The sequence below is a fragment of the Mesorhizobium sp. BR1-1-4 genome (assembly GCF_020165375.1).
GTDB classification, from domain to species: Bacteria; Pseudomonadota; Alphaproteobacteria; order Rhizobiales; family Rhizobiaceae; genus Mesorhizobium; species Mesorhizobium australicum.
In genome coordinates this window covers 1-56573 of record NZ_JAIUIB010000004.1, presented here as the reverse complement: position 1 = coordinate 56573, position 56573 = coordinate 1, and the positions used below count along the sequence as shown (strand labels likewise).

Annotated in this window: 53 protein-coding genes and 1 pseudogene (1 of these 54 running past the window's edge); 33 read left to right on the top strand and 21 right to left on the bottom strand. The window is 62.3% G+C overall.

The window, feature by feature from the left end; all coding sequences use genetic code 11:
- The 3 genes in view from LB571_RS09370 to LB571_RS09360 are tightly spaced (at most 19 nt apart) and all read right to left on the bottom strand, a layout consistent with a single transcriptional unit that may run on beyond the window.
- A protein-coding gene (locus LB571_RS09370; protein WP_224593952.1) for a 23S rRNA (adenine(2030)-N(6))-methyltransferase RlmJ crosses the window boundary here: on the bottom strand, nucleotides 1-120 show its beginning. The gene continues 747 nt to the left of window position 1, outside the view; 120 of the gene's 867 nt are visible here — the first part of the coding sequence; it begins with the start codon at nucleotides 118-120; its stop codon lies beyond the left edge, outside the window.
- Nucleotides 117-728, bottom strand: a complete 612-nt coding sequence (locus tag LB571_RS09365) for a hypothetical protein (protein WP_140664681.1) — start codon at nucleotides 726-728, stop codon at nucleotides 117-119. Before LB571_RS09365 ends, LB571_RS09370 begins: the two co-directional genes overlap by 4 nt.
- 19 nt (nucleotides 729-747) lie before the next feature.
- A complete protein-coding gene (locus LB571_RS09360) occupies nucleotides 748-1425 on the bottom strand; it encodes a TetR/AcrR family transcriptional regulator (protein ID WP_140717913.1) in 678 nt (225 codons plus the stop codon).
- An 86-nt stretch (nucleotides 1426-1511) separates the two neighbouring features.
- Here LB571_RS09360 and LB571_RS09355 point away from each other — a divergent pair, with 86 nt between their 5' ends.
- From LB571_RS09355 to galE, 3 genes are all read left to right on the top strand, one after another.
- A complete protein-coding gene (locus tag LB571_RS09355) occupies nucleotides 1512-1982 on the top strand; it encodes a carboxymuconolactone decarboxylase family protein (RefSeq protein WP_140717915.1) in 471 nt (156 codons plus the stop codon).
- A 1142-nt stretch (nucleotides 1983-3124) separates the two neighbouring features.
- Nucleotides 3125-4171, top strand: a complete 1047-nt coding sequence (locus tag LB571_RS09350) for a UDP-glucuronic acid decarboxylase family protein (protein ID WP_015318482.1) — start codon at nucleotides 3125-3127, stop codon at nucleotides 4169-4171.
- Nucleotides 4168-5199 (top strand): UDP-glucose 4-epimerase GalE, encoded by a 1032-nt coding sequence (gene galE / locus LB571_RS09345; protein WP_224594602.1) that lies wholly within the window; start codon nucleotides 4168-4170, stop codon nucleotides 5197-5199. The genes LB571_RS09350 and galE overlap by 4 nt, the downstream gene beginning before the upstream one ends.
- An 871-nt stretch (nucleotides 5200-6070) precedes the next feature.
- On the opposite strand, the gene LB571_RS09340 is transcribed toward galE, so the two are convergent.
- A complete protein-coding gene (locus LB571_RS09340) occupies nucleotides 6071-6697 on the bottom strand; it encodes a DUF995 domain-containing protein (protein WP_224593948.1) in 627 nt (208 codons plus the stop codon).
- A gap of 191 nt (nucleotides 6698-6888) precedes the next feature.
- Between LB571_RS09340 and LB571_RS09335 the strand changes: the two genes are divergently transcribed.
- The 3 genes from LB571_RS09335 (at nucleotide 6889) to LB571_RS09325 (ending at nucleotide 10668) form a co-directional block, all read left to right on the top strand.
- A complete protein-coding gene (locus tag LB571_RS09335; RefSeq protein ID WP_140726337.1) occupies nucleotides 6889-8514 on the top strand; it encodes an ArnT family glycosyltransferase in 1626 nt (541 codons plus the stop codon).
- A 181-nt stretch (nucleotides 8515-8695) separates the two neighbouring features.
- Nucleotides 8696-9622: a lysylphosphatidylglycerol synthase domain-containing protein gene (locus tag LB571_RS09330; protein WP_140823724.1), complete on the top strand. Its 927-nt coding sequence runs from the start codon at nucleotides 8696-8698 to the stop codon at nucleotides 9620-9622.
- A 44-nt stretch (nucleotides 9623-9666) separates the two neighbouring features.
- Nucleotides 9667-10668: a glycosyltransferase family 2 protein gene (locus LB571_RS09325; protein ID WP_210241783.1), complete on the top strand. Its 1002-nt coding sequence runs from the start codon at nucleotides 9667-9669 to the stop codon at nucleotides 10666-10668.
- A gap of 262 nt (nucleotides 10669-10930) precedes the next feature.
- Here the strand turns inward: LB571_RS09325 and LB571_RS09320 are convergent, their stop codons facing one another.
- Nucleotides 10931-11353, bottom strand: a complete 423-nt coding sequence (locus LB571_RS09320) for a hypothetical protein (protein ID WP_015318489.1) — start codon at nucleotides 11351-11353, stop codon at nucleotides 10931-10933.
- Nucleotides 11354-11673: 320 nt separating this feature from the next.
- A complete protein-coding gene (locus LB571_RS09315) occupies nucleotides 11674-13554 on the bottom strand; it encodes a glycosyltransferase family 2 protein (protein WP_224593944.1) in 1881 nt (626 codons plus the stop codon).
- 614 nt (nucleotides 13555-14168) lie between these two features.
- On the opposite strand from LB571_RS09315, the gene LB571_RS09310 reads away from it, so the two are divergent.
- Both LB571_RS09310 and LB571_RS09305 read left to right on the top strand, forming a co-directional pair.
- Nucleotides 14169-15092, top strand: coding sequence for a glycoside hydrolase family 26 protein (locus tag LB571_RS09310; RefSeq protein WP_140664653.1), 924 nt, complete (start codon nucleotides 14169-14171; stop codon nucleotides 15090-15092).
- A 131-nt stretch (nucleotides 15093-15223) separates the two neighbouring features.
- Entirely contained in the window at nucleotides 15224-15742 is a 519-nt protein-coding gene (locus LB571_RS09305) for a DUF995 domain-containing protein (protein WP_015318492.1), read from the top strand.
- A 143-nt stretch (nucleotides 15743-15885) separates the two neighbouring features.
- On the opposite strand, the gene LB571_RS09300 is transcribed toward LB571_RS09305, so the two are convergent.
- A complete protein-coding gene (locus tag LB571_RS09300) occupies nucleotides 15886-16335 on the bottom strand; it encodes a DNA polymerase III subunit chi (protein ID WP_224593941.1) in 450 nt (149 codons plus the stop codon).
- A gap of 9 nt (nucleotides 16336-16344) precedes the next feature.
- A complete protein-coding gene (locus tag LB571_RS09295) occupies nucleotides 16345-17880 on the bottom strand; it encodes a leucyl aminopeptidase (RefSeq protein WP_224584643.1) in 1536 nt (511 codons plus the stop codon).
- A 364-nt stretch (nucleotides 17881-18244) separates the two neighbouring features.
- Between LB571_RS09295 and lptF the strand changes: the two genes are divergently transcribed.
- The 6 genes from lptF to rsmA all read left to right on the top strand — a co-directional run bounded on the left by lptF (nucleotide 18245) and on the right by rsmA (nucleotide 25851).
- The gene (gene lptF / locus LB571_RS09290; RefSeq protein ID WP_015318495.1) at nucleotides 18245-19447 is read left to right on the top strand and encodes an LPS export ABC transporter permease LptF; all 1203 of its coding nucleotides are present in this window, start codon (nucleotides 18245-18247) and stop codon (nucleotides 19445-19447) included.
- Nucleotides 19444-20529, top strand: a complete 1086-nt coding sequence (gene lptG / locus LB571_RS09285) for an LPS export ABC transporter permease LptG (RefSeq protein ID WP_224594600.1) — start codon at nucleotides 19444-19446, stop codon at nucleotides 20527-20529. Before lptF ends, lptG begins: the two co-directional genes overlap by 4 nt.
- On the top strand, nucleotides 20529-22967 hold the full coding sequence (locus tag LB571_RS09280; RefSeq protein WP_224593939.1) for an LPS-assembly protein LptD: 2439 nt from the start codon (nucleotides 20529-20531) through the stop codon (nucleotides 22965-22967). Before lptG ends, LB571_RS09280 begins: the two co-directional genes overlap by 1 nt.
- An 88-nt stretch (nucleotides 22968-23055) precedes the next feature.
- The gene (locus tag LB571_RS09275) at nucleotides 23056-23988 is read left to right on the top strand and encodes a peptidylprolyl isomerase (RefSeq protein ID WP_181171225.1); all 933 of its coding nucleotides are present in this window, start codon (nucleotides 23056-23058) and stop codon (nucleotides 23986-23988) included.
- 13 nt (nucleotides 23989-24001) lie between these two features.
- Nucleotides 24002-25018 carry a 4-hydroxythreonine-4-phosphate dehydrogenase PdxA gene (gene pdxA / locus LB571_RS09270; RefSeq protein WP_181171227.1) on the top strand — a complete coding sequence of 339 codons (1017 nt, stop codon included), beginning with the start codon at nucleotides 24002-24004 and terminating at the stop codon, nucleotides 25016-25018.
- Nucleotides 25015-25851 (top strand): 16S rRNA (adenine(1518)-N(6)/adenine(1519)-N(6))-dimethyltransferase RsmA, encoded by an 837-nt coding sequence (gene rsmA, locus LB571_RS09265; protein WP_140726363.1) that lies wholly within the window; start codon nucleotides 25015-25017, stop codon nucleotides 25849-25851. Before pdxA ends, rsmA begins: the two co-directional genes overlap by 4 nt.
- Before the next feature lie 49 nt (nucleotides 25852-25900).
- On the opposite strand, the gene gmk is transcribed toward rsmA, so the two are convergent.
- The 8 genes and pseudogenes from gmk to fabD form a co-directional block, all read right to left on the bottom strand.
- Nucleotides 25901-26557 carry a guanylate kinase gene (gmk, locus tag LB571_RS09260; RefSeq protein WP_224594599.1) on the bottom strand — a complete coding sequence of 219 codons (657 nt, stop codon included), beginning with the start codon at nucleotides 26555-26557 and terminating at the stop codon, nucleotides 25901-25903.
- A gap of 21 nt (nucleotides 26558-26578) precedes the next feature.
- Nucleotides 26579-27469 (bottom strand): YicC/YloC family endoribonuclease, encoded by an 891-nt coding sequence (locus LB571_RS09255; RefSeq protein WP_224593936.1) that lies wholly within the window; start codon nucleotides 27467-27469, stop codon nucleotides 26579-26581.
- A 160-nt stretch (nucleotides 27470-27629) separates the two neighbouring features.
- Entirely contained in the window at nucleotides 27630-28925 is a 1296-nt protein-coding gene (gene mltG / locus LB571_RS09250) for an endolytic transglycosylase MltG (protein ID WP_224593933.1), read from the bottom strand.
- A gap of 102 nt (nucleotides 28926-29027) precedes the next feature.
- A complete protein-coding gene (gene fabF, locus LB571_RS09245) occupies nucleotides 29028-30290 on the bottom strand; it encodes a beta-ketoacyl-ACP synthase II (RefSeq protein ID WP_023773396.1) in 1263 nt (420 codons plus the stop codon).
- A gap of 33 nt (nucleotides 30291-30323) precedes the next feature.
- Nucleotides 30324-30560, bottom strand: coding sequence for an acyl carrier protein (locus LB571_RS09240; RefSeq protein ID WP_006203723.1), 237 nt, complete (start codon nucleotides 30558-30560; stop codon nucleotides 30324-30326).
- 212 nt (nucleotides 30561-30772) lie between these two features.
- Complete coding sequence (gene fabG / locus LB571_RS09235) at nucleotides 30773-31510, bottom strand: 3-oxoacyl-[acyl-carrier-protein] reductase (protein WP_224584638.1); 738 nt, start codon at nucleotides 31508-31510, stop codon at nucleotides 30773-30775.
- Nucleotides 31511-31544: 34 nt separating this feature from the next.
- Nucleotides 31545-31664, bottom strand: a pseudogene (locus tag LB571_RS09230) (type II toxin-antitoxin system RelE family toxin); the annotation flags it as partial.
- Nucleotides 31665-31686: 22 nt separating this feature from the next.
- The gene (gene fabD / locus LB571_RS09225) at nucleotides 31687-32637 is read right to left on the bottom strand and encodes an ACP S-malonyltransferase (RefSeq protein ID WP_224593931.1); all 951 of its coding nucleotides are present in this window, start codon (nucleotides 32635-32637) and stop codon (nucleotides 31687-31689) included.
- Nucleotides 32638-32880: 243 nt separating this feature from the next.
- Between fabD and LB571_RS09220 the strand changes: the two genes are divergently transcribed.
- Nucleotides 32881-34842, top strand: a complete 1962-nt coding sequence (locus tag LB571_RS09220; RefSeq protein ID WP_224593930.1) for an LTA synthase family protein — start codon at nucleotides 32881-32883, stop codon at nucleotides 34840-34842.
- A gap of 52 nt (nucleotides 34843-34894) precedes the next feature.
- On the opposite strand, the gene LB571_RS09215 is transcribed toward LB571_RS09220, so the two are convergent.
- Nucleotides 34895-35041 carry a hypothetical protein gene (locus tag LB571_RS09215; protein WP_181171408.1) on the bottom strand — a complete coding sequence of 49 codons (147 nt, stop codon included), beginning with the start codon at nucleotides 35039-35041 and terminating at the stop codon, nucleotides 34895-34897.
- 378 nt (nucleotides 35042-35419) lie between these two features.
- On the opposite strand from LB571_RS09215, the gene rpsF reads away from it, so the two are divergent.
- The 13 genes from rpsF to LB571_RS09150 all read left to right on the top strand — a co-directional run bounded on the left by rpsF (nucleotide 35420) and on the right by LB571_RS09150 (nucleotide 47265).
- The gene (gene rpsF / locus LB571_RS09210) at nucleotides 35420-35908 is read left to right on the top strand and encodes a 30S ribosomal protein S6 (RefSeq protein WP_015318508.1); all 489 of its coding nucleotides are present in this window, start codon (nucleotides 35420-35422) and stop codon (nucleotides 35906-35908) included.
- A complete protein-coding gene (rpsR, locus tag LB571_RS09205; protein ID WP_006203718.1) occupies nucleotides 35908-36156 on the top strand; it encodes a 30S ribosomal protein S18 in 249 nt (82 codons plus the stop codon). Before rpsF ends, rpsR begins: the two co-directional genes overlap by 1 nt.
- Nucleotides 36157-36369: 213 nt before the next feature.
- Nucleotides 36370-36954 carry a 50S ribosomal protein L9 gene (gene rplI, locus LB571_RS09200; RefSeq protein ID WP_015318509.1) on the top strand — a complete coding sequence of 195 codons (585 nt, stop codon included), beginning with the start codon at nucleotides 36370-36372 and terminating at the stop codon, nucleotides 36952-36954.
- Nucleotides 36955-37131: 177 nt separating this feature from the next.
- Nucleotides 37132-38424, top strand: coding sequence for an SAM-dependent methyltransferase (locus LB571_RS09195; protein WP_140717947.1), 1293 nt, complete (start codon nucleotides 37132-37134; stop codon nucleotides 38422-38424).
- A gap of 90 nt (nucleotides 38425-38514) precedes the next feature.
- Nucleotides 38515-38838, top strand: coding sequence for a YnfA family protein (locus LB571_RS09190; protein ID WP_224593926.1), 324 nt, complete (start codon nucleotides 38515-38517; stop codon nucleotides 38836-38838).
- 3 nt (nucleotides 38839-38841) lie between these two features.
- On the top strand, nucleotides 38842-39807 hold the full coding sequence (locus tag LB571_RS09185) for a small ribosomal subunit Rsm22 family protein (RefSeq protein WP_224593923.1): 966 nt from the start codon (nucleotides 38842-38844) through the stop codon (nucleotides 39805-39807).
- A gap of 245 nt (nucleotides 39808-40052) precedes the next feature.
- Entirely contained in the window at nucleotides 40053-41543 is a 1491-nt protein-coding gene (locus LB571_RS09180) for a replicative DNA helicase (RefSeq protein WP_015318513.1), read from the top strand.
- A gap of 139 nt (nucleotides 41544-41682) precedes the next feature.
- Nucleotides 41683-43086, top strand: coding sequence for a DNA repair protein RadA (gene radA / locus LB571_RS09175; RefSeq protein ID WP_140617228.1), 1404 nt, complete (start codon nucleotides 41683-41685; stop codon nucleotides 43084-43086).
- Nucleotides 43087-43133: 47 nt separating this feature from the next.
- Nucleotides 43134-43793 (top strand): CvpA family protein, encoded by a 660-nt coding sequence (locus LB571_RS09170; RefSeq protein ID WP_140717951.1) that lies wholly within the window; start codon nucleotides 43134-43136, stop codon nucleotides 43791-43793.
- A gap of 104 nt (nucleotides 43794-43897) precedes the next feature.
- Nucleotides 43898-45367 carry an amidophosphoribosyltransferase gene (gene purF, locus LB571_RS09165; protein ID WP_015318516.1) on the top strand — a complete coding sequence of 490 codons (1470 nt, stop codon included), beginning with the start codon at nucleotides 43898-43900 and terminating at the stop codon, nucleotides 45365-45367.
- A 48-nt stretch (nucleotides 45368-45415) separates the two neighbouring features.
- Nucleotides 45416-46156 (top strand): SDR family NAD(P)-dependent oxidoreductase, encoded by a 741-nt coding sequence (locus LB571_RS09160; RefSeq protein ID WP_015318517.1) that lies wholly within the window; start codon nucleotides 45416-45418, stop codon nucleotides 46154-46156.
- A gap of 78 nt (nucleotides 46157-46234) precedes the next feature.
- Nucleotides 46235-46876: a hypothetical protein gene (locus tag LB571_RS09155; protein WP_181173075.1), complete on the top strand. Its 642-nt coding sequence runs from the start codon at nucleotides 46235-46237 to the stop codon at nucleotides 46874-46876.
- A gap of 170 nt (nucleotides 46877-47046) precedes the next feature.
- Nucleotides 47047-47265, top strand: coding sequence for a hypothetical protein (locus LB571_RS09150; RefSeq protein ID WP_127278756.1), 219 nt, complete (start codon nucleotides 47047-47049; stop codon nucleotides 47263-47265).
- A 50-nt stretch (nucleotides 47266-47315) separates the two neighbouring features.
- On the opposite strand, the gene LB571_RS09145 is transcribed toward LB571_RS09150, so the two are convergent.
- The gene (locus LB571_RS09145; RefSeq protein WP_015318520.1) at nucleotides 47316-47819 is read right to left on the bottom strand and encodes an OsmC family protein; all 504 of its coding nucleotides are present in this window, start codon (nucleotides 47817-47819) and stop codon (nucleotides 47316-47318) included.
- Between the two features lie 195 nt (nucleotides 47820-48014).
- Between LB571_RS09145 and LB571_RS09140 the strand changes: the two genes are divergently transcribed.
- The 3 genes from LB571_RS09140 to LB571_RS09130 all read left to right on the top strand — a co-directional run bounded on the left by LB571_RS09140 (nucleotide 48015) and on the right by LB571_RS09130 (nucleotide 51974).
- Nucleotides 48015-49532: a S10 family peptidase gene (locus tag LB571_RS09140; protein WP_224593921.1), complete on the top strand. Its 1518-nt coding sequence runs from the start codon at nucleotides 48015-48017 to the stop codon at nucleotides 49530-49532.
- 162 nt (nucleotides 49533-49694) lie between these two features.
- Nucleotides 49695-50801 (top strand): agmatine deiminase, encoded by a 1107-nt coding sequence (gene aguA, locus LB571_RS09135; RefSeq protein WP_224593918.1) that lies wholly within the window; start codon nucleotides 49695-49697, stop codon nucleotides 50799-50801.
- A gap of 69 nt (nucleotides 50802-50870) precedes the next feature.
- Nucleotides 50871-51974, top strand: a complete 1104-nt coding sequence (locus LB571_RS09130; protein ID WP_140726384.1) for a polyamine ABC transporter substrate-binding protein — start codon at nucleotides 50871-50873, stop codon at nucleotides 51972-51974.
- Between the two features lie 13 nt (nucleotides 51975-51987).
- On the opposite strand, the gene LB571_RS09125 is transcribed toward LB571_RS09130, so the two are convergent.
- The 3 genes from LB571_RS09125 to LB571_RS09115 form a co-directional block, all read right to left on the bottom strand.
- On the bottom strand, nucleotides 51988-52695 hold the full coding sequence (locus tag LB571_RS09125; RefSeq protein ID WP_224593915.1) for a response regulator transcription factor: 708 nt from the start codon (nucleotides 52693-52695) through the stop codon (nucleotides 51988-51990).
- A gap of 165 nt (nucleotides 52696-52860) precedes the next feature.
- Nucleotides 52861-53694: a glutathione S-transferase family protein gene (locus tag LB571_RS09120; protein WP_224593912.1), complete on the bottom strand. Its 834-nt coding sequence runs from the start codon at nucleotides 53692-53694 to the stop codon at nucleotides 52861-52863.
- Nucleotides 53695-53720: 26 nt separating this feature from the next.
- On the bottom strand, nucleotides 53721-54302 hold the full coding sequence (locus LB571_RS09115) for a VOC family protein (RefSeq protein WP_015318526.1): 582 nt from the start codon (nucleotides 54300-54302) through the stop codon (nucleotides 53721-53723).
- Nucleotides 54303-54640: 338 nt separating this feature from the next.
- Here LB571_RS09115 and LB571_RS09110 point away from each other — a divergent pair, with 338 nt between their 5' ends.
- The gene (locus LB571_RS09110; RefSeq protein WP_224593909.1) at nucleotides 54641-55528 is read left to right on the top strand and encodes a DMT family transporter; all 888 of its coding nucleotides are present in this window, start codon (nucleotides 54641-54643) and stop codon (nucleotides 55526-55528) included.
- 60 nt (nucleotides 55529-55588) lie between these two features.
- Nucleotides 55589-56494, top strand: coding sequence for a DMT family transporter (locus LB571_RS09105; protein ID WP_224593906.1), 906 nt, complete (start codon nucleotides 55589-55591; stop codon nucleotides 56492-56494).
- Nucleotides 56495-56573 lie beyond the last annotated feature (79 nt).

Genomic DNA, 56573 nt, shown 5'->3' with positions numbered 1-56573 from the left:
GGTGTCGATGACGCGAAACGCCTTGTCCTTCTGCTTCAGGTAGTCGAGCACGCGCGTCAGCACGACATGCTTGACGACATCGGCAAAATTGCCGGCGTGGTAGGCGTGGCGATAGTTCATGTGGGACCCCTGCCCCAACGTGGCGGCGGCGGCTGCGAATTCGGATTTTCCGGTCGCCCGCCAGGAGAACGCAAGGACAGCAAGAAACCGATCAGGCCGACCGCCATCAGCGAGAAGCCGATCGGCCGCGCGCGGCCGTCGATTTCCCCGACACCGGAGCGCAAGACAAGGTCGACCGCTCGCATCGGTATGTCCTCGGCATCGCCCGGGCCGACCGTGAAGACGTAAGCGCCAGGGCTGACGGTGGCGATCAGGCCAGCCTCGTCGCGAAAGATCTTGTCGGGCAGTTGCGGGCTGGCCTGGCGCGGATTGTCCACATGGTTGAACTGCAGCGTCGAGGCAAGCACCGTGCGGCCATTGGTGGCCGCGGTCAGCGTCAACACAGTGCGCTGCTGCGAAACGATGCGTTCGGCCCTCGCGGTCAGGTCCACCAGCACCCGCACCGGCGCATCGCGATCCCTAAGCGATACGGTCAACGGCTTGAATCGGCCCTGCTCGTAGACCCGCCAGGTGCCGATTTCGCGGCCGGAAAAATTGGCCGTCGCCCAGGGATAGATGAGACCGATGCCGGTGCCGGCCAGCAGGATCAGGACGAAGAGAAAGCGCATTCAGGCGGTCACCTTGCAATCAAACCTTGCCGGACGGTCGGCTTATATCGGCGCCGTCGCGCAGGCGTTCCATTTCGTCCAGCAGCATGTCGAGGCCGAGTTCGAAGGTCTTGTCGAATTCGGCGGCGCCAAAAAAGCGCCCGGCCTCCACGACGTTTGGATAGTCCCTGGCCAGTTGCTCGTCGCTGACCGTGTTCACCGCGGACGGGCCTCTGGAATAGCCCGCGTTCTCGTCCAGCACCGCGCCCATCAGATAATAGCCCACGGCGCGGAAGAGCCGCGCACTGAGTTCCGCGTCGAAGCCGCCATCCTTGAACAAGCCGATAATGCCGTTCAACCAGGCAAGGCAAGTCGGCGAATTCATCCGGTAGGTAACAATGAAAGTGGAATAGGCGGGATGCTCGCGGCCGATGCGGCGGAAATCGTCGACGGCAACACGCATTCTTTGCCGCCAGGGAAGGCTGGTGTCAGGTACTTCAAGGGCGCCGATCAGCCGGTCGATCAGCGCCTCGTGCAGATGCGCCACCGAGGGGAAGTGATGATAGATGCTCATGGCCTCGCAGCCGAGCGCGGCGGCGAGCTTGCGCATCGAAAAGCCGGAAAGGCCCTCCCTCTCGATCACCTCGAAAGCCGCGTCCTCGATCATTTCGCGCGACAGACGCCCGCGCGCTCTCTGTTTCGTGATTGATTGATCCATAGTGCCGCTTGACAACTTACAGTGTAAGGTTCATTTTCTCCGTCACCTTACATCGTAAGGCTAACAAAGACCAGAGGAGAAAAACCATGTCGTACCATCGCATCGTCAAATCCGTGCAGTCTTCGTCCCAGCATGTGTTCTTGTCCGCCGCCGCGGCCTGTATCCTGTCGCTTGGCTCCGCGCCTGCCCATGCCGACGACTATGATGCAACCCTCAAGGACATACAGTCGACCATGGGCGGCGTACCAAGCTTTGTAAAACAGTTTCCCAAAACCGGTCTGCCCGGTGCCTGGGCCGAGGTCAAGGCCATCGAGCTCAGCGACAAGACGGCGCTGCCGCCCAAGGTCAAGTCGTTGATCTCCTTGGCCGTGGCGGCGCAGATTCCTTGCACCTACTGCATCTGGTCGGACACGCAGGACGCCAAGCGCGCCGGCGCCACGAACGAGGAGATCGAGGAAGCCGTGGCGATGGCGGCGCTGACGCGCCACTGGAGCACTATATTCAACGGCATGCAGGTCGATTTCGACACATTCAAGAAGGAAATGGGCGGGCAGTAAGCCCGCCGGCAAGAAGGAAATGGGCGGGCAGTAAGCCCGCCGGGCGGGCAGTCCCGCCGGGAGTAACATAGCCAAGCTGGAGCATCGCGCCGCGTCAGGAGCGGTCTGCCACACGATAACAGGCGTCCCTGTTTTGTGGTTGCCTGAACGAGATGGCCCGCTGAGAAACGGACCATCTCGACCATTTTTGCGGCCCGCGCGCCAGTGCGGCGGTCAACCTGGATGCGTGGTCGCGCCATGGACAGCAGCTAGCCTATGCCCTCAAATGCCATTGCCGAGATGGTCGGCATTCCACTATGACTTCGATGCGCCTGCAGGCGAGAAGGGGATGTCGACTCATACCTTGGCGGATGAGGAACCTCGAATGCACAGAGGACACGGGCGGCCCGACAGAGAGAAATCGGCGTTAAAAGTCATTCCTGCGGGCCGATTTTGCCTTCTAACTTTGACTCTTGGTCTGCTCTGCGCCGCTGCCAGTTGCGACGTGGATTTCGTCAGCAGAGAGATACTGGCAAAGTATTCACGGCCAAGCGTTTATGTCTGCAGTCCCAGCGGATTTGGGCAGCAATCTCATTGCAACCTGAAGATTTGACGCCTTCTGAATCGCTCTTCATTTCAGACAGTGCCCAGGGGCTACCCACCCCAATGATCTCACAAGGACACTCCGCCCTGTTCCTCGGCATCAGGCTTTTGATGGCTCCCGAGAAGAGATCGCGGCAGCCTGTGAAATTTGCTTGGATCGAGCCAATATGCTGATTCAAAATGAAGAACCCCGGCCGTGGCCATCCGCGCCCGCGCCGGGAACGCGTCGGCCACGATTAACCAATGGCAAACACAATTGGTTAAGGAATCTCTAATTTAGTTGACTTGAATTTTCACAGGTATATTTTCAGGGCGTTGGGATGTGCAATTTGGGCGAGCAATCGGCGATGATGGCATGGGGCGCGTGATCGCGATCTTGGGGCGCATGGACTGCTGAACGGCAGATACAAGCCGGGCGGCAGCGGCCTCGTAACTCAGCTAGTGACAAGCGCACATCAGTGATGGCGATCCGCGGATGCGGAGATTGCCGCGTTTAAGGACGTGGCCGGGCAGTGCTTTGCCCTGCCCGGCGGTAGCGTGTGCGGTGCGTGGAGGAAAGCATGAGTAAGGTCATCAAGGTTCTGAAACTTGGTTCCAGAAACGATCAAAGGGGCAACGGCAACGGCCATAACCGAGGCCGTGCGCTGGTCGCTGGAGGCGCGGGCTTCCTGGGATCGCATTTGTGCGAACGTCTTTTGCAGGACGGATACGACGTGGTCGCACTGGACAATTTCCATACCGGCAAAAGATACAATCTCAATACGCTGCTGCGCGATCCGAGATTCAGCTGCATGGAGCACGACATCGTCGATGCATTGCCTTTGGACCTTCGGTTCGACGAGATCTACAATCTAGCCTGCCCTGCTTCTCCACCGCATTATCAGGCAGATCCGATCCATACCTTCAAGACCAGTGTGCTTGGCGCGCTGAACCTGTTGGAACTCGCGCGTCGGAACAATGCCAAGATATTCCAGGCCTCGACTTCCGAGGTCTACGGCGATCCGTTCGTGCACCCGCAGCCCGAAAGCTATTTCGGCAATGTGAATACGCACGGACCGCGCTCCTGCTATGATGAAGGCAAGCGTTCGGCCGAAACCCTTTTTTTCGACTATTCGAGGACGTATGGCCTCGATATTCGCGTAGCCCGTATCTTCAACACCTACGGTCGTCGCATGCAACCCGATGACGGGCGCGTCGTCTCGAACTTCATCGTCCAGGCGTTGCGTGGCGAAGACCTGACCGTCTATGGCAGCGGCCTGCAGACCCGCTCCTTCTGCTACGCCGACGACCTGATCGAGGGTTTCATGCGGCTGATGAATGCGCCGAGTGCGCCTGCCCATCCGGTCAACCTCGGCAATCCCGGCGAATTCACCATCATGGAACTCGCGACACTGGTTGTCAGCTATACCAACTCCAGATCGAAAATCGTGCATCGGCCATTGCCGATCGACGATCCCAGACAACGCAAGCCGGATATTTCCTTCGCCAGAAGCAATCTCGGTTGGGAGCCGAAGATCAGCCTGGCCCAAGGGCTCGCGCATACCGTCGACTATTTCGACGCCCTGCTCTACGGGAGCCGGATTACCAAAGGGGCCGCGGCTTCATGAGCCAGCCGGCAGTCCTGGTGACAGGGGGAGCCGGCTTTATCGGCAGCCATACGTGCAAGCTGCTTGCCGCGGCCGGTTATCTGCCGGTGGCATTCGACAACATGTCCCGCGGCAATCGGAAATCCGTCGCCTGGGGTCCGCTTGTCGTCGGCGACATCCGCGACCGGGATGCATTGCAGGCGGCGATCGAAGCCTATCGGCCCGCATCCATCATCCACTTCGCGGCGCTTGCTTATGTTGGAGAGTCCGTCGGTCAGCCGGCCGAATACTATTCCACCAATGTCACGGGCACCATCGCCGTACTCGACGCCGCACGCGCGCATTCGATCGAGAACATCATCTTTTCCAGCAGTTGCGCAACCTACGGCGTTCCGGAAGCGCTGCCTATTCGTGAGACCTCTTCGCAAAATCCGATCAGCCCGTACGGGCGCACCAAGCTGATAGGCGAACAGATCATCAGCGACTATGCCAGCGCATACGGAATGAAGTTCGCCATCCTGCGCTACTTCAATGCCTGCGGGGCCGATCCCGACGGGGAGCTCGGCGAGTGGCATTCGCCGGAAACGCATCTGGTTCCCAGGGTGCTGATGGCGGCGTCGGGCATCATCGACGAGATCGAGGTCTTCGGCACGGATTATGAGACATCGGACGGGACTTGCGTGCGCGACTATATCCACGTCAGCGATCTGGCCCGCGCTCATTTGAAAGCTCTTCAACATTTGGAGGGCGGGGGACAAAGCCTGGCGGTCAACCTCGGCACCGGGCGAGGCGTGTCCATCAAGGAGATTGTCCAGGCGGTCAGCCGGATGACTTCAAGACCGGTTCCGGCCGTCTTCAGGGCCCGGCGCCCGGGAGATCCGGCCGAACTCTATGCCGATCCGAGCAAGGCGCGCGCGCGCCTTGGCTTTGTGCCGCAGCTTTCCGACATCGACACGATCGTCAGGACCGCCGCCCCATTCTTCGGGCTGCGCACGAAACCGGTGATACTGCCACCAAGCGACGGCGCGGTAGCGGTCGCTGCTCGATAGATCAGAGATAGCGCGGGTGGCAGCTTGCGCGTTGGCCAAATCCGCTGGGGCTGCAGATGTAAGGCGAGCCTCCTAACAACGCACCTTCATCGACAGGACTGAAGGCGACCTTCACGGGTCCCGTTGTGCGGATCGCGATCGGCGGTGGCGGAGCAAAAGCGTAAGTTCTTTCAGTGGTGCGGATAGTCCTTGTCATCAGCATCTCAGGCTCGATCCTGAGCGAACGCACCATGTATCCAGCCTGGACCGGTCGGACTGAAGGCTTGCTCCGGAGCGGATGCGCGACCGGTGCAATAAGGACGGAACCGGTTCTGGTCGTATCCATCCCCTGACATCCTGCAACCAGAGAGGTCATCGCCACCACAACAATAGAGAGAGCTTTCTTGCTTAGGCGAGAAGCGCCCATTGCGGAATTGTTCCCCATGTGTCCCTTGCCTTTGAGTATAAGCTGGGGCGCGTTGCGACACCTGCGCCGCTTCACGCCGTTTCAGTGACCACTCGCACATCACACACAAATATTAGACATCACTAATTATTAAATTTCATGAAAACCATATGGTGTTGGATCCATCGTCTCGTCGTTCTGTCAGAGAGAAGTGATTGCGCCAATCGGCGGTCGGTGCGCCGACAATTCCAGCCGGACTGCTCAGCGTTTTATAAGCGATTCGCAAGCTTCTTCACAGGCTTGGCAAAAGCGGCCTGCCTGAATCCGCCCCTCCGGACACGCCGTCACCGATGTGGTATCGGGAGGGGCCAACGGAGCCAGGAACGGCGCCCGCCGCGGCGAATAGGATTCGCCCGACCTGCCGTAAGCTTCTGATTTCGTGCATGTCGTTGTCCCGGAACCGAGGACACTTCCGAGCGATATGCATCAGTTCTTGGAGTCGATCAACTTGCGGGCCTCTTCGAACCGCGCGGCCTTGGTATCACCAGATTCGAATTTTCGGTATTCGTCGGAAGGACCTTCGGGAGTTCGTTTGAAACTGTACCATTCTCCGTCCGGATCCTTGCGTTGCTCGATCGTTCCATCCTTGATTCGGTGGCTATAGCAGGTGCGGCGCTGTTTGCCCTTGTAGCTGTTGGACCGCCAAGCGACATCCATGCACATCTTGCCGTCTTTGGTCACCAGCCACCTGCCCTCTGCGACAGACGCTGAATCCTGCCCCGACGTCCAGGCCTCAAGGCGCCGATTGCCCTTCGCGAAATAGGCCGCTCCATTTTCCCATATCCATGTGCGATCGGCATACAGAAGCTGCAGCTCATAGGCTGTTGGAACAGTGGCGGCAATTGGAGCAATAGCGCTATCCGCTTTTGCAGGTGCGCTGTCCTTGGCGGCAGCCGCGTGGGACGTTCCCGGGAGGGCCACCTGGCCGCAGAGGGCCAGGACAAACAGGAGCAGCGTGAAACGTGCGGACCGACGACGTTCCCTGCGCCGCAGATGATCTACGCCATGCGGCGGCGACCTGGTCGGAGCTATCGGTACAATCAGCGTTGGCATGTCTGTGCGGCCCAGGGCAGCGCTATCGGCGCGACAGCTTTGCGAATTATTTAACAGCCGCGGGAGTTGCGATGTCAACTTTCGCGGCGCCCGCTGTCGCCAAAATTAAGGATTGCGTCGTATACTCCCTCGCCTTTGACAATCGCGCGCAAAAGCAACATCCGCAGACGTCAGAGAGGACGCGGTTCCAAATGGGCGACGATCCGGAATTGAATCAGGCCGAGGTTCAGCAATACCTGCAGCAGCCGATCGCTCGGGACCCGGCTGCTCGCAATTACCTGAACCTCGACACGGCGATCTTGCTGGGGATCCTGTTCATCGCGGTCGTGTTCAGGTTCCACAACATAACCTTGCCGCTGGTCGACGCTTTCAGCTGGCGCGAGACAAGCACGGCAATGATGGCCGACAATTTTCAACAGCGCAGCTGGAACATCTTCTTCCCGGAGGTGAGTTGGACCGGACCCGGCCCGAGTTATCAGGGCCGCGAGTTCCAGATCGTCAGCTATCTGACCGCCCTGCTCTACCAACTCTTCGGCTGGCACGACTGGTTTGGCCGCGTGGTTGCGGCCTTCTTCGGTCTGGTGACGGTGTTTTCGCTGCACAGGTTGACGGCGCTATGCTGGGGCCAAACGCATGCCCATGCGGCGGCGCTCGCCTACGCGCTGATGCCGGCGGCGATCATGATCGACAGCTCGTTCCTGCCCGATCCGTCGATGCTGGCACTGGTGACAACAGGCGTTTGGCTGTTCGCCAAATACTGGGCTGGCGGCAGCCGATGGCTTTTGCCGCTCGCCGCCGTCAGCTTCACGCTCGGTGCGCTGGCAAAGCCGCCGGGCGTGGCGGCGGGCGCCGTCATCTTCTACCTGATGGTGCGCTGGATTCTGCAGAAGAAACGACGGCAGGCGACCGAGGTCTTCCTGTGGGGATTTTTGAGCCTGGCCATCATCGGCGCCTATTTCAGCTGGGCCATCTATCTCGGTCGCAGCTATCCACCCTATCACGTCGCGGGCAGCGGCTACATCTGGAACTCCGGATTGTGGACGTTCGTCAATGATGGCTTCTACTTCAAATCCGTGTGGAACACCTCTGTCTGGTGGTTCTACGGCTATCCGTTCATGGCGCTGATCGCGGTCGGTTTCTGGATACCGCCCGGACCCGCCGAAGACCCGACGCAGCGCACCCTTTCGGCCATTCCCTATATTTGGCTGGGTGCGGCCATGATCGTCTACCTGGCGGCGGCGCGCGAAATCACCAGCAACCCCTGGAATTACCACATTTTCCATGTGCCGTTCGCGATGTTCTGCGGCCGCGGCGCGCTTCTTCTGGCAACGTTTGCATCGGGAACCGTTCTGTCGCCGGTCGTGCTGCGTTCGATCTGTATCGTTGTCGTGACCCTCGTGTGGTCGACCTTTCCTCTCGTGAGGACAATGAAGGCGCCGGTCGCGATGAACGGCAAGCTGCTCGGCGAGGAGTTGGCGCGGTTGGCGCAACCGGGCGACCTCGTCGTGGCCATCGCGCCGGAGGTCGGCGATCCCGTCGCCGTCTACTACAGCAGGGCACGCGGCTGGGTGTTCCCGCCTGGCGGAGGCGATGTCGAATGGTCGAAATTCGTCGCGGACGACGCCACCGCGATCGCTCAGCTCGAGGAGTTGCGCGGTCAAGGCGCGGATCTGTTCGGCACGGCCAAGAACGCTGCCGACAATCAGGACCAGTTGTTCATCGAGCATCATGACGGCGTCGTCGACTATCTGGACAAGACCGCAACCAAGCTTGTGGATTCGGATGCTTTGCTGGTCTATAGGATCACCCGTCCATGAGAGCTGCGACAGCTGTGGGCCTTGACAGGATATGGCCCGACGGCTCAGCGGCCACGCATCCGCCCCGCGGAAGGCCGGCAAGGCGGTGGGCCAGGCGAACCGCCCCAGGATGACGCCTTGGACGTTCAGTCGCCACGATGCCGCCGCTGGAACTCGGCGGTGAAAACCGGCGGAGAATTGGTTGAAAAGAGCAATCTCGATAATCGTGACGCTGGCCCTGCTGGCTTGGCTGGCAAGCGACTCGCGCTGGCGGATGGTCGGCGATGCATTCGACCGCATCACGCCAGCTACGTTCGCAGTGGCGACGATCGCCTTTTTCGTCACCTATGTCTTGCGTGCGCTACGCGTCTGCGACGAGTTCCGCGACGAGGTGAATGGCCGTTTCGGAGCCTGCCTGCGCGTCATTCTGATCCACAATGCGATGATCAACGTCGTACCCTTCCGGGGCGGCGAGACGGCCTTTCCCTTGCTCCTGCGCCAGGTCTTCGGCGTGCCGATCATGCGCGCCAGCGCCTCGCTGCTGTGGTTCAGGCTGCAGGACGCTTTCGTCGTCGGCGTGCTGGCGCTGGCGGTGTGGCCGGGCCTGCATGCGGCGATAAGGATCGCTGGAATCGCCGCCTTGATCGCTGCCGCCTGGTACCTGCCGCGCTGGGCGCGCGCGCCGCATGACTGGGCCGGGCGCGGCAGGATCGTGGCGAAGCTCGGCCTGCTGCGCGACACCTTCACCGAGGCGACCGGGCGCTCGCGTTACGGCTGGTGGTGGACGATCGCCAACTGGTCGCTGAAGCTCGCCGTGCAGGGATGGCTGCTGGCCCTGATACTGGGAACATCCTTCACGACGGCCTTTCCAGGCGTCGTCGGGGCCGAAGGCGCCGCAATATTGCCGGTGCAAGGCGTCGCCGGCTTCGGCACTTATGAAGCGGGAGCGGCGGCGGCGCTGCTCACATCCGGAATTGCGATGAAGAGCGGTCTGCAGGCGGCACTGGCGCTGCACCTGTTCATCTTCTGCTCGGCTATCGCCACCGGCGCGATAGCCTGGCTGTTTCCCTCGAAATCGACGCTGCCAGGGACTCCGGCCGTCGGACCTGCAAGGAAGCCATCCCAATGAACATATTGCCCATCCCTGCTTCGGGGCTGCCTGATGGCGCGGTGATGCCGGACCATACGCTGTCCATCGTCGTGCCCATGTACAACGAGGCCGAAAACGTCGAGCCGCTGCTGACGCGGATTCACCAGGCGATGGAGCGCTACGAGCAGCCGTGGGAGGTCGTGCTGGTCGATGACGGCAGCACCGACGCGACGGTGAGCGAGATCAGGCGCCTGGCTGCGCATTATGGCCCGCATGTGCATGCGGTCGAACTCGTGCGCAATTACAAGCAGACCGCCGCGATGCAGGCCGGCATCGACGCGGCGCGCGGCGATGTCATCGCCACGATCGACGGCGACCTGCAAAATGATCCCTTCGACATCCCGCGCATGGTCTACCGCCTGCTGAGCGAGGATCTCGACTTGGTGGTCGGCTGGCGCAAGGACCGTCAGGAGGGGCTTTTGATGCGCAGGCTCCCTTCGCGTATCGCCAATGCGCTGATTGCACGCGTCACCGGCGTGCGCCTCAAGGACTATGGCTGCAGCCTCAAGGTCTATCGCGGCAGCGTCATCCGCAGCGTCAAGCTGTATGGCGAGATGCACCGCTTCATCCCGGCATGGCTGGCTACCGTGACGACCCCCAGACGCATCGCGCAGGAGGTTGTGACGCATCATGCCCGCATCCACGGCCAGTCCAAATACGGCATTTCGCGCACCTTCAGGGTCGTGCTCGATCTGGTGTTCATGTATTTCTTCATGCGCTATCGCACACGGCCCGGACATTTCTTCGGTGGCATCGGCATCGCGCTTGGCGCGCTGGGTTCGCTGATACTTGCCTATCTGCTTTGCCTGAAGCTGTTTTTCGCGCAAGACATCGGAACACGGCCGATGCTGTTCACTGGCTTCTTTCTGCTGATCGCCGGAGTGCAGATGGTGACGTCGGGCGTGCTGGCGGAAATGCTGGCCCGCGTCTATCACGAGGCAAACGGATCATCGGCCTATGTCGCGCGGCCACGGCCGGCGCCCGGCGACGATGACGGCTGGCTCCGCCCGAGCCGGCCTTCATGAGGAGATCGGAACGCCAGGGATATTCATGGCCACGAGCCCGTGGCGGTCGAAGGGCAAGAGATAAGGCGCAACCCTGCGCCCACCTCTCGCCCTCGACTCGCGCCCCCAGCGAAGACCTCGGCGGCAGCCCTCGGTCAGGCACCGCCACTTACACATGTCGCGGCGAATAGGATTCGCCCGACCTGCTTTAAGCTTCTGATCTGCATGTCGTTGTCCCGGAACCGAGCACACTTCCGGGCGACATGCATTTAGGTCCAATGCTCTAGTAACGCGAACGGCAGCTGGCGCGCTGGCCGAAACCGCTCGGGCCGCAAATCCAGGGCGAATGCCCCAGGAACTGACCGCCATTGCCCGGGCTGTAGGAAACCTTCACCGGTGCCGGCCTATCAATCCGTTGCGGCCGCACGAAGGCCGCGTAGGCCTCCTCCCTGGTACGCGTCACGACACTCATCTGTGTAAGCGGTTTGCGGTAGAGAAGCTTTGTCTTGACGTGATGGACCTTCCCAGCGTGATGGGCCATTTTGCCGAACCCGTAGTCGATGGTTCGCCCGTTGATCGAGCCGGTCTTGGTTGTATCCATGGTCTGGCAGCCGGACACCATCGAGACGAGCACAAAAGCAGCAACAGCACAGGTATATTTTCTGCCGTTGTTGGCCAAATGTTCCATAACCCTGTTCATCTGCATCTCTCTACCCTTAAACATAATTCGGTTATGTGCGGGTGATATACTTTATAGTCGGCTTCTTTCCGCACTTTTTAAGTGATCATCGCCACTCAATCTGCATACGTATATTAGAACGAACTTATTAAAATTCGTGCAAACAGCATAATGAACACAGTCTTTCGGTGTTCGTTCGGATATGATGAAAATTCGATTGATTGGATCGGAGCCTGGCAGGGCGCGTGGGGTGCTTCGGCAAACGAAGCCTCCGCACCGGTGGCAACGACGGCGATCGGCGCTCAGGCTGGCAGAGTCGAAGGGCTGTTGCAGATGTTACGGGACGCTCAGCGCTGCGTTTCCCAACCTGGATCGAAGTAGAAATTGCGGGCGCCGATTTCGCCCATGCCGGCGCCCGAAACTGGGAAAGCCATCTTGACGAGATGAACGGCGCCGGCACCCTGCTGCAGTCCGTAAATGCCCTCCAGGCCGCGGCCGTAAAAACCCGCGAGCGGAGCCGTTAAAGCCACGCCGGCGAGCGAAGCCTGCAAGACAAATTTGCCGATACTTGGCCGCAGGGAAATCTTGTTCTCGGTGACGTGCTTGGCAATGATCACGATGGTCAGCAGGCTATATAAAGCTGCATTGAACGCTGCGAACCAGTAAAAACCCGTGGCGCTCTGCGGATTTTGTACAAGGAGCACGGGCAACGACGCACCGACGGCAAGCGCCACATAGGGGATGACGACACGAAACGGCAGGAGATCCTTCGGGCCGCGGCCCTTCGGTGTGACGCGAAAATCGACAAAAGATTTGGTCAGATAGTCGCGGATGGCCGACAGCGTGCCCGCCAGCACCCACGGCCAGCGCGCGAAGAAATGAAACAGCATACCTTCCCAGCTGAGTGCCTTGGCCGTTACCGGTCGTGAGAGCGCGAACGCCTTCAACATCATCACCAAGACGATCGGCGTAACCGAACTCGGCGCGTAGTGGAGAATGAAATCCAGATACGTCACATTGGCGAAGTTCCGGCCAGAAAACAGCGCGTAGATCGGCATGAGATACGTGGAGAGCGCGAGCAGTGCGAACAGCGGGTACCAAAGCTGGCAGAAAATGAACTGCAACCTCAATCGCAACCTCAGCTTGGAGAGATACATGGGCGAGTATTCGAGCAGGATGGTGGTCAGGCTCCTCGACCACTGGAATTCCTGAGTGACGAGGTCGGCGAAAGTCTGCGGGCCATCACCGTGCGCAATGGCGTCGATTGCATGCACGCCGCGCCAGCCCCCCGCGTTGATCAGCATGGAGGTCGAGTGGTCTTCGGCCAGTTCTGGGCCAAGCCCGCCCGCCTGCTTCAATGCGGCGGTGCGCACCGCATAGTGCGAGCCTATGCACAGTGGCGCTCCGACGCTCGTGTAGCCGGACTGCAGCAGGCCGTGCAGCATTCCCTCCACGAACAGTCGGCCGCGGGCCGACCAACTCTCGGCGGCATTGTTGTCGCAAATGCTCGGCGCCGAGACATAGCCGACAGCGGGGTCGGCGAAGGCCGCCAGCATCTCGCGCAGATAGGTCAGCGTCGGCACGTGATCGGCGTCCATCTGGGCGACGAAGTCGTAGCGTTCATAGCCGTAGTGATCATAGAAGAACGCGAGATTGCCTTCCTTGCAACGGGTTCGGCGCGGCCAGGTCTTGCGATGATAGTCTTCCCGGCCTCGCCGCGTCGAAATCTGGATGTTTCGCGCCTCGCACCATGCGATCGTCTCCTCGGAAGGGTCCTCGTCGGCAAGCCAGGTGTCGTGAGGATAATCCTGCGCAAGCATCGCCTCTAGCGTGCGCGCAACCACGAAAAACGGTTCGGATGGCGCTTTCGTCACCACCATCGCCACCCTCGAACTCGCAGCGATCGTGTAAAATTTGGACGGCCTTTTCGACACAAGCACGAATAACAGGAAATACATCGGCATCAGCGTCAGCCAGGCCAGCACCGTCGTCGCGAAGGCGTATGGCCCGATGTACTCGACATGCTCGGGCCTTAGCCACCAGATCCAGAAAAAACCGAGCGTGACGAACCAGAATGCCAGCGCCAGCCTCAGGATCCATTGCTGAGCGGCAGACAGGACGGGAACCAGAAAAGGGCCCTTCTGCGCCGCCTTGGCCAGAGCCGCCCGAGACCGGCGTTTCGGCCTGTTCTTACCGCTGATGGTCGCCACGTCCGCGGAAACACTCATACACGTACCGCCGCCACTCTAAGCGTCAGCCGAAGACGGCCGACAACCTTCAACCCCGGCGCCAGAATCCATCGCAAATTTATTAGAGTCAACTACATTAAGGGCTTCTTAACTATGCTTCTTGGGAACTGGTTAACCTAGCGCCTTTGAAGCGCCGGGCCGATCCGGCGGTCGCGTGCGCCCGACCAGCGCTGGACAGGCAAGCCGGACGTTTTGCGTTGAGGAATTCACCGAGAGGGGGCTGGTCCCCATGTCTGGATGAGGACAAGCAGCGTTAACCACGTTGCGAGCGCCAAGGTTAAGCAACCGTTAATTGTGCTTGACTCTTGGCCCCGACCGGCTCTTAAATTAGCTAGGGATGATATATCGGGATGTTGACGCGAATTTGTGAGTATCGCGGCGAACTTTCTCTCTGAAGCTCTTCAGTATCGGAGCCTTGAGGGATAATTTTGGGTGGGTCCGTGCAAAGTTCGCACACTCGCCAATGGTCGCTCCGAAATCCCGCAGATTACGCCAATAGAGCCGATGGGTGCTGGATAGGCGTGTCGATCAGGCATCGACGCGCCGGGCGAAGCCTTGGCTTCCGTAGGAAGTCGGGCCTTGGGAGGCAAACAATGAAACGCTCCGCAGCAAATGCGCTTGTAGTCACGCTGGTTTTGGGCGGAAGCGCCGCGTTCCCCACGGCGGGAGGCGCCGGCTCCGTCCCCGCGACGGACCCCGTTCAGACGAGCAGCGCCGCGTCGGCATTCGGCTCGTACGATCCGTATGGCGATTTCACCAATGACAAGACCGCCAGCATCGAGGAACTGTTCCTGCCTTGGGAAGACGTTGATTTATCGACGCTGCCTCTGGCCGATGCTTATGCCCAGCAGCGCGGGCGCTCGCTGTTGATCACGATCGAGCCGTGGACCTGGTCGAAGGACTGGCGCATCACCCCGCCCGAGCTGCGAGACGGCATATTGGGCGGCAGATATGATGCCAATATGCAGGCGATCTGCGGCTTGGTGGGACAGATGAAAAGCCCGGTGACCATTCGCTGGGCGCAAGAAATGGAAGACAAGAACGGTCGCTTCACCTGGGCCAACTGGGCACCGAAGGACTGGATTTCCGCCTACAAGCGCGAAGTCGATATCTGCCGCAAGGCCGCCCCCACGGCCAAATATATGTGGTCGCCCAAAGGCGATGAAGGCTTGGAAAAATACTACCCTGGTGACGACTATGTCGACGTGATCGGCCTGTCGGTGTTCGGCCTGCAGAAAAAGGACAACGACGAGGCCGGTCACGACCGTACGTTCGCCGAGTTGCTGAAGCCAGGCTATGATCGCGTTGCGGGGTTCAACAAGCCGATCGTGGTGGCGGAACTCGGCTATGTCGGCAAGCAGGACTATGTTTCGAAGTGGCAGGACGATTCTCGCAAGTCCTATGCGGAGTTCCCGGCGCTGACTTCAGTTGTCTACTTCAACCAGAAGGAAGTGTGGCCGTGGCTGGGGGGCTATGGTCTGCCCGACTGGAGGGTGACCCAGCACGTCCTGCCGTAGACGCGTCGTCCCGATGCGTCCCGACACGATCGGGATGGATCTCCATCTTTCTGTTTGTTTGCCATCCATGCCGAACCAGCGTTTCGGCATGATGGTGAGGCGTGGCGTGAATCAGTCCGTGGAGTAGTTCCGTGAAACGAGTGCTGGGTAATTGTCTTGGAGCGGCATTCGCCTGCTCCGTTCTTGTTCTTGCCTTACAGGTCCCCGCGACAGCCAAGACAGCGGCCAAAATCGCCGAGCAGGCGCAAAAGGGCGCCGTGGTGCCCGACGAAGGCGTCTACCAGATCTATCAGAACCGTTCGTGGATGTGGGGCAATCACGGGGCCGCGTTCTTTGCCGTCAGGCAGCGGCAATTTAACGCCTGGTCGACGGAAAAGGGCCAGCCGGGCTATGGCGACGGGATATGGTTCATCCCCGGCGGCGGCAAGTTGTGCTACCGCGCGCAATGGCACGGCTCCTGGGGCGTGAAGGGCTCAATGACCTGCTTCGAGCATCGCCAGACCGGCAAGGCGATCTACAAGCGCAAGTCGCCTGATGGCGAGTGGTACGTTTTCAGGAGTTCGCATCGGAACCGGTCGGACGAGTCCGCGAAATTGAAATACGGCGACTACGTCACCAGGAAACAGACGCGGATTAAGGCAAGGCTTTAGAACCGTCATCCGCGAAAGCCGCCGGGCTGGAGTTGTTCATCGTTCCAGGCGAACGTCGAACTGCTCTTCGTTCTAGCGCAATTCGCCAGGCAAGGCGCTGCGCGCTTTTCCCGGGATAGGTCCACACTTTCCGTGGAATTGCTCTACGCCTTGCGCTCCCAGCGGCGGTCCGCGGCTTGCTGCCAGTAGGTCACGGCGTGGCCGGCGTCCTTCATCGTCTTCCAATGCGCCCGGGCCATCTCGACCTGGGCCGTGTCATGGCCGTCGAACAGGAACACCGCACGCTCATAGCCGCCGAGGTCGGGCGGAGCCGCGCCGTCTACGAGGAACCTGATCTTGGCTTGGTTGGGATTGCCCTCGCCGGTGGTCAACAGGATTGGCTGTTCACCGGGATAAGCTTCGCGATCGGTCGCGTGCGCCAGGAAAGAATCGTCGCGGAAAGTCCACAGATGCTGGTCGAGCGCGTCGCGCCGCTCCTCGGTGCCGGTCTGCACCACGGCGCGCCAGCCGCGATCGACGCTGCGCTCGAGCAGGCCCGGCAGCGCATCCTCCAGCGTCGATTCGGTCAGGTGGTAGAACAGCACATCGGCCATGGACGAACGTCAGCTCTCGTAGTGATCACGCACCAGCCGGTCCAGCAGCCGAACGCCGAAACCCGAACCCCAGGACTGGTTGATCTCGTTCAACGGCGAGCCCATCGCGGTCCCGGCAATATCGAGATGCGCCCAGGGCGTGTCCTTGACGAAGCGCTGCAGGAACTGCGCGGCAATGATCGCGCCGCCGTAGCGGCCGCCGATGTTCTTCATGTCGGCGTTCTTGGAATCGATCAGCTTGTCGTATTCAGCGCCGAGCGGCATGCGCCACAGCCGTTCCTGCGTTGACTGTCCGGCCGCGGTCAGCCTTTGCGCCAGTTCGTCGTCGTTGGAGAACAGGCCGGCATAATGCAGGCCGAGCGCAACCATGATGGCGCCGGTCAGCGTTGCCAGGTTGACCATGAATTTCGGCTGGAAGCGGTCGTTGCAGTACCACAGCGCGTCGGCCAGAACGAGGCGCCCCTCCGCGTCGGTGTTGAGCACCTCGATGGTCTGTCCGGACATGGAGGTGACGATGTCGCCGGGGCGCTGGGCATGACCGTCGACCGCGTTTTCGACAAGACCGATGATGCCGACGACATTGGCCTTGGCTTTGCGCGCGGCAAGCGCATGCATCAACCCGGTCACGGCGGCGGCCCCGCCCATGTCGCCCTTCATGTCCTCCATGCCCGAGGCCGGCTTGATCGAATTGCCGCCGGTGTCGAATGTGACACCCTTGCCGACGAAGGCGACGGGCCTGTCCTTCGGCTTGCCGCCGTTCCACTGCATGACCGCCATGCGGGCGCCCCGGGGCGAGCCTTGCGCGACGCCGAGCAGCGAGCCCATGCCGAGCTTCTTCATCTCCTTCTCGGTCAGGATCTCGACGTTGACGCCGAGTGCCTCGAGTTCCTTGGCGCGGGCGGCGAACTCGACAGGTCCCAGCACGTTTGCCGGTTCGTTGACGAGATCGCGTGCCAGAAGCACACCGTCGATCACCGCCTCGGCATCGGCGAAAGCTTTCTTGGCGCCTGCGGGGTCGGCGGTATGGATGGTCACCTTGACCGGCTTTTTCGGATCGGGCTTACCGTTCCCTTGGCCGCCCCCTTGGCCGTCGTCCTTATCCTTCCTGGTCTTGTACTTGTCGAAGGAATAGCTGCGCAAAAGAATGCCCGCCGCGAGGTTCGCGGCGTCCTTGCCATCGGGCGAAGCGCCGGCCAGGTCGAGCACCACGGCCACGTCGGTTGCCTTGCGCAGCGATGCCGCAATGGTGCCGCCGAGCTTCAGCCAGGCATATTCGTCGAGCCCCGCGACCTTGCCGGCGCCGATCGCGACCAACCTGTCGAGCGACGTCGTTTCCGGCGCCAGGATTTCGACGATGCCGGCGAGCTTGCCGGTAAACTCGGCGATCGGGAAAGCCCGATCCAGCGTCTTGCCCGGATCGTAAGCCCTGGCCGCATCGCTCAGGCCGCCATTATCCGCCGACAGCACGAAGACCGTGCCCTTCCTGCTCGCCGCCGCCTGGGGCGCGGCGAATTTCGCAAAGGCGATCGACGGTCTCGGGTTCATCATGTCCTGCTTTCGGGGATTGGGCGACTTTGCGCGAAGCGGTTTGAAGTGATCCGCGACATTTGGTCGTTTTCCGGCATTTGGCAAGACTTTGCCAAAATGGCTACCCATATGAGACGTGGAATCGAAGGCGATTCGTCGCGGCACGGCCCCGCTTCATGCCGCAACCTGTTGTTAACCATCGATGTTCGTCCTTTCTTATCCATTGCCGCCGACACTCCGATCCGCTGCGGCACGCGACGTGGGACGGGAACCAGATCGCCTGCCTGATGCAGCCCAACGGAGCCAGTTGTGCGGGCGTCGCCGGACAGCTACCCTTAGCGTGGTGGCATGATGCCGTTCGAGAAAATCGAGTAAAGCCTTCATGAAGGTCATTGAACGCTACATCATGCGGCGCACTTTCGTTGTCTTCATCGCAGCGCTGGTCTGGACGCTGGCCATCGTGTGGACGACGCAGGTGCTGGCCAAGATCAATCTGGTCACGGACAGCGGCCAGTCGGCCTTGACCTTCTTCGAGGTCGCGTCTCTCATTCTCCCTTCTATCGTTCCGATCGTCGTGCCTTTCGCGCTCGTGGTGGCGGTCGCGCAGACACTCAGCGTGATGAATTCGGATTCGGAACTCGCGGTGGTCAATGCATCGGGTGCCTCGCGCTGGACCATCGTGCGGCCGATCATGCTGCTGGCGCTGGCCGCCAGCGTCTTTTCATTCGCCGTGGACAACGGCATCGACCCCTATGCACGACAGAAGAACCGCGCCCTGGTGGCGGAGTCGCGCGCCGACCTTTTGTCGCTGATCATTCAGGAAGGCACCTTCCGCAAGATCGAGGAAGGACTGTTCCTGCAGATTGGCGAGCGGCTTCCCGACAACCGGTTGGGTGGCATCTTCGTCGCCGATTCCCGTGAGGAAGGCGTCAATCTCGTCTATTATGCCAAGACCGGCAGCATCATCGAGCGGGGCGGCGAAAAGGTGCTGATGATGAATGACGGCGTCATCCATCGCAAGACGCTGACAGGCGACCTCAGTGTTATCCGGTTCACGTCCTATGCCTTCGACATGTCGGCCTTCATGTCGGCGGCCAACCAGGTGACGCTCCTGCCAAAAGACCAGACCACCCAGTACCTGCTCAATCCAAGCCCCAACGACAAGAACTACCAGCAAAGTCCGCAGGAGTACCGGGCGGAGATCGACCAGCGGTTTTCGGAATGGACATACTCCATGGTTTTCGCACTGATCGCGCTCGCGGTCGCGGGAGACGCGCGTTCGCATCGCGAGGCGCGCGTCAATCCGCTGATCACCGCCATCGCGATATCGCTGTTCGTACGCTGGCTGGGGTTCTTCGCCGCAAGCAAGGCCGACGAGGTCCCGCAATATTCCTATGTGGTGTATGGCATACCGATCGCGGCTTCCGCGGTGGCGATCTGGTTCATCGTGTCGAACCGGACCATGGAACTGCCGGTTGCCTGGGCGGACTGGATGACAAACCTGGCCAGCCGCATCGGTGACGGGTGGAATGCCCTCAAGTCTCGTTTGTCCAGGCGCGACACCTCGGGCCAGGGAGTCGGCTGATGGGCTGGACGCTGGGCCGTTACTTCTTCTTCCGTTACGTGGCGATCACGATCTGGTTCTTCATCGGCCTTCTGGCGCTGGTGTTCCTGATCGATTTCACGGAATTGTCGGGCCGCACCACTGGCCTGCCGGGCTTCACCTATGGGACGGCGATGGCCATTTCAGGCCTTCGAATGCCCATGATCATGCTGCAGACGGTGCCGTTTGTCGGCTTGTTCTCGGCGATGGCGACGCTGGTTTCGCTCAACCGGCGTTACGAACTCGTCATCGCGCGGTCCGCGGGTGTCTCCGCCTGGCAGTTCCTTTTGCCGTGCTGCATCGGCGCATTGCTGTTCGGCGTCGTGTCGGTCGGGATCATCAACCCGCTTGCCGCCCACGCTTTCTCCTTGTCCGAACAGATCGAGACCGAGCTGCGCTCCGGCAAGTCCAATACCGTTTCAGCAGATGCCGCGCCCTGGATTCGCCAGAAAACCAGTTCCGGCGACACGATCATCGGCGCGCGGGCTATCCTCGACCAGGGCCTGGAGATGGCCGACGCCGTGTTTTTCATCCTCGACCAGCAAGGCAACATCGTCGAGCGCAAGGACGCGGCACGGGCCTACCTGCGCGACGGCTATTGGGAATTGCAGGGTGTGAAGACCTTCAGGAACGGCACCATCCAGCCCGTCGCGAGCGATCGTGTGCCGACCAATCTGAAGCCGGAATTCGTGCAGGAGCGGCTGGCGCGCCCGGAGACAATTCCCTTCTATGACCTGCCCGGAAAAATCGAGGTTGCCCGTTCCTTCGGCCTCAAGGCAAATGCCTTTGCCATGCAGTTTGATTCGCTGGTGGCGTTGCCGTTCCTGCTCGTCGCCATGACGCTGATTGCTGCAACAGTTTCAATGCGATTTGCGAGGATGGGACAATCGGCAACGATGATTCTGGGTGGCGTCGTTGCCGGGTTTCTGCTTTATGTCGTTTCGGTGCTGGTGAAGGCGTTCGGCGTGGCGGGGTTCGTGCCGACTGCCATAGCCGCCTGGGTGCCGGTCGTGGTAGCTATGTTCTTCGGGGTGACTTTCCTGCTATACAAGGAAGACGGCTAGTGAGGGAGGCGTTTTTGCCCAGCGACAGGCAGGCCCATTTGGCGCGCCTTTATGCGGCGAGCGCCTTGGCGTGCCTGCTTGCCTGCGGCGTCCCGCTGCCGGCCTTCGCGCAGGAGGTCGGCAACTTGGCGACCACCGTTCCATCCGGTTCGCAGATGCTGCTGGCCGCCGACACGCTGGAATACAACAACGACAACCAGACCGTGACCGCCGTCGGCGGCGTGCAGATCGACTACGGCGGCAACCGCCTCGTCGCCCAGAAGGTCGTCTACAACCGCAACACCAAGCGGATGGTTGCCAGCGGCAATGTCGAGATCGTCAACAGCGACGGCACCAAGATCAATTCACAACACATCGACATTACCGACGATTTCGCCGACGGCTTCGTCAACGCGCTGCGCGTTGAAACGGTCGACAAGGCCTATTTCGCCGCCGAAAGCGCCGAACGCATGGGCGGCGTGCTGACCACCTTCCACAATGGTGTCTACACCGCCTGCGAACCGTGCGAGGACAAGCCCGACAAGGCGCCGACATGGCGCGTCAAAGCCAGGAAGATCATCTGGAACGGTGAGAAGAAGACGGTTCGCTTCGAGAACGCGAATTTCGAGTTCTTCGGCTTTCCGCTGGCTTACCTGCCGGCGTTCGAGATCGCCGATCCCACCGTGAAGCGCAAGAGCGGCTTCCTGATCCCCAGCATCGGCTACAACAGCCATCTGGGGTATAGCGTCAAGGTTCCCTATTATTTCGCCCTTTCGCCGACATATGATCTGACGGTGACCGGAAGCGGTTACACCAAGCAGGGCTTCCTCGGCGAAGCCGAATGGCGCCAGCGCTTCAACAATGGCGAATACACATTTAAGGTCGCCGGGATCCAGCAGCAGAATCCGGACGCCTTCCTCGACAGCGCCGCGTTCCCCTCGACCGCTGGCCACAATATCGATTCCGGCGCGGTGGGCGATCCGAACAAGTTCCGCGGCATGATGGGCACGCAAGGGCAGTTCGCCATCAACGAACGCTGGAATTTCGGCTGGGACGTGTTGCTGCAGACCGACAAGAACTTCTCGAATAGCTACAACATCGCCAAGTACAATTCATACGTCCACCAGTCGTCGGTCTATTTGACCGGCCTCAACGACCGTAATTATTTCGACGTGCGCGCCATGCATTTCGAGGTCCAGGAAGATACGCCCAACGACAATGTCGCCGCGCGGAGCGGCCAGCAGCCCTGGGTGCTGCCCTCGCTCGACTATGCCTATATCCCCGACACGTCGGTCGCCGGCGGCCAGTTGTCCCTCAACGTCAACACGCGCGTCATCCGCCGCGAAGATCTCGACGAGACCTACTTTACCCCGTACGTGCCCGGCTCGGGTACGCAACGCGTGCGCGGCATCGAAGGCGAGTCCAGCCGCCTCACCGCCGAGGCCGAGTGGAAACGGAGCTTTGTCACCGACGACGGGCTGGTGCTGACACCGTTGCTGGCGCTGCAAGGCGACGTCGACTATGTCAGAGCGTCGTCGGCCTCGCTCACCGCGATCAACCAGATGGCGACGAATTTGGGCCAGCAGGACGACATGCGCTCGTCCTTTGCCCGCTACATGGCGACTGCCGGGCTCGAGATGAGCTGGCCGCTGTTGTTCTCGCTGGCCAGCGGCTCGAGCCACGTTGTCGAGCCGATGGCACAGGTGTTCCTGCGTCCGAACGAACAGTATGTCGGCGGCCTCTCCATTCCGAACGAAGACGCGCAGAGCATGGTTTTCGATGCGACCACGCTGTTCGAGCGCGACAAGTTCTCCGGTTATGACCGTATCGAGGGCGGCTCGCGTGCCAATGTCGGGCTGCGCTATTCCGGCTCCTACATCAATGGCTGGGGCACCAATGCCATCTTCGGCCAATCCTATCAAATTGGCGGCGAGAACTCCTTCGCGGCACCCGATCTGGTCAATGTCGGCGCAAATTCAGGCCTTGAGACCACCAAGTCCGACTATGTCGGCCTGTTTGGCATAACCAGCCCCAATGGATTCGCGGCTTCGGTCAGCGGCCGGTTCGACGAACAGAGCTTCGAGATCCGCCGCGCCGAGCTGAAAGCTGCCTACTCCGGCCTGCCGGTATCGTTGAGCGCCAAGTATGCCTTCATCCAGGCGCAGCCGCTCTACGGTTTCACCACCGACCGTCACGAGGTCACGCTCGGCGCATCCACGCATCTTGCCGAGAACTGGCGCGTGTTCGGGACAGGAACCTACGATTTGCAGGAGGGCCTGCTGGTCAAGGACGGGGTGGGCTTCGCCTACAACGATTCCTGCTTCACCTATCTGATGACGTACGCACAGTCGCGTGACCTGAACACCAGGGAAGTGACGCAAAGCATCGGATTCAACCTCTCGTTCCGCACCCTCGGCGACTTCGGCTCGTCGAGCAACGGAGTCGACACCATCCAATAGGCGGCGACATCGTTTCGCCGCATAGGGCTGGCACGGATTCGCGCATCCGGAAGGGGACGGAACTGGCGGAGCCGGGAATAGAATTGGGATGCCAAGGATGAGGAAATACCTCTTTTCAGCAGGGTTCGCGTTGCTTGTGGCGGCGACATCCGTGTCAATGACCGTCATGACGCCGCCGGCTTTCGCCAGCGAGATCAAATACGTCGTCAACGACATACCGATCACCACCGGTGATATCGCCCATCGTGCCGCCTTCCTGAAGCTGCAGCGCAAAAAGGGGGATGCTGGCCAGGAAATGATCGACCAGACGCTCCGGCTCGCCGAGGCCAGGCGGCTTGGCATCCGCATCAGCGATGCACAGGTCGAGGCCGCCTATCAGCGCTTTGCCACCAACAACAAGATGCAGCGCGGCCAGCTCGACGGCGTCATGGAAAAATCCGGCGTCGGCAAGGACCATTTCAAGGAGTTCATCCGCGCCCAGATGGCCTGGAACCAGGCCTTGAGCGCGCGCTACCGTTCCGGCGAAGGCGGCAGCGTGACCGAACAGGACGCGGTGCGACGCATGCTCGACAAGGGCGGCGCCAAGCCGAGCGCCATGGAATACATGCTGCAGCAGGTCATCTTCGTCGTGCCGGCGGCCGAACGCAGCGCGACGCTGGCCAAGCGCAAGCGCGAGGCCGACGCCATGCGCGCTCGCTTCAACGGCTGCAACACGACGCGCGAGTTCGCCAAGGGCCTGATCGACGTCACGGTTCGTGATCTCGGCCGGGTTCTGGCGCCGCAACTGCCGCCAGACTGGGCCGAGCAGATCAAAGCGACCAAGGTCGGCGGCGCCACCGTTACGCGCGAGACCGAACGCGGCGTCGAATTCATCGGCATCTGCTCGTCGCGCGAAGTGTCCGACGACAAGACCGCCCAGATGGTGTTCCAGAGCGAAGGCTCCAACGACAAGGCCGCCGACGATCTCAGCAAGAAATATGTCGACGAACTGAAGGCCAAAGCCCGCATCGTCAAGCGCTGACGTGAGTAGCGCGATGACCGCGCTGGCGTTGAGTGTCGGCGACCCATCCGGTATCGGCCCTGAAATAGCCATCGCCGCCTTCCTTGCGCGTGACGCTGTCGGCTTGCCCCCGTTCTATCTGCTGGCCGACCCGGCTGTGGTCACCGCGCGCGCGCGCCGCCTTGGCGTTTTGCTGCCCGTCGAGGAGGTGACGCCGGTGCAGGCGATCGAGGTCTTTGGCCACGCCTTGCCGATCGTTCCGCTGACGGCGCGCTTCATCGACAGCCCCGGCCGGCCAGACCCGGCCAATGCGGCCGGCACCGTCGAAGCGATCGACCGTGCGGTCGCCGCCTGCCTTGCCGGTGAGGCCGCCGCAGTCGTGACCTGCCCGATTGCCAAGAAGCCGCTCTATGATGCGGGCTTCCTTTTTCCCGGCCACACCGAATATCTGGCGCATCTCGCGGCTCGGCACAGCGGCGTCGAGGCGATGCCGGTAATGATGCTAGCAGGCCCCGACCTGCGCACGGTTCCCATCACCATCCACATCGCCCTGGCCGAGGTGCCGAAAGTCCTGAGCACCGAATTGATCGTCGCGACCGCGCGCATCACTGCGGCCGACCTTGCCAGCCGCTTCGGCATCGCCAGGCCGCGGCTCGCCATTGCCGGCCTCAATCCGCATGCCGGCGAAGGCGGCTCCATGGGCACGGAAGACGAGCACATCGTGCGCCCGGCGGTCGACATCCTGCGCGCCGAAGGCATCGATGCTTTCGGCCCCCTGCCCGCCGACACGCTGTTCCATGCCCGGGCGCGGGCGGGCTACGACGTGGCGCTTTGCATGTATCACGATCAGGCCTTGATCCCGGCCAAGGCGCTGGCCTTCGACGAGGCGGTCAACGTCACGCTGGGCCTGCCCTTCATCCGCACCTCGCCCGACCATGGCACCGCCTTCGACATCGCCGGCAAGGGCATTGCGCGGCCCGACAGCCTGATCGCGGCGCTGAAGCTCGCCAGAAAACTCGCCGACACCGACGCAAGGGCGGCGGCCGCATGAGCATCGATGGGCTGCCGCCGCTGCGCGACGTCATCGAGCGTCATGGACTGCAGGCGAAAAAGGCGCTTGGGCAGAACTTCCTGCTCGACCTCAATTTGACAGGCAAGATCGCGCGCAGCGCCGGCGACCTGACAAATGCCACGGTGATCGAGGTCGGGCCCGGGCCCGGAGGGCTGACGCGAGCGCTGCTTTCCAATGGCGCCCGCCGGGTCGTCGCCATAGAGCGCGACGAACGCTGCCTGGCAGCGCTTGCCGAAGTCTCGGCTCATTACCCCGGCCGGCTGGAGGTGATTTCGGGCGACGCGCTGAAGACCGACTTCGCCGCCCTCGCCGCGGCGGCTGGAGATAGTAGGCAGGTGCGGATCGTGGCCAATCTGCCCTACAACATCGGCACGGAACTGCTGGTCCGATGGCTGACGGTCACGGACTGGCCGCCCTTTTACGCCTCGATGACATTGATGTTCCAGCGCGAGGTCGCCCAGCGTATCGTCGCAGCGCCCGACAGCGACGCCTATGGCAGGCTGGGTGTGCTCGCTGGCTGGCGCACGCAGGCCAGGATCGCCTTCGACGTGCCGCCTCAGGCCTTCACGCCACCGCCCAAGGTCACCTCTTCGGTGGTGCATCTCGAGCCCCGCGCGACACCCCTGCCCGCCGATGTGAAGAAACTCGCTCGGGTCACGGAAGCCGCCTTCGGCCAACGCCGAAAAATGCTACGGCAGAGCGTGAAAAGCCTCGGCGGCGAGGCCTTGCTCGAACGAGTGGGGATCGACCCGACACGACGCGCCGAAACGCTTAGCGTCGAGGAGTTCGTGCGGCTGACCAATGCGGTGTAGCTCTCTTCTCGCCGCTCACGCAGGGCTATCCGGGAGAAGGAAAAAGCGGTCAATCCGTCTTCTCGTCCAGCAAGCCCGACACGAAATCGAAAAGACCTGGCCGGCGGTCGCGGCGCAGCCGCTCTGCCACGACGATGCCGCGCACTTCGGCGAAAGCACGGTCTAGATCGTCGTTGACGATGACGAAGTCATATTCCTTCCAGTGCTCGATCTCGTTGCGGGCGTTCTTCAGCCGCGTCTCGATCACCGCTTCCTGATCCTCAGCGCGGCGCTTCAGCCGCGCCTTCAATTCCTTCATCGACGGAGGCAGAATGAAGATCGAGACGATGTCGGCGCGCATCTTCTCCTTGAGCTGCTGGGCGCCCTGCCAGTCGATGTCGAACAGCATGTCGCGTCCCTGCGCCAGCGCCAATTCGGCAGGTTCGCGCGGCGTCGCATAGCAATTGCCATGCACCTCGGCCCATTCGAACAGCGCGTCGGAATCACGCAGCCGCTCGAATTCGCGCATCGTGCGGAAATGGTAGTGAACGCCCTCGATTTCCGAGCCGCGGCGAGGCCTTGTGGTGACCGAGACTGACAGTTCGAGGCTGGAATCGCTCTCAAGAAGATTGCGCGCGATCGTCGACTTGCCGGCACCCGATGGTGACGACAGGACGAGCATCAACCCCCGGCGGCGGATGCGGGACCCCAAATCCCTGGCAACCATCGGTTCCTTGGCAACCATCGGCTACTCCAGATTCTGGACCTGTTCACGAAACTGGTCGACGACCGCCTTCAGTTCCAGTCCGATCGCGGTGACGGCGGCGGCATTCGACTTCGAACACAGCGTATTCGATTCGCGGTTAAATTCCTGTGCCAGAAAATCGAGCTTGCGGCCAACGGCGCCGCCGCCCTCGAGCAAGGCCCGGCCAGATGCGACATGCGTTTTCAGCCGGTCGATCTCCTCGCGAATATCGGCCTTGGTGGCAAGAAACGCCGCCTCCATGTGCAATCGGCTTGCATCCAGATTGGCGGATGCATCCATCAACAGCCTGACCTGCTCGGCGATGCGTTCGCGGATCACCGCCGTATCGCGCGACGGATCCGCTTCCGCGCGCAGGGTCAGTGTCTCGATGACGTCGATATGACCGGACAAAAGCAGGGCCAATGCGGCACCTTCGCCCTGCCGGGCCTGTTCCAGGCCGTTCAGCGCCACGTCGAGCGCGGCCATGATGGCGGTGTCGAGCGCGGCCCGCGCCTCGTCGGTTTCGATGGTTTCGGGAACGTCGAGCACACCACGCAGCGACAGCAAACCGTCAGCCGTTGCGGGCGCGACGCCGAACTGTTCCTGCAATCGCTTGGCCAGGCCGGCAAGATCTTTCAAAAACACCTCGTTGACCACAGGTTGCGCCTGCGCGCCGGCGGCACGGCCGATGGTCAGCGTCGCCTGGAAGTTGCCGCGCGCGAAACGCTTCTGCAGCGTTTGCCGAAGCACAGGCTCCAACCGCTCGAACCCCTGAGGCAGCCGCAACCGCACCTCGACGCTCTTGCCGTTGACGGATTTGACTTCCCAGGCAATGGAGGTGCCGTCATGCTCGGCGACGGTGCGCGCAAAACCGGTCATGCTCTGCAAATTCATGTCGCCTGCACATCCCTGGCGCCTCACCCCGAAACCGGTTTTCCGGAGGGACGAGTGCGGCTTAACTTAAAATGACCATTCCGCGAATACGTCGAAATTGGACGCCTGGCGTTCCTTCAAATGTCAGGCCGCCGCCTTCCAGGCAACGCTTTTCTTCGCCTTACTGGGCCGCGCCCGCATCACCGCCAGCATCGCCATTGTCGCCATCGGTGCCACTGTCAATGGCAGGCTTGTCGTCAGCTGGCTTCTCGTCAGCTGGCTTGTCGTCAGCAGGCTTGTCGGCACTGCCGCTGGCACCGGCGGCAGCAGCGGCCTTGGCTGCCTCATCGGCCTGCTTCTTCTGCAGCGCGCGATAGCGGGCGACGTTTTCATTATGCTCGTTCAGCGTGGAGGCAAAGACGTGACCGCCCGTGCCGTCGGCGACGAAATAGAGATCGTCGGTCTTCGACGGGTTGGCCACGGCCTCGAGGGCCGCGCGGCCTGGATTGGCGATGGGCGTCGGCGGCAAGCCGCTGATCACATAGGTGTTGTAAGGCGTCTGCTTCTGGATGTCGGACTGATAGATCGGGCGATCCGCCGGCTTGCCCTTGCCGCCAAACAGACCGTAGATGATGGTCGGATCGGACTGCAGGCGCATGCCCTTGGCCAACCGGTTCAGGAAGACGGCGGCCACGCGCGAGCGTTCGTCGCCCTTGCCGGTTTCCTTCTCGACGATCGAGGCCAGGGTGACAAAGTCCTCGACGCTGGCCAGGGGCAGATCCGGCGCGCGCCGCTGCCACACCTCATCGACCAGTTTCTTCTGATCGGCGAGCAGCTTGTCGACCATCTGCTGACGCGTTGCGCCACGCGTGAAGCGCAGCGTGTCGGTGGCAAGGCTGCCTTCAGGGGGTGTCTTCGCCGGCATATCGCCGCTCAAAGCCGGTTCGTCGGCGATGCGCTGCAAGGCCTGCTCGACCGTCAGCCCCTCGGGAATAGTCAGCGAATACATCACCGACTTGCCGCTCTTCAGCAGTTCCATGATGTCGCGCATGGATGCCCTGGGCTTGATCTCGTACTCACCGGCCTTGAGCGCGGAATCGTTGCCGAACGCACGCACCCCCAGCCGGAATACGCGGGCGTCGCTGATCAATCCGCGGCGCTCGAGCTGGTCGGCAATGTCCTGGACGCCGGTGCTGGGCTTGACGAGGAAAGTGTCGCCATTGGCGGATGGGCCGGGTTCGGTAAACTCCTGCTTGCCGAAATAGAGGGCTACGCCCGCCGCCAGAACGATCAGCATCACCGCCGAGATGACGAAGTTCATGAACACGACGACCTGGCTGCGCGAAGCACGCGAGCGTTTCGGCGGCGGTGTTCCGGCTTCCGGCCGCAAGGCTTCGCTGGCCGTCTTCGGCACGATCGGCCCGGTGTTCGCCGGCCTTTGCCCGAATTCTCCGTTGCCCGACGGATTAGTGTTCATGTCGCCCTACCGTTCGATCTCTCAACGAATCCCCTGCGGCAGAGTAGGGGCGAATATGGCAAAATTGACGACACGCCAAAGCATTGCCCGGTAACCGGACCGTCAGCCATTATACCGCTGGAAGACGAGCGAGGCGTTGGTGCCACCGAAGCCGAAGGAATTGGACAGTGCCACGTCGATCTGGCGGGCGCGTGGCTTGTTCGGCACCAGGTCGATCGCCGTTTCGCGTTCTGGATTGTCGAGGTTGATGGTCGCCGGTGCGATATTGTCGCGGATGGCGAGGATCGAAAAGATCGCTTCGGCCGCGCCTGCCGCTCCCAGCAAATGGCCGATCGACGACTTGGTCGACGACATCGAAATCTTCGACGCCGCATCGCCGACCAGCCGTTCGACGGCGCCGAGTTCGATCGTATCGGCCATGGTCGAGGTGCCGTGCGCATTGATGTAGTCGACATCGGCCGGCGTAAGCTTTGCCCGGTTCAACGCCGCCGTCATGCAACGGAAAGCACCGTCGCCATCTTCAGCCGGTGCGGTGATGTGGTAGGCGTCGCCGGTCAGGCCGTAGCCGGTCACCTCGGCATAGATCTTGGCGCCGCGCGCCTTGGCATGCTCAAGCTCCTCCAGCACGAGGACGCCGGCGCCCTCGCCCATGACGAAGCCGTCACGGTCGCGGTCGTAGGGCCGCGAGGCCGTTTGCGGGGTATCGTTGCGCTCGGTCGACAGCGCCCGGCATGCGGCGAAGCCGGCGAGCGACAGCCGGGTCACCGGCGATTCGGCGCCGCCAGCCAGCATGATGTCGGCATCGCCGAAGATGATCAGCCGGGCGGCGTCGCCAATGGCGTGCGCGCCGGTCGAGCAAGCGGTGACGACAGCGTGGTTGGGGCCTTTCAACCCGTGCCGGATCGAAACCTGGCCCGACACGAGATTGATGATGTTTCCGGGAATGAAGAACGGGCTGATGCGACGCGGGCCGCGTTCCTTGAGGATGATCGCGTTCTCGGCGATGCCCTCAAGACCGCCGATACCGGAGCCGATCAGCACACCGGTGGCGCAACGCTCCTCCTCGGTTGAAGGCTGCCAGCCGGAATCCTTCAGCGCTTCATCGGCGGCCGCGATCCCGTACAGGATGAAGTCGCCGATCTTGCGAAGTTCCTTCGGCTCAAGAATGGCTTCGGGATTGAGCGTGCCGTTGGAGCCGTCGCCGCGCGGAATGACGTGGGCGATCTTGCAGGCAAGATCGTCCACCTCGAACTCGGTGACGCGCTTAGCAGCGCTGCGGCCGGTCAGCAGTTCCTTCCAGCCGTGCTCGAAGCCCATACCGAACGGCGAAACCAGGCCAAGGCCCGTGACGACGACACGCCTCATCGCAGGTCCTCCCGGTGACGACTGCGAAAAGCGTCAGGCCGAAGCCTTGTCGATGTACTTCACCGCATCGCCGACCGTCAGGATGGTCTCGGCCGCGTCATCGGGGATCTCGACGCCGAATTCTTCTTCAAACGCCATGACGAGTTCAACCGTGTCGAGGCTGTCAGCGCCCAGATCATCGATGAAGCTCGCCTGCTCCGTCACTTTGTCGGCATCGACGCCAAGGTGCTCGATGACGATCTTCTTGACGCGCTCTGCGGTGTCACTCATTTGGGGCATCCTCGTCTATTGTTTGTCTGTCTTCGTTAGCGGGCGGAATGCCGCTAATCAAGCTGAAAGATGGTCCTGCCGGAAACGCAACGGCCACGGACCGGTTTTTGCCCGAACCGCCGGGTTGCGGGCCGCATTACACGAAAAATAGCCGAGGTCCAAGCCGAAATGGTGGGTTTTCACAGCCCGTCCGCGTTGCTGTCGGGCCTCGCTCAGATCATCGCCATACCGCCATTCACATGTATGGTCTGCCCGGTTACGTAGGCGGCCTCGTTCGAAGCCAGATAAGCAACGGCGGACGCCACTTCGGCACTGGTGCCCATGCGCTTGGTGGGGATCGCCGCCATGATCGCCTCTTTCTGCTTGTCATTGAGCTTGTCGGTCATCGCCGATTCGATGAAGCCCGGCGCGACGCAGTTGACGGTGATGTTGCGGGTGGCGATCTCCTGCGCCAGCGATTTGGACAAACCGATCATGCCGGCCTTGGAGGCGCAGTAATTCGCCTGGCCGGGATTGCCGGTCACCCCGACCACCGAAGTGATGTTGATGATGCGGCCATGGCGGCGGCGCATCATCGGGTGAGTGAGTTCACGGGTCAGCCGGAAAACGGCGGTGAGATTGACCTCCATCACCGTATCCCAGTCGGCGTCCGACATGCGCACGAACAGGCCGTCCTTGGTGATGCCGGCATTGTTGACCAGGATGTCGACGCCTTCGAGATCGGCCTCCGCCTTCTGGCCGAGTGCCTTGACCTCGTCACGGTTCGACAGGTTGGCCGGGAACAGCTTGACCCGGTCGCCCAATTCGGAGGCCAGCGTCTCCAATTTATCAACGCGCGTGCCGTGCAGGCCGACGGTCGCGCCTTGCGCATGCAACACCCTGGCGATCGCCTCGCCGATGCCCCCCGATGCGCCGGTGACAAGCGCCTTGCGGCCGGTCAGTTCGAACATCTCTTGTCCTCTTCTCAAATCGTACGGACGGTTGTCAATAAACATCACCCCGATGGCCAATCGTTACCACCAGAATGACCAGACGCTTGTCCTTTACATCGCAGATTACGCGGTAATCCCCAATCCGATATCTCCAAAAACTCGTCAAAGAAGATGTCGGCGGCGAAGAATTCAAGTCACAGCACAGCCACAGCCGCCTCGACCTCGGCTGCGGAACCCACGGAGGCGGTGGCGATGTCGCGGTTGATGCGACGAGCCAGTCCTGAAAGCACCTTGCCGGCACCGATCTCGTAAAGCGTGGTGACGCCGTTGGCGCCGAACCACTCCACCGTTTCGCGCCAGCGGACGCGACCGGTCACCTGCTCGACCAGCCGCCCGGCGATCCCGTCGGGATCGGTCGACGGCTGCACCGATACGTTGGACACCACGGGAACGATTGGCGCGGTCTTTGTCACGCCGGCAAGTGCCTCGCGCATGACATTGGCGGCCGGCGTCATCAGCGCGGAATGGAAGGGCGCCGAAACCTGCAGCATCAGCGCCCGTTTGGCGCCTTTTTCGGTGCACAGTTTCGCTGCCAGTTCAACCGCCGCCTTCGCCCCTGATATGACCAGTTGGCCGCCGCCATTGTCGTTCGCCACCTGGCAGACGGCCCCCTTGCCGGCCCCAAGGGCGGCCTCAGCACAGGCGGCTTCGACATCGGCCTGCTCCAACCCGATGATCGCCGCCATGGCGCCCTCGCCGGCCGGCACCGCCGCCTGCATGGCGTTGCCGCGGATGCGCAGCAGGCGGGCGGCATCGGCAACGGAAACGAAGCCGGCGGCGGCGAGTGCCGAATATTCGCCCAGCGAATGGCCGGCGACATAAGCGACCTTGTCCTTCAGCGAGAAGCCGCGCGATTCCAGCGCGCTGATGGCGGCAAGCGACACCGCCATCAGCGCCGGCTGCGCGTTGGCCGTCAGCGTCAGCGTCTCTTCGGGACCTTCCCAGATCAGCTTCGACAGGTTTTCGCCGAGCGCGTCATCGACTTCCTGGAAAATCCTGCGTGCCTCGGGAAAGGCATCGGCAAGATCCTTGCCCATGCCGACAGCCTGGCTACCCTGTCCCGGAAAGGTGAATGCAACGGCCATGCGAGGGCTCCCCTGACTGGTTTTGCTTGCCTGATACTACGAATTTTCCCTGCCTGTGACGCAAGGCAGGCCGCCAAGTCAAGCCACTTCAGCCCATGCCAATGGGCCTATCCCCGCGCGAGTGCCTGTTCCGAAAGGCTTTTTGGCGATCACACCTGATGAAAACCGCTCACGAATCGTTCGCTGGCTCTTCTTATTTCCGCCACAGGCGCTAGCTTTGCGTGACAATTATATGACAATCGAATGACGTGGGTTGTCTTTGGGCGGGAAGTTGAAGTGGCAAAGAGTTTCAAACGTGCCGGCAACGCGGCGCCGCAGTTCCTGGAAGACGATCCGTCCACCGGCTATCTGCCGGGCCGTAGATGGCCTGTTGTCCGCTACGGGCTGATCAGCCTGGCGATCTCGGCCGTCTTGGTGTTCGCCATCGAACTGATCGTGCGCGGCGATGTCGCCGGCACCGTTTTCTTCTTCCTGCAGCCGTTCAAGCCGGGCTGGACAACTATCGTCGTCTTCGCGCTGGTCCTGATCGGTCTCGACGCGGTGCTCGGCCGCAGCCATCAGAGCCTGATGATCGTCGCGCCGCTGACCTTGTCGCTGGCCTTTGTCGGCCACCAGAAGTCGCATTATCTCGGCGATCCGCTCTACCCGACGGATTTCCTCTACGCCCGCCAGATCTTCGCCCTGCTGCCGCTCTTGGTGCGCGAGCGGCCAATGACAGCGCTGGCCATGGTCGCGGGCATCGTCGCCGGCCTGTCCCTGCTCGTCTACGGCTGGCGGCTATGGCGCCGCAAGGTTCCGGCCCTCAGCCGCAAAGGCCGCCTTGCCCGGCTGACGCTGGCGGTGCCGCTGCTCGCCTTCTTCGTCTCGATCATGGATTACGCCACCTTCTCGTGGACCAGGGACCGGCTGCAGATCATCCCGATCATGTGGGACCAGAAGGAAAACTACGCCTCCAACGGCTTCGCGCTCGCCTTCGCGCTCAACGTGCCGATGGCGCATGTCTCGGCACCGCCGGGCTATTCCGACAAGGCGATCGCGGCGATCGAGCGGCCCGAGGTGACCGCCTCGGTGCCGGCCCAGAAGCCGGACATCATCATCGTCATGAGCGAATCCTTCTGGGATCCAACCAAGCTGCCCGGAGTCACCATCACTCCCGATCCGATGCCCAATGTGCGGGCGCTCCGCTCGGGCTCGATGTTCTCGCCCGAATTCGGCGGCATGACCGCCAACATCGAGTTCGAAGCGCTGACCGGCTTTTCCAATGCTTTCCTGCCGGCCGGCAGCATCCCCTACCAGCAATATGTCCGGACCCCGACGCCGTCGATGGCGACCTTCCTGAAGAGCGAAGGCTATAGGGCACGCGCCATCCATCCAGGCACGAACTGGTTCTGGAACCGCGGCGCGGTCTATGCCGATTTCGGTTTCAACGACTTCAAATCGGAAGAGACGCTGCCGCCCATGGAAAAGCGCGGACCGCTGGCATCCGACGCGGCGATGACCGACGAGATTATTCGCGAAGCGGACGCCAGCGAGGACCCGGTGTTCTTCTTCGCCGTCAGTCTGCAGAACCACGGCCCCTATGAACCGAACCGTTATTCGAATCCGACCCATTCGGTGCAAGCGCCGATCAGCCAGTGGGCGCGCGACTCGCTGCTCTCCTACGCCGAAGGTTCAGCCGACGCGGACCGCGGCCTTGAACGGCTGATCGAATGGGCCAAGAGGCGCGAGCGGCCCACGATTGTCGCCTTTTTCGGTGACCACCTGCCGCCGCTCGGACCGGTCTATGTCGAGACCGGCTTCCTGAAGGACAACGTCGCGCCGCGCAAGGAACCGACGCCGGAAGCCGCCCTCGAACATCACGCGACACCGCTGATCATCTGGTCGAACCGCTCCGGCCCGGTCGAGAATCTGGGCACGGTCAGCCCCGCGTTCCTGCCCTATCATATCCTCACCGCCGCCGGCATCACCCACCCTTACTACACCGGTTTCCTGGGCGAGATGCGGGAGCGCTATCGCGTCGTCGACCGCAACCTGCTGCTCACGCCGGCCGGGGCGGCCACGCCAGACTGGTCGCGTCAGAAAGAGATTGACCCGGCGATCCGCGACTTCCGGCTGATCCAGTACGACATGATGTTCGGCAAGCGCCATGCCGCGCCCGACTTCTTCCCCGAAACGGTCGACAAGATCGTCGCCCATACGAGTTGAGCCGATCGGCGGGCGCTTAATTTCCCCTGCCGCCCGCCTTCGGAGCAGCCGCTCAGTTCGTCAATTGCAGCTTCGAAAATTTGTTGGCGATCTGCAGAAACACGTTCGGCAGCTTGGCCGGATCATTGATGGCATAATAGTCGCTGGGATTCGAGGCGGAGGCGCTGTAATGGGTGCGGTTGGCGACCGTTGACGGCATGGCTCAACCCTGTGCGACCTGACATTGCGGTTAAGGGCCGGTTGCCGGGAAAATCGCCGGCCTTGCCGGGCGCTGCCACGTGGGTTCCTGCGGCCTGCGACATCAGGGATGCCGCTTGGCCTTGCTTTATCAGCGGATTGCTTTATAGACGCCGCCAATCTGCCGGTCCCAGCTGGGGGCTGAACGGAGGGCCGGAGGTTTTTTCGAGAACCTTCGTGTGAAGCCAGAAGCGTTTCCGCCTCCCGTGTCTCCGCTCTCGACCGTCTCGTCATGCTCCTTTCTTCCCCGCGCCTTTCGAGGCACATGCGGGTCAGAGAAGTTGCAGAGGCTTTTGCCGCCGGGAACCGGGAGAGAAACGAAGAAAGGCACCAAGACATAATGGCTCTTTACGAACATGTGTTTCTTGCCCGGCAGGACCTCTCGCAGCAGCAGGTCGATGCGCTTGTCGAACAGTACAAGGGCGTCATCTCAGCGAATGGCGGGTCTGTCGGCCGGGTCGAGAACTGGGGACTGAAGTCCCTCACCTACCGGGTCAACAAGAACCGGAAGGCATACTACACGCTGATGGACCTCACCTGCCCGCCGGCAGCGCTCAACGAGATGGAGCGCCAGATGGGTCTGTCCGAGGACGTGCTGCGCTTCCTGACCATCAAGGTCGAGGCGCATGAGGAAGGCCCTTCGGCCATGATGCAGAAGCGCGAAGAGCGCTCCGAGCGCGGTGGCTTTGGCGATCGCGACCGTGGCGATCGGCCGGCCCGCAGCTTCGGCGACCGCGGCGATCGTGGCCCGCGTTCGTTCGGCGATCGCGAAGGCGGCGACCGTGGTCCGCGCCGTCCGCGCGAAGGTTTTGAAGGGGGTGCAGAATAATGGTCGACATCAACCAGATCCCGACCCGGCGCCCTTTCCATCGCCGCCGCAAGACCTGCCCGTTCTCCGGCGCCAACGCCCCGAAGATCGACTACAAGGACGTGCGTCTCTTGCAGCGCTACATTTCCGAGCGCGGCAAGATCGTGCCGTCGCGCATCACCGCCGTCAGCCAGAAGAAGCAGCGCGAGCTCGCCAAGGCGATCAAGCGCGCCCGTTTCCTCGGCCTGCTGCCCTACGTGGTTCGCTAATTCTTCCGAACGGGCGGTTCGCCGCCCGTTCCTGTCACCGGCCATGACGGGCATGACCGGTTAGCGTCAAATCCCGAGTTGAGGTCAAAACCTCTAACTGCCGCGACAGGCAGGACAGCGACACCGGCGGCAACGCCCTTTTGCTTCCTGACCTGTTCCAAAGAATTCGGCGTCGGCCTTGTGGACGGACGCCCAACCAAAAGGAACATAATCATGGACGTCATCCTTCTCGAACGCGTCTCCCGCCTCGGCCAGATGGGCGATACCGTCAAGGTCAAGGACGGTTTTGCCCGCAACTTCCTGCTGCCGCAGGGCAAGGCGTTGCGCGCCAACGAAGCCAATAAGAAGAAGTTCGAAGGCCAGCGCGCCCAGCTCGAAGCCCGCAACCTCGAGCGCAAGTCGGAAGCCGCAGAGGTTGCCGAAAAGCTGGACGGCAAGAGCTTCATCGCCGTTCGCTCGGCCGGTGAGACCGGTCAGCTCTACGGTTCGGTGTCGACGCGCGATATCGCCGACCTGCTGACCGCGGAAGGCTTCACGGTCAACCGCAACCAGATCCAGCTCAACCAGCCAATCAAGACCATCGGCGTCACCAATGTGGCAATCGCGCTGCATCCGGAAGTCGAAGTCACCATCACGCTCAACATCGCCCGCACGGCTGACGAAGCCGAGCGCCAGGCCAAGGGCGAGACGCTGACCACCGCCGAAGCCATTTATGGCGACGACATCAACGACAATGCGCGGCCGGAAAACTTCTTCGATCCGAATGCCGAGTTCGAAGGCGGCGAAGAAAACGCCTGATCACATACGCTCCGAGCGCCGGACCGGCGCTCCGATCGTGCTGTCGATTTCCAGTCATTTCTGGACCAATGCCCGGGCCTCTCGCCCGGGCATTTTTGTGCCAAAAGGAACTTTTCGAAACCCTATATATTGATGCAGAGTAGGACAGCCTGTCTGACCGTGAGGGGACACCGGACCATGAATATTCTGTTGAAGCGCGTTCTCGACCGCCTGGTGCGCACGGGCAGCCTCAAGGTAACCGGGCCGAAGGGCACGACGTTCATCTTCGGCGACGGCAGCGGCGAGCCGGTGCACATGCACATCAAGACCAGGCATGCCGAGCGCGCCATCACCTTCGATCCGATGCTGGCGGTGCCTGAATCCTACATGGACGGCGAGCTGGACATTCTCGAAGGCGGCGTGCTCGGACTGATGCGCATTGCCTTCCAGAACATGGGCAGCGGCGGCATCGACGCGACATGGTCGAAAGCCATAGAGGGCCTGCGCCACGCCTTCCGTCGCCTGCAGCAGATCAACACCGCCGCGCGCTCGCGCCGCAACGTGCAGCGCCACTACGATCTGTCGGGCGAGCTTTACCGGCTCTTCCTCGATGAGGACATGCAGTATTCCTGTGCCTATTTCGAGCAGCCGGACATGACGCTCGACGAGGCGCAGGCCGCCAAGAAACGTCATATCGCCGCCAAGCTCAGGCTGAAGGCCGGCCAGACGGTGCTCGACATCGGCTCCGGCTGGGGCGGGCTCGGCCTCTATCTGGCCAAGGCCTTCGATGTCGACGTGCAGGGCGTGACGCTGTCGACGGAACAGCATGGCGTCGCCACCGACCGGGCCCATGCGCAAGGGCTGGAAAACCACGTCCATTTCGAACTGAAGGATTATCGCGAGCTCAACGAACGCTTCGACCGCATTGTCTCGGTCGGCATGTTCGAGCATGTCGGGGTCAACCATTACCGCACCTTCTTCGACAAGGCGGCAACATTGCTGAAGCCTGATGGCGTCATGCTTTTGCACACGATCGGCCGCTCCGGCGTGCCGTGGGCGACCAGCGCCTTCATCCGCAAGTATATTTTCCCGGGCGGCTACATCCCGGCGATGTCCGAGGTGCTGCCGGCGATCGAGAAGTCCGGCCTCGTGGTCACTGACGTCGAGATCCTGCGGCTCCATTATGCCGACACGCTGAAGCATTGGGGCCTGCGCTTCGCCGCCAACCGCGACAAGGCAAAGGCGATCTATGACGAACGCTTCTGCCGCATGTGGGAGTTCTATCTGGCTGCCTCGGAAGCTGCCTTCCGTTGGCAGGACTTGGTGATTTTCCAGTTCCAGATCACCAAGAAGAACGACACGCTGCCGATGACGCGCGACTATATGGCCAAATGCGAGAAGGCGCTGGAGTTGCGCGACATGGGCCGCCGCGAGGCGGCTCCTGTCGAGAAGTCCGCCAAGCCCGCCCGCCGACGCAAGGTGGCGGAATAGGAACAGCGCTGACAGGACGCATTATTGGCGCTTGCCATTATAGGCTCCTGCCCCGAAAAAGGCCTCGTGATCGTCGCGAGGCCTTTTTTCATGACTTATCTCCTCTACACAGCCGCGGCGCTTGCCGAGATCGCCGGCTGCTTTTCGGTGTGGGCGTGGTGGCGGCTGGAGAAGTCGCCGCTCTGGCTGCTGCCTGGCTTTGCCTCTCTGGTTGTGTTCGCCTGGCTTCTGGCGTTGGTCGACACCAATGCAGCCGGCCGCGCCTATGCCGCTTATGGCGGTATCTACATCGCTGCCTCGCTCGGCTGGTTGTGGCTGGCCGATGGCGTGCGGCCCGATCGCTGGGACCTTGCCGGCGCGGCGTTCTGCATGGCCGGCGCCTCGATTATCCTGCTTGCACCGAGAGGGGCATAGGCCATGGAGCTGCCGGCCGCTCTTCGACAGGCTGTCGATCGCCTTTTGGAAAAGGTGCCGCTGCCGGACCTGAAGCAGGCGGCAAAAACCCTGTCCGACCGCTACCGCGCCGAATTGCGAGACGGTCGCCTGCATATGGCGCAGGACATGGCGGTCAAGGCCTATCTGGCGACGCGCATGCCGGCGACCTACGCCGCGATCCGCGCCAGCCTCGATGCGCTCGCCGAAGCCCGGCCGGATTTCGCACCCGCGACGTTGCTCGACGTCGGCGCCGGTCCCGGCACCGTGCTTTGGGCCACTAGTGATCTCTGGCCTGAACTGGAACTGGCCACGCTGCTTGAGGCGAGTGCCGCGGTGCGCAAGGTCGGTGAGACGCTTGCCGCCGATGCGATCACGGCCCGGACCGTCTGGCGGGCCGGTGATGTCACGACCGACATTGCCGACCTGCAGTCCGCCGACCTCGTCACATGCGCCTATGTGCTGGACGAGATCGCGCCGGCGGCCCTGCCCAAAATGGTCGACCGGCTTTGGCAACTCACCAAGGACACACTGTTGATCGTCGAGCCGGGCACGCCGGCGGGCTGGCTGCGCATTCTAGCTGTACGCGCACAATTGATCGCGGCCGGCGCGCATGTGCTGGCGCCCTGTCCGCACGAGGCGCCCTGCCCGCTCAACCCGCCGGACTGGTGCCACTTTTCCCGCCGCGTAGCCCGCTCGCGCCTGCACCGCCTGGCCAAAGAGGCGGAAGTACCGTGGGAAGATGAGAAATTCATCTATGTCGCCGCTTCGCGCCAGCCGGCTGCCTTCCACGCCGCGCGGATCGTCGCGCCGCCGAAATCCGGTTCCGGCAAGGTCGTGCTCAAGCTTTGCGAGGCAAATGGCGGCGCCGGCGAAAGGCTCTTCACCAAGCGCGACGGTGACGCGTTCAAGGTGGCGCGGCGGGCGGATTGGGGCGATGCACTGGCATGAGGATGAAAGAGACACGACAGCCTCGCAATCCGGTGTCGCCAGCGCTCACTTTCCTGTTTTGTTCTCCTGCGAGAAACGCTAAGTTGCCAACTCTCGATTCGAGTCAATTGCGATTCTTTCCACGGAAAAATTTTGGCTGTGAATCGCGAGTACCAAAGCCGCTTCTTCACGGGCTGTTGCAGATAAGTCAGCACTGACTTGTCCAGTTCTGATATCGACAGACGGGGATCGAAATCGGGGACATCATGGCAGAGGCAGCACGAAAATTCGGCGTGGCGGAGCAACCGCTCTATCGCGAATCGCCCAACAACATCGAGGCCGAGCAGGCGCTGCTTGGCGCTATACTTGTCAACAACGATGCCTTCTACCGGGTGTCCGACTTCCTGAAGTCCGGCCATTTCTACGAACCCCTGCACCGCAAGATCTTCGATGTCGCGGCCGAGCTGATCCGCATGGGTAAGGCGGCGACGCCGATCACGCTGAAGACCTTCCTGCCGGCCGACGAAAAGGTCGGCGACATGACGGTGGCGCAGTATGTGGTGCGGCTGGCGGTGGAAGCCGTCACCGTCGTCAACGCCACCGACTACGGCCGCGCCATTTATGATCTGGCGACGCGCCGGGCGTTGATCACCGTCGGCGAGGACATGGTCAACATCGCTTATGACGCCCCTGTCGACATGTCGCCTTCCGAACAGATCGAGGACGCGGAGCGCCGCCTGTTCGAGCTGGCCGAGACAGGGCGCTATGACGGCGGCTTCGAGAGCTTCACCGACGCGGTCAAGACCGCGGTCGACATGGCCAACGCCGCCTATATGCGTGACGGCGGTCTGTCGGGCCTCGCCACCGGCATGCGCGATCTCGACCGCCGTATGGGCGGCCTGCAGTCGTCCGATCTGATCATCATCGCCGGCCGTCCAGGCATGGGCAAGACATCACTCGCCACCAACATCGCCTTCAACATTGCCGAGATGTATGAGCCGGCGCAGCAGGCCGATGGCTCGTTCAAGGCGGCCAATGGCGGCGTGGTCGGTTTTTTCTCGCTCGAAATGTCGTCCGAACAGCTCGCAACCCGCATCATTTCCGAACAGACGGAAATTTCGTCCTCCAAGATCCGCCGCGGCGAAATCAGCGAAATGGACTTCGAAAAGCTGGTCGCCTGTTCGCAGACCATGCAGAAGATCCCGCTGTTCATCGACCAGACCGGCGGTATTTCCATTGCCCAGTTGTCTGCCCGCGCGCGTCGTCTGAAGCGCCAGCGCGGCCTGGACCTGATCGTCATCGACTATATTCAGCTGATGCAAGGCTCATCCGCCAAGTCTTCGCAGAACCGCGTGCAGGAAATCACCGAGATCACCACCGGCCTGAAGGCGCTGGCCAAGGAACTGGCCGTTCCGATCATCGCGCTGTCGCAGCTGTCGCGTCAGGTCGAAAGCCGCGACGACAAGCGTCCGCAGCTCTCCGACCTGCGCGAATCCGGTTCGATCGAGCAGGACGCCGACGTCGTCATCTTCGTCTATCGCGAGGAATATTACCTCAAGAACCGCGAGCCGAAGCTCGGCACCGAGGAATACGTCAAGTGGGAAAACGAGATGAACGAGATGCGCGGCAAGGCCGAGGTGATCGTGGCCAAGCAGCGCCATGGGCCGACGGGCTCTGTCACGCTTGCCTTCCACGGCGAATTCACCCGCTTCTCCGATCTCGCGGAAGAGCACCACATCGCGGAAAGGTTTGAGTAGCCTCTTGCCAGCGATCTCACCAATAGCAACGGGTCTCGGCGCCCTACGGCGCCCCCCTCTGTCCTGCCGGACATCTCCCCCGCACGGGGGGAGATTGGCTGTCGCGCGTGGCGCCCGCCAGCGGGCGGGAAGGTAAAGCGTGGTCAAATCCCGCGTCCAGTTCATCTGCCAGAATTGCGGTTCGGTGCATCAGCGCTGGGCCGGCAAATGCGATGCCTGCGGCGAGTGGAACACGCTGGTCGAGGAAGGCACATCTGGCGGCATCGGCTCGGGTCCTGCCAACACGCGCAACGCCCGCAAGGGCCGCGCGGTGGTGCTGACCACACTTTCAGGCGATATCGAGGACGCGCCGCGCATCATCTCAGGTATCGGCGAACTCGACCGCGCCACCGGTGGCGGTTTTGTTCGGGGCTCTGCACTTCTGGTCGGCGGCGATCCCGGTATCGGCAAATCGACGCTGCTCACCCAGGCCGCGGCCGCACTTGCCTCCAAGGGCCATCGCATCGTCTATGTCTCGGGCGAAGAGGCAGTTGCCCAGATCAGGCTGCGTGCGCAGAGGCTCGGCGTCGCATCGGCGCCGGTGGAACTCGCGGCCGAAACCAATGTCGAGGATATCCTCGCCACGATCGCCGACGGCAAGCGGCCCGATCTGGTCATCCTCGATTCGATCCAGACACTGTGGACCGACTTGGCCGATTCGGCGCCAGGCACCGTCACACAAGTGCGCGCCGCGGCGCAGGCGATGATCCGCTACGCGAAATCCACGGGTGCCGCGATCGTGCTGGTCGGCCATGTCACCAAGGAAGGCCAGATCGCCGGTCCGCGCGTGGTCGAGCACATGGTCGACGGCGTGCTCTATTTCGAGGGCGAAGGCGGCCACCACTTCCGTATCCTGCGCACGGTGAAGAACCGCTTCGGACCGACCGACGAGATCGGGGTCTTCGAAATGTCGGACAAAGGTCTGCGCGAGGTCTCCAATCCATCCGAGCTTTTCCTTGGCGAACGGCACGCGAAATCACCGGGAGCAGCGGTTTTCGCCGGCATGGAAGGCACCAGGCCGGTTCTGGTCGAAATCCAGGCGCTGGTCGCGGCCTCCTCGCTCGGCACGCCGCGCCGGGCGGTGGTCGGCTGGGACGGCGCGCGGCTGTCGATGATCTTGGCAGTGCTGGAGGCGCATTGCGGTGTGCGTTTCGGGCAGCATGACGTCTACCTCAACGTCGCCGGCGGCTACCGCATCAGCGAGCCGGCGGCCGATCTCGCGGTCGCAGCCGCACTGGTTTCCTCGCTCACTGGTCTTGCCCTCCCCGCCGATTGCGTCTATTTCGGCGAAATCAGCCTTTCGGGCGCGGTGAGGCCGGTTGCGCATGCGCAGCAGCGTCTCAAGGAAGCCGAAAAACTGGGTTTTGGTAGCGCGGTTCTGCCCTTGGGCAGCGAGGAACTTGCTGGGGGGATTGGGGCCGGCGCTTTCCAGCCCACCGAGCTTGCCGACCTCGTGGCGCGCATAGCCGGCTCACGGCGCAGCCGTGCCGACGATGAAGAATGACGCGGCTCGTCGAGTCGTGAACAAGAGATCGGAGTGGGGCCAAAGACATGCCGATTACGCTGCTTGACGGAATTCTCGTCGGCTTCACCCTGGTCTCGGCGATGCTCGCCATGGTTCGCGGCTTTTCGCGCGAGGTGCTTTCGGTCGTCTCCTGGGCGGCGGCGGCGGCGGCGGCCTTCTTCTTCTACAAACCGGTCCTGCCCTACCTGAAGCCCTATATCGACAATGAGAAGATCGCCATGGCGGCGGCCGCAGGCGTGGTCTTCATCATCGCGCTGATCGTCGTCTCGGTCATCACCATGAAGCTTGCCGACTGGATCATCGATTCGCGCATCGGCGCCCTCGACCGCACGCTCGGCTTCCTTTACGGCGCCGCGCGCGGCGTCCTGGTCGTCGCTGTCGCGCTGCTGTTCTTCAACTGGCTGGCCGGCGCCAAGGCCCCGGCCTGGGTCACGGAAGCCAAGTCGCGGCCGCTGCTTGAACAGATCGGCGCCAAGCTCGAGAGCCTGCTTCCAGAGGACCCGGAAAACGCCATCCTCAAGAAGCTCAATCCGAATCAGCCGGCCACCGAGACGCCCGTCGCGCCCGACGCACCGGCGGCGGATGCACCAGCCGGTGGCGACGACGCCAATGCGCCGGCGCCTGACGACAACGACGCCGGTCCTGCCGACAACACCGCCAAGCCGGCGCCAGCGCCGGCGAACTGAGGTCCGAACGGGGCGTCTGGCGATCGATCCATGTGAACGATCGCATGCAGTGCGTTGCTTTCGACGCGCGACCGCCTTATATGGCGATTTTAGCGGAGCTTAAGATGGCAGACGCAGACGACGTGCTTTCCGCCGAGGCTGACGATCATTTCCATGACGAGTGCGGCGTGTTCGGCATCTTTGGCCGGCAGGACGCGGCGGCCATCGTCACACTCGGCCTGCATGCGCTGCAGCATCGAGGTCAGGAAGCGGCCGGCATCGTCTCCTATGACGGCACCCAGTTCCATGTCGAACGCCATGTCGGCCTGATCGGCGACACCTTCACCAAGCAGCGCGTCATCGACAGCCTGCAAGGCAACCGCGCCATCGGCCACACGCGCTACGCCACCACCGGCGGTGCCGGCATGCGCAACATCCAGCCCTTCTTCGCCGAATTGGCCGATGGCGGCTTTGCCGTCGCCCATAACGGCAACCTCACCAACGCCATGACGGTGCAGCGCGCGCTGCAGAAGCAAGGCGCGATCTTCTCCTCCACCTCCGACACAGAGACGCTTTTGCATCTGGTCGCGACCAGCAAGGAGCGCGACCTCAATTCGCGCTTCATCGACGCGGTGCGCCAGGTCGAGGGCGCCTTCTCGCTGGTGGCGATGACGGCCAAGAAGATGATCGGCTGCCGCGATCCGCTCGGCATCCGCCCGCTGGTGCTGGGCGATCTGGACGGCGCCTGGATCCTGGCCTCCGAAACCTGTGCGCTCGACATCATCGGCGCGCGTTTCGTGCGCGACCTGAAGCCCGGCGAGATGGTCGTCGTCACGTCCAAGGGCATTGAGAGCCTGTTCCCGTTCGAACCGCAGAAGACCCGCTTCTGCATCTTCGAATATGTCTATTTCGCCCGACCCGACTCCTCGGTCGAGGGCCGCAATGTCTATGAGGTGCGCAAGCGCATCGGCGCGGAACTGGCTCAGGAAAATCCGGTCGACGCCGATATCGTCGTACCGGTGCCGGATTCCGGCACGCCGGCGGCAATCGGCTTCAGCCAGGCGGCGGGCATTCCCTTCGAACTCGGCATCATCCGCAACCACTATGTCGGCCGCACCTTCATCCAGCCCGGCGATTCGATCCGCCATATGGGCGTCAAGCTCAAGCACAACGCCAATCGCCGCATGATCGAGGGCAAGCGCGTGGTGCTGGTCGACGACAGCATCGTGCGCGGCACCACCAGCCAGAAGATCGTGCAGATGGTGCGCGACGCCGGCGCCAAGGAAGTGCACATGCGCATCGCCTCGCCGCCGACCAGCGCATCATGCTTCTATGGGGTCGACACGCCGGAGAAGTCGAAGCTGCTGGCTTCGCGCATGTCGGTGGAAGAGATGGCCGAGTTCATCCGGGTCGATTCGCTCGGTTTCCTCAGTATCAACGGTCTCTACCGCGCCGTCGGCGAGGCCAGCCGCGACGACGAGCAGCCGCAGTTCTGCGATGCATGCTTCACCGGCCAGTACCCGACCCGCCTGCTCGACTTCGAAGGCCACGACAATGTGCGCACGCTGTCGCTGCTGGCGACAAGCGGCTCGTAGAATTGCCGGACCGTCATCAGCCTTAGCCAGAGTTCCGGAAGCCATCGCATGACCCTCGACCTTACCGGCCGCGTCGCGGTCGTCACCGGCGCCTCGCGCGGCATCGGCTATTTCATCGCTAGGGAATTGGCTGCGGCCGGCGCGCATGTCATTGCGGTTGCCCGCACCGTCGGCGGGCTGGAAGAACTCGACGACCAGATCAAGGCGGCCGGCGGCCAGGCGACATTGGTGCCGCTCGATCTCGCCGACATGGCCGGTATCGACCGGCTGGGCGGCGCCATCCACGAGCGCTGGGGCAAGCTCGACATCCTCGTCGCCAATGCCGGCGTGCTTGGCGTCATCTCGCCGATCGGCCATGTCGAGGCCAAGACCTTCGAAAAGGTGATGACCATCAACGTCACCTCGACCTGGCGGCTGATCCGCTCGGTCGACCCGCTGCTGCGGCTTTCGGATGCCGGCCGGGCGATTATCCTGTCGTCCAACGCGGCGCATTCGGCGCGCGCCTTCTGGGCGCCTTACGCGGCATCGAAGGCGGCGGTGGAGACCATGATGCGCTCCTGGGCGCATGAGACGCAAAGTCTGCCGCTGCGCGTCAATGCAGCCGACCCCGGCGCCACCCGCACCGCGATGCGCGCACAAGCCGTGCCCGGTGAGGATCCCGAGACATTGCCGCACCCCTCCGAGATCGCCAAACGCATCGTGCCGCTGGCCAGCCCGGATCTCAAAGAGACCGGCCTGATCTTCCAGGCCAAGCACAACCGCTTCGTCGCCTACCGGCAACCGGAATAAAACGCGGGTTCGAAACGGATTAAAACAGCCTTCGGCTACGTTCTTCTGACGTAGGACATTCGAAACCGGAGGACCGACATGCCAAGACTCGCCACCGTTGCCGCCACCGCCCTTGCCGCCGCTCTTGGAGCTACGGTCGGCGTGGCCGTTTCCCAAGATACCAAGATGAGTTTCTTCGTCACCAGCGTCGGCTCCGGCAAGGGGGGCGATCTCGGCGGCCTGAAGGGCGCGGATGCCCATTGCGCGTCGCTGGCGGAAGCCGCCGGCGTCACCGGCAAGACCTGGCACGCATATCTCTCGACCAGCGCGGAGGATGCGCGCGATCGCATCGGCAAGGGTCCCTGGTTCAACGCCAAGGGCGCCAAGATCGCCGATGATGTCGCCTCGCTGCACAGCGACGCCAACGGCATCACCAAGCAGACCGCGCTGAACGAGAAGGGTGAGACGGTCAACGGCCGCGGCGATACGCCCAACCGACACGACATGCTGACCGGCTCCAAGCCCGACGGCACCAGGATCGCCGACCAGACCTGCGGCGACTGGACGATGAGCGGCTCCGAAGGGGCGGCGATGATGGGCCATCACGACCGCACCGGTCTCGACGATTCGGCGGCGGCGAAGTCGTGGAATTCTTCGCATGCCTCGCGTGGCGGCTGCAGCCAGGAGGCGCTGAAAGGCACAGGCGGCGACGGCCTGTTCTATTGCTTTGCGACCGACTGAACCATGGCGGAGGCAACACGCCAGCGAGGAAACCCGACGGATCATCACGCGGCTGTGATTTGAGGGGAGAAGGCCGCTGGGCGGTCATGCTTTCGTCATTTCCGAGGAGTTGTTAGGATCGAGCGAATCCCGCAACGAGAGCCCGAGCTGGGCAGAACAAGGAAAATTCCATGGCTACGACCGCAGCATTGGTCTGGTATCTGGTAATCGCCGGCCCGCAGGGCGGCATGGTCGTGCTGCCCAGCACCTTCGACAAGCGCGAACAGTGCGCCGCCGCCATCACCGAGTATCAGAAGCAGCCGACACCCGCCGGCTGGTCCGTGCAGTGCGTGCCGAGCGCCTCGCCCTTCACCGACGAAGGCGACGCCGAAGAGCCGGCAGCTCAGTAAGCATCAGATATCGCAAGGCCCGCGACCGCTGCCGCGGGCCTTGTGATTCATCACCGCGCGCTCACCGTCAGTTCCGGCTTCTGGTTGATGGTCTGGAACACCACGCAATAGCGCTCGGTCAGCTTCAGCAGCGAATCAATGCGCTCCGGAGGCTCCGCCGTGTCGAGATTGAAATTGAGCCGAATGGCGCGAAAGCCGACCGGCGCATCCTTGGCGACACCAAGCGTGCCGCGAAAATCAAGGTCGCCTTCGGCTTCAACGGTAGCGGCGCCGAGCTTGAATTCGAGCGCCGTCGCGACCGCCTTCAGCGTCACCCCGGCGCACGCCACCAGCGCCTCGAGCAGCATGTCGCCGGAGCACAGTTCGAGCCCCGAGCCGCCTGTTGCCGGATGAAGGCCGGCGATTGCCAACGCCCTGCCCGTCTCCACCTTGCAGGCCACCGACTGTTCGTCGATCGAGCCCTTTGCCCTTAGAGTGATCAGTGCTTGCGTGGCGTCGTCGCGGTAGGCCTGCTTCAGCGGCGCCTGCATGGCCTTCAGCTCGGTTGCGTCCATTTTCGTTCCTCCGACAGGCTTTCTGCCTTGATAGCATGGTCCTGCGAGACGTGTGAGGCAATCCAAACATGACGACCCAAGCTGTCAGGAACTGGTTTCGGCGGAAACAACAGCAGTGGGCGCGCCATCGTCTGATCCCTTTGACTTCATCCGCCTCGGCCATAGCTATGCGGGAGTCTTTTCCGCGGAGGTCTCATGCGTTCCAAGCTGAAACTCGTCTCCCTTGTCCTCTTCATGCTTGCCGGCTTCGCGCAGCCTCTCCTGGCCGAAACGCCGGAGCGGCCGGCACCCGCGGGCGGCGTGCTTTCACTGCTGCCGTCACCTGAGGTCACCGACCATTCCATCACCATTGGCGGACGCAGCCTGCAGTATCAGGCAAAGGCCGGCACGCTTCCGCTGCTCTCCGGCAAGGGCGAGGTCACAGCGGAGATCTTCTATGTTGCCTATACGCTGAAGCCGCGGGAGAGCGTGGCGACGGAAGCACCGCGGCCGATCACCTTCGTGTTCAACGGCGGCCCGGGTGCCGCTTCAGCCTATCTGCATCTCGGCGCGCTCGGACCGCGCATCGTGGCCACCGGAGCCGGCGGGGAATTTCTCCCCTCGCCGCAAAAAATCATCGACAATCCCGACAGTTGGCTCGACATGACCGACCTCGTCTTCGTCGACCCGGTGGGAACCGGCTACAGCCGCGAGGCGCCCGGCCAGGATACGCACGACTTCTGGGGCGTCAGCCAGGATGCCAGTTCGATCGGCGCCTTCATCAGGCTCTATCTCGCCCAAAACAGCCGCATGGGATCTCCGCTGTTCCTCGCTGGTGAGAGCTATGGCGGGTTCCGCGCGGCACTGCTTGCCAGGACGCTGCAGGAAGATATCGGCATCAGCCCGAGCGGCATCGTGCTGATCTCGCCGGCGCTGGAATTCACCCTGGTGCAGCCCGACGAATTCGAGCCGCTGCATTGGGCTCTCGAACTACCCTCCCTCGCCGCGGTTCGCCTGCGCAGTGAAGGTGTCAACGGCGACACTTTGCGGAAAAAGCTCGCCGAGGTCGAGCGTTATGCACTTGGCGAGTACCTCAGTGCGCTCACCAGTGGGCTGGAGCAAGGCGGACGGCTGGCGGGCGACCGCGTGGCCGAGATCACCGGCCTGCCGCTCGACCTCGTTCACCGCAACTTCGCCCGCGTCCCGACCTCGCTCTTCGCAAGGGAGTTTGGCCGTGCCACGGGTAAGGTGCTCAGCCCCTATGACGGCATGATCGCGACGGCGGACATCGCTCCCCAGAGCGCCCGTATCGCTGGCCCCGATCCGGTGCTGGACCGTAGCGTGCCGGCGCTGACCTCGGCCTTTGTCGCTTACGCGCGCGACGAGCTGAACTTTCGCACCGATGTCAGCTACCGCTTGCTGAACGGCGATATCAGCCACAACTGGGACTATGGGACGAGCGCCTCGCGCCAGGGCTATGCCGGCGTGATGGATGACCTGCAACGGGCGCGGTCCTTGAATCCCGCGCTGGGCGTCGTCATCGTCAACGGCTACACCGATCTCGTCACTCCCTATCTGGCGTCGCGTTATCTGGTCAGCCAGATCCCGTCGCTCGCCGGCGCCAGGCCGATCCGCCTCGACGTCGTCGAAGGTGGGCACATGATGTATCTCGAACCGGACGGACGGCGCGCGCTGAAGCAGGCCGCTTCGGAGCTTTACCAGGCAACCCAGTAGACAACGGGACATCGAGTCTCCGGGCAACCAAGGCCCGGCGCCGATGCAGGCCCGGTGGCGGGCGCAGCGATCAAGCTGTCCCAAATGGGACATTGACGGACAAGGCCTCAAAACCGTCTGATCGGGCAAGGTTTCGTCATTCCATTTTCCGGTGGTCCCACAATGTCACATACGCTCTCGACCACACCGAGGCAGGATGGGTTTCGCGCCCCTGGCGAATTCGAACCCAAATCGAGCTGTTGGCTGATCTGGCCAGAACGGCCGGACACCTGGCGTCTGGGCGCCAAGCCCGCGCAGAGGCTGTTCGCCAATGTCGCTACGGCGGTCGCGCAAAGCGAGCCGGTGACGGTGGCGGCATCCAGCCGCCAGTGGCAGAACGCAAGAGCGCGATTGCCCAGCCATGTGCGCGTCGTGGAAATGTCCACCAATGATTCCTGGCTCCGCGACAGTGGCCCCAATTTCGTCGTCAATGATCGAGGCGAAGTGCGCGGCGTCGATTGGATCTTCAACGCTTATGGCGGTTTCGACGGCGGCCTCTACTCGCCTTGGGACCTCGACGACCTCGTGGCGCAAAAGGTCCTCGAGATCGAGAGGATGGACCGTTATCGCGCACCGCTGATCGCCGAGGGCGGCGGGCTGCAATGCGACGGCCAAGGCACGCTCATCACAACCGAGCAGTGCCTGCTCAATCGCAACCGTAATGCCCATCTCGGAAAGGCGAAGGTGGAACAACAGCTTGGCGACTATCTCAGCGTCGACAAAATCATCTGGCTGCCGCGCGGTTTTGCTTTCGACGAGACGGATGGCCATGTCGACGACCTCTGCTGCTTCGTTCGTCCGGGCGTCGTGGCGCTGAGCTGGACCGACGAGCGGGACGATCCGCAATATGAGATCGTACGCGAAGCCGAAGAGGTGCTGCGCTCGGCCCGCGACGCGCGTGGCCGTCGCCTGGAGGTTCATCGGCTGCACCATCCCCTGCCGATCGAGATGACGATGGAAGAAAGCGAGAGCGTGGACCGGGTCGATTCGACCTGGGCACGGCCGACCGGCAACCGGATCGCGGCGAGTTACATCAACTATTATCCGGGCAACAGCGTCGTGGTCGTGCCGGAATTCGGCTGCAATCTCGACGGGAAGGCAAAGCAACAGCTGGCCACGCTGTTTCCCGATCACAAGCTCGTCGGCATCGAGAACTCCCGCGAAATTCTGCTCGGAGGCGGCAATGTCGCCTGTATCACGTTACCCGTTTATGCGCCCCACCGGCGTTGAGCGGCAAGCGTGCCGAAGTGAAATCAGAACGGTGCGCCGCGTCGGCCCGCCAGGCAAAAGGAGATACCCATGCGCGCTCTGCTCTTCCCAATCCTGACCGCCGCGCTTGCCTGCGGCATCAGTTTCGGCGTCGCCCGGGCGGACGATGAGAAGGTGGTCAACGTCTACAACTGGTCCGACTACATCGCCCCGGACACGGCTGAGAAATTCGAGAAGGAGACGGGCATCAAGGTCCGCTACGATGTCTATGACGGCAACGAGGTCCTTGAGACGAAACTGCTCACCGGCGGCTCGGGATATGACGTGGTCTATCCCTCGGCCTTTCCGTTCCTGAAGAACCAGGTGAAGGCAGGCGCTTTCCTGCGGCTCGACAGATCGAAGCTTTCAAACCACTCGAAAATCGATCCGCAAGCCTTGTCGCTGATCGCGGGTGCGGATCCGCAGAACCTGTACGCCGTGCCTTATATGGCCGTCACAGACGGGATCGGCTACAATGTCGCTGCCGTCAAGCAACGGATGCCGGATGCGCCGACAGGTTCCTTCGCCATGGTCTTCGACGTCGACGTCGTCAAGAAATTCTCCGATTGCGGCGTCGCCATGATCGATGCTCCGGCGGAGATCATTCCTATGGCTATGAACTATCTCCACATCGATCCCAGGTCGACCAGTCCGGACGACCTCGCCAAGGTCGAAGAGCTGATGGGCAAGGTGCGTCCCTATATCCGTTACTTCCACTCGTCGAAATACATCAACGACCTGGCGAATGGCGACATCTGTGTCGTGCTGGGCTGGTCGGGCGACATATTGCAGGCCAAGACCCGTGCGGCGGAATCCGCGAAGAAGCTGGAGATTGCATATTCCATTCCAAGGGAAGGCACGCTGATAAACTTCGATACGATGGCCGTGCCGAAGGATGCGCCGCATCCGGAGAATGCCCAAGCCTGGATCGATTTCAACTTGCGGCCCGATATCGCAGCGGCCAATTCCAGTTATGTTTCCTATGCCAATGCGATCCCGGAATCCCTGCCACTGATGGATCAGGCCGTCGCAAAGGATCCCGGCGTTTTCCCATCTGACGATGTAAAGGCCAAGCTGTTCGTGGTCGAAAACAACGACGCAAAGCTGCTGCGGCTGCAAAACCGCATGTGGACACGCGTCGTGACGGGACAGTGAAGCTGGCGAACCATCAGTTGGGCGAGGCCTTCCAGCCTATGGCCAACAGCTCGACCTGGGAGTGCACACCGAGCTTGCGGTAGACCTGCTTGATGTGGTTGCGCACGGTGCCGGGTGAAATTGACAGGTTTCGCGAAATCGTCTTGGCGCTGCCACCCTCGATTAGGAGCCGCGCGATCTGCCTTTCCCGGGCGCTGAGTTGCGACCCCGCGGCTTCGATTGCGGAACCCTTGTCGCGAAGACGGCACAAATGAAGCAGCCTTTGCAGAATGAGCTTTGTCGCGCTGCTCGCCGCGCCGGCCACAGCCAGATCACGCTCGCCAAAACGCGGTGCGCCTTCCCGGCGAAGAAAGGTTACATAGCCGGCGGTCAGTCCGTCGAGGTTGAACACGCCGGTTATTTCATCGAAGCTGCCGGAGGGCCCGTAGAATTCGCGGTAATACGGCGTGCGCTGGAAATCGCCTTGGCTGAGAGCCGACAACGGCAGCAGGAAATCCTGTCTGGTGCTGGCGAACCTCTGGAAGAACGGATCCTGGCGATAGACGCGCGCATCATAGTCGCGGTTCCAGCGATCGGGTCCGGCATCGTCGATGGTCAGGGATGTTATGTCGCGACGATAGAAGCCAACATAGACACGATCCGAGCCAAGCAGCACCCTTGCCGCCGCGCTGAAGCGGGCCGACAAGTCTTCGGGCGTTGCCGCCAGGGCCGCGGCGGCCACGCCACCACTCCAGCGTTCAAGCCGGTCGAGAGAAAAATTCGACTGCATCCGTGCCCAGACTAACGCAAGCCCCGCCAACTTCAAGCTGGCGGGAACCGCGAGGGAGCCGGTAAGATCAGTCCCGCGGCCGCTTCCGCAGCTCATCGCCCCATCGACTGGTTGGACTCACGCCTTGGCCTGCGACCTCACATGGGCGATGTAGCCGCGCACGTCGCCGGCCGGACCAGCATAGGCCTTGCCGAGCTTCTTCTCCATCGCAGCCATGTATTCCTTCGCCCATTTGGGCAGGGCGTAGTCGATGACGGCGAGGAATTCGAGCGTTGCCGCAAGACGGATGTCGGCGATCGACGGGTTCTTGCCGCCGATGAACGGCTTGCCGTCGCGGAAGAAGGAGTGGAAGACCTCGAGAGGCTCGGCAATGGCGGCGACCGCGGCCTTCTGCGCCTCCGATTTCCTATCCGGGTGGGCGTCGCTGTGACCGACTTCGCCGGCATATTGCGGGAAGCCGAGCGCCGGATAAGTGGCGCGCGCGACATAGGGATAAAGCGTGCCGATCAGATAGAACATGGCGCTGTCTATCATCGCCCGCTTGGCTGGCGCCTTGGGGTAGAATTTCTCCAGCCCATGCTTGTTGGAAAGATATTGCATGATGGCGCAGCTCTCCCACAGCACGCCGCGCGGCAGGCCCTTGTCCTCGATCATCGGCGTCAGGTGGGCCGGATTACGCGCCATGTATTCGGGCGAGCGCGTCTGCCCCCACGCATCGGTCTCCGCATGGTCGAGCCCGGCGGCGCGGGCAAAGACGCGAACGGTCATGTTGTTGACGCTCGGCTTCAGCATGCTGATGGTCAGCGCCGATTTCCTTGCCGGTTTCGCCTTGGCCTTGGCCGCCGTCTTGCCGGCGGCCTTTGGCGCCGTCTTGGTCGCAGCTTTTGCTGCCGCTTTTGCCGCTGGTTTGGCGGCCGGTTTCCCTGCGCTTTTCGCCACTGCTTTTGCCACGTGTTCCTCCCTTGCCTGTTCAGCCTTCAGTATGGATTTTTGGGCGCCCGGTCCGCCGACAATGTCGCGCGCGCGCGTTCCACCAGCGCCTGGATCGCATCAGCCAGATGCACCTCGGCGATGTTGTAGTCGCCACGCGTGACGCGAAGCTTATGCGCCTCCATCAGCACATCGGCATGGGTGAAGCCTGCAGGCGGCTCGAAACGATAAGAGGCAAGCTCGATCAGAAGGCCGAGCGGATCCTCGAAATAGATTGAATCCATGAAGCCGCGATCCTTGACGCCACTGTGTTTGATGGCGCGCTCGTCGAGCCGGGCGACCGCCTGCAGGAAAGTGACGCGGGACACCGAAAAGGCGATGTGATGCACGCAGCCCGGGTCGGTCGGGGTGCGGCGCTGCACGGCCGTGCGGGTCTCGTCGGTGAAGATGGTGATCAGCCGGCCGTCGCCCGGATCGAAATAAAGATGGCTTTCGCTCGGCTTGTCGAGATTGGGCTGCTCGAAGATGAAAGGCATGCCCAGCACCCCTTCCCAGAAATCGATCGAGGTCTGGCGACCGGCACCGACCAGCGTGATGTGATGGACGCCTTGCGACTGCAGTTTCTGCATCGGCCTTCTCCCCGCAATATCCGCTCTGGCAGAAGCGGCCCGTCACGCCGCGCCCGCACAAGCTACATCTGGCATGAGCTGAGCGCCAATTCGATGTCCGTCCCTCGGCGTTCTGCGCGCCTGCCTTCGTCTCCGGCTTTATAAGATGATGCTAAACCAATCGACCCTGCCGCGCCAGAAGCCGCATCCGGGACAAGCTTGCATTTCGCGCCATTGCCGCCTGCCCCAAAAGCAAGCGCGGTGCTGGAGCAGCGCCGTGCGGGATTTCGCCCGTATAGCTGGCAGGTGCGGAGCCGACAGGGGCTGGGGCCGCCTTCACTCAAGCAGGCGCACGCCTTATGGCCGATATCGCCATTCTCGATACACGCGAAAGGGTCTTCGCCGGAATCCTGCTGACGGGCGCCGCCTATTTGCTGTTTTCGACGCAGGACGCCTCGATCAAACTGCTGGTCACCACCATGACCGTCTGGCAGATCATGTTCTTCCGCAGCATCACCATTCTTGGCGCCTGCGCGGTGATCGGCGGGCGGCCGCTGTTCGCCGACACGGTGCGCTCGCAGATCGTGCGGCCGATGCTGGTGCGCAGCGCCTTCACGCTCGCCGCCTGGCTCTGTTACTACAACGCCGCCCGCAGCCTGCAACTCGCCGAACTGACCACCGTCTATTACGCGGCTCCGATCATCGTCACCGTGCTATCGGTGGTCCTGCTTGGCGAAAAGGTGCCCGTTCTGCGCTGGCTGGCGGTTCTGATCGGCTTTGCCGGCGTCTTTGTCGCCTGCGATCCCACCCGTCTTGGCCTGTCCGTGCCCGTGTTGCTGCTACTGACGGCGGCCTGCCTTTGGGGCATCGCCATCGTGCTTCTGCGCAAGACGGCGCTTGCCGAGCGCTCGACGATCCAGCTCCTCCTCAACAATTTCTATTTCCTGGTTTTTTCGGCGGTGCCGGCGCTGTCGTGGTGGCATACGCCGGACCCGGCACAATTGCTGCTTCTTGCCAGCGTCGGTGCGCTCGGCGGCCTGGCGCAATACCTTCTCTTCGAAGGCATGAAGCGCACGCCGGCATCGATCCTGGCGCCGCTCGAGTACACCTCGCTGTTGTGGGCGTTCGCGCTCGGCTTCGCGATCTGGGGCGACGTGCCGCGCCGCGAAGTGTTCCTGGGTGCCGCCCTTATCGTCACCGCCGGCCTGCTGATCGTCGGCGGCGAACATTTCCGCAAGCGGCTTTGACGTGGATGGTCATTACTCCCGACACGACGATGTCAGGACGAGGCAAGGTAGGCTGCCGGCATGACTGAGATCACGGCCACCGCGGAAACCGCCGAACGCACGCTGGGTATCCTGCTGGTATCATCCTCGGCGGCTGTATTCGGGCTGACCGGCGTTCTGACCAAGTCGATCCATGCCGATCCGCTGACGATCACCTGCTGGCGCGGCTTTGTCGGCGCGATCCTGATCAGCCTCTACGTATTGTGGCGCCGCCGCCGTGCCGGCAACCGTGAACCGCTGCGGCTTGGCTGGCGCGGCTGGCTGCTAGCCGTCGAAGGCGCACTGGCCAGCATCGCCTTCATTTCCGCTTTCAAGTTCACTTTCGTCGCCAATGTCGCGGTCATCTACGCGACGTCGCCCTTCATTGCCGCCGTACTGGCCTGGATGCTGGTGCGCGAACCTTTCCGGCTGCAGACGATGGTGGCGGCGGCGGTGTCGCTGTGCGGGGTCGCCATCATGGTGTGGTCGGGTTTTGCCACCGGCAATTTGTTCGGCGACGGGCTGGCGCTGCTGATGACGGCCGGCAGCGCGCTGTACATGATCATGGTTCGCGCGTTCCGTGACACGCCCGTGGTGTGGGCCGGCGCGGTTTCGGCCTTCCTGCTGTTCATACTCGGATGGTTCGTCACGGATCCCCTGGCGGTCTCATCAAGGGACGCTATCCTGCTTGCCACCTTCGGCGCGTCCTTCGCACTGGCTTCCATTCTGTGGACGGAAGGCTCGCGGCTGATCCCGGCGCCTGAATCGGGCCTGCTCGGTTCGGCGGAAGTGCCGTTCGCGATCCTGTTTGCATTTCTGTTCCTGGCCGAAATCCCGCCGCTGGCCAGCATGGTCGGCGGTGCCATCGTGCTCGGCGCCGTCTTTGCCCATGCCGGCCGTGACTGGCTGAAGGCACGCTCCCGGCAAGCGTCTTCAAATATTTCGTAAAAAATTTTCCAAGTCACGGAACCATCACCGTGCCCGGACATTGTTAGTGCGACGGGCCACCCCCCAAGTCCCCCCAAAC

Excerpts from the sequence above, each read along its gene's own strand:
- LB571_RS09190 (WP_224593926.1), top strand. The coding sequence starts at position 38,515 with ATGACTTATCTCCTCTACACAGCCGCGGCGCTTGCCGAGATCGCCGGC.
- rpsR (WP_006203718.1), top strand. The coding sequence starts at position 35,908 with ATGGTCGACATCAACCAGATCCCGACCCGGCGCCCTTTCCATCGCCGC.
- fabG (WP_224584638.1), bottom strand. The coding sequence starts at position 31,510 with ATGTTCGAACTGACCGGCCGCAAGGCGCTTGTCACCGGCGCATCGGGG.
- rplI (WP_015318509.1), top strand. The coding sequence starts at position 36,370 with ATGGACGTCATCCTTCTCGAACGCGTCTCCCGCCTCGGCCAGATGGGC.
- rsmA (WP_140726363.1), top strand. The coding sequence starts at position 25,015 with ATGAGCATCGATGGGCTGCCGCCGCTGCGCGACGTCATCGAGCGTCAT.
- LB571_RS09215 (WP_181171408.1), bottom strand. The coding sequence starts at position 35,041 with ATGCCGTCAACGGTCGCCAACCGCACCCATTACAGCGCCTCCGCCTCG.
- LB571_RS09180 (WP_015318513.1), top strand. The coding sequence starts at position 40,053 with ATGGCAGAGGCAGCACGAAAATTCGGCGTGGCGGAGCAACCGCTCTAT.
- LB571_RS09320 (WP_015318489.1), bottom strand. The coding sequence starts at position 11,353 with ATGCAGATGAACAGGGTTATGGAACATTTGGCCAACAACGGCAGAAAA.
- LB571_RS09110 (WP_224593909.1), top strand. The coding sequence starts at position 54,641 with ATGGCCGATATCGCCATTCTCGATACACGCGAAAGGGTCTTCGCCGGA.
- fabF (WP_023773396.1), bottom strand. The coding sequence starts at position 30,290 with ATGAGGCGTGTCGTCGTCACGGGCCTTGGCCTGGTTTCGCCGTTCGGT.
- LB571_RS09155 (WP_181173075.1), top strand. The coding sequence starts at position 46,235 with ATGCCAAGACTCGCCACCGTTGCCGCCACCGCCCTTGCCGCCGCTCTT.
- LB571_RS09220 (WP_224593930.1), top strand. The coding sequence starts at position 32,881 with ATGACGTGGGTTGTCTTTGGGCGGGAAGTTGAAGTGGCAAAGAGTTTC.
- LB571_RS09140 (WP_224593921.1), top strand. The coding sequence starts at position 48,015 with ATGCGTTCCAAGCTGAAACTCGTCTCCCTTGTCCTCTTCATGCTTGCC.
- mltG (WP_224593933.1), bottom strand. The coding sequence starts at position 28,925 with ATGAACACTAATCCGTCGGGCAACGGAGAATTCGGGCAAAGGCCGGCG.
- pdxA (WP_181171227.1), top strand. The coding sequence starts at position 24,002 with ATGACCGCGCTGGCGTTGAGTGTCGGCGACCCATCCGGTATCGGCCCT.
- LB571_RS09355 (WP_140717915.1), top strand. The coding sequence starts at position 1,512 with ATGTCGTACCATCGCATCGTCAAATCCGTGCAGTCTTCGTCCCAGCAT.
- LB571_RS09360 (WP_140717913.1), bottom strand. The coding sequence starts at position 1,425 with ATGGATCAATCAATCACGAAACAGAGAGCGCGCGGGCGTCTGTCGCGC.
- LB571_RS09145 (WP_015318520.1), bottom strand. The coding sequence starts at position 47,819 with ATGGACGCAACCGAGCTGAAGGCCATGCAGGCGCCGCTGAAGCAGGCC.
- LB571_RS09275 (WP_181171225.1), top strand. The coding sequence starts at position 23,056 with ATGCCAAGGATGAGGAAATACCTCTTTTCAGCAGGGTTCGCGTTGCTT.
- LB571_RS09115 (WP_015318526.1), bottom strand. The coding sequence starts at position 54,302 with ATGCAGAAACTGCAGTCGCAAGGCGTCCATCACATCACGCTGGTCGGT.
- galE (WP_224594602.1), top strand. The coding sequence starts at position 4,168 with ATGAGCCAGCCGGCAGTCCTGGTGACAGGGGGAGCCGGCTTTATCGGC.
- purF (WP_015318516.1), top strand. The coding sequence starts at position 43,898 with ATGGCAGACGCAGACGACGTGCTTTCCGCCGAGGCTGACGATCATTTC.
- LB571_RS09105 (WP_224593906.1), top strand. The coding sequence starts at position 55,589 with ATGACTGAGATCACGGCCACCGCGGAAACCGCCGAACGCACGCTGGGT.
- LB571_RS09160 (WP_015318517.1), top strand. The coding sequence starts at position 45,416 with ATGACCCTCGACCTTACCGGCCGCGTCGCGGTCGTCACCGGCGCCTCG.
- LB571_RS09170 (WP_140717951.1), top strand. The coding sequence starts at position 43,134 with ATGCCGATTACGCTGCTTGACGGAATTCTCGTCGGCTTCACCCTGGTC.
- aguA (WP_224593918.1), top strand. The coding sequence starts at position 49,695 with ATGTCACATACGCTCTCGACCACACCGAGGCAGGATGGGTTTCGCGCC.
- LB571_RS09340 (WP_224593948.1), bottom strand. The coding sequence starts at position 6,697 with ATGCCAACGCTGATTGTACCGATAGCTCCGACCAGGTCGCCGCCGCAT.
- LB571_RS09315 (WP_224593944.1), bottom strand. The coding sequence starts at position 13,554 with ATGAGTGTTTCCGCGGACGTGGCGACCATCAGCGGTAAGAACAGGCCG.
- LB571_RS09185 (WP_224593923.1), top strand. The coding sequence starts at position 38,842 with ATGGAGCTGCCGGCCGCTCTTCGACAGGCTGTCGATCGCCTTTTGGAA.
- LB571_RS09325 (WP_210241783.1), top strand. The coding sequence starts at position 9,667 with ATGCCGGACCATACGCTGTCCATCGTCGTGCCCATGTACAACGAGGCC.
- LB571_RS09130 (WP_140726384.1), top strand. The coding sequence starts at position 50,871 with ATGCGCGCTCTGCTCTTCCCAATCCTGACCGCCGCGCTTGCCTGCGGC.
- LB571_RS09195 (WP_140717947.1), top strand. The coding sequence starts at position 37,132 with ATGAATATTCTGTTGAAGCGCGTTCTCGACCGCCTGGTGCGCACGGGC.
- LB571_RS09150 (WP_127278756.1), top strand. The coding sequence starts at position 47,047 with ATGGCTACGACCGCAGCATTGGTCTGGTATCTGGTAATCGCCGGCCCG.
- LB571_RS09365 (WP_140664681.1), bottom strand. The coding sequence starts at position 728 with ATGCGCTTTCTCTTCGTCCTGATCCTGCTGGCCGGCACCGGCATCGGT.
- lptF (WP_015318495.1), top strand. The coding sequence starts at position 18,245 with ATGAAGGTCATTGAACGCTACATCATGCGGCGCACTTTCGTTGTCTTC.
- LB571_RS09310 (WP_140664653.1), top strand. The coding sequence starts at position 14,169 with ATGAAACGCTCCGCAGCAAATGCGCTTGTAGTCACGCTGGTTTTGGGC.
- LB571_RS09350 (WP_015318482.1), top strand. The coding sequence starts at position 3,125 with ATGAGTAAGGTCATCAAGGTTCTGAAACTTGGTTCCAGAAACGATCAA.
- fabD (WP_224593931.1), bottom strand. The coding sequence starts at position 32,637 with ATGGCCGTTGCATTCACCTTTCCGGGACAGGGTAGCCAGGCTGTCGGC.
- rpsF (WP_015318508.1), top strand. The coding sequence starts at position 35,420 with ATGGCTCTTTACGAACATGTGTTTCTTGCCCGGCAGGACCTCTCGCAG.
- LB571_RS09255 (WP_224593936.1), bottom strand. The coding sequence starts at position 27,469 with ATGAATTTGCAGAGCATGACCGGTTTTGCGCGCACCGTCGCCGAGCAT.
- LB571_RS09240 (WP_006203723.1), bottom strand. The coding sequence starts at position 30,560 with ATGAGTGACACCGCAGAGCGCGTCAAGAAGATCGTCATCGAGCACCTT.
- LB571_RS09295 (WP_224584643.1), bottom strand. The coding sequence starts at position 17,880 with ATGAACCCGAGACCGTCGATCGCCTTTGCGAAATTCGCCGCGCCCCAG.
- LB571_RS09335 (WP_140726337.1), top strand. The coding sequence starts at position 6,889 with ATGGGCGACGATCCGGAATTGAATCAGGCCGAGGTTCAGCAATACCTG.
- gmk (WP_224594599.1), bottom strand. The coding sequence starts at position 26,557 with ATGGTTGCCAGGGATTTGGGGTCCCGCATCCGCCGCCGGGGGTTGATG.
- LB571_RS09300 (WP_224593941.1), bottom strand. The coding sequence starts at position 16,335 with ATGGCCGATGTGCTGTTCTACCACCTGACCGAATCGACGCTGGAGGAT.